Origin of the sequence: Actinomycetospora flava (genome assembly GCF_037400335.1) — a bacterium.
Lineage (GTDB): Bacteria > Actinomycetota > Actinomycetes > Mycobacteriales > Pseudonocardiaceae > Actinomycetospora > Actinomycetospora flava.
Window position 1 is genome coordinate 224,446 of sequence record NZ_JBBEGM010000007.1, and the last position, 57,099, is coordinate 281,544.

Genomic DNA, 57,099 nt, shown 5'->3' on the forward strand with positions numbered 1-57,099 from the left:
CTATGCCTCCGCGAGGAAGGTGCGCAACTCCTCGATCACCTCCTGCGGGCGCTCCTCGGGCACGAAGTGCGCGCACCGCTCGATCCCCCGGCCCGACACGTCGTCGGCGTACTCGCGCCACAGGTCGAGCATCGGCAGCGTCTGGCCCATGACGCCCTCGGCGCCCCAGAGCGCGAGCAGCGGCTGGGTCACGCGGCGCCCGGCGCCGAAGTCCTCCTCGTCGTGGCGGGAGTCGACGGCATCGGCGCGGTAGTCGTCGAACCCGCACCGCAGCGCGCCCGGCTGGGAGAACGCGCGGACGTACTCGGCGATCGCCGACGGCTCCAGGCCCTCGCGGGCGTAGGTCCACTTCTCGAGGAAGTAGCGCAGGTAGCCCTCGACGTCGGCGCCGGCGAGGCGCTCGGGCAGGTCGGGCTGCAGGTGGAACAGCCAGTGCCAGTACTTGGCGCCCAGCTCGGCGTCCATGCGCTGCCAGGTGGCCCGGGTCGGGGCGATGTCGAGGACCGCGAGCCGCGTGACCTCCTCGGGCCGGTCGAGGGCCCAGCGGTGGGCGACGCGGCCGCCGCGGTCGTGGCCTACCACCGCGACGCGGTCGAACCCCAGGTGTCGCACGAGCGCCGAGACGTCCGCGGCCATCGTGCGCTTGTCCATGCCGCTCGTGGGCTTGTCGCTGGCGCCGTAGCCGCGCAGGTCGGGGACGATCACGGTGTGGTCGGCCGCGAGCGGGCCGGCGACGTGGCGCCAGCAGTGCCCGGTCTGGGGCCAGCCGTGCAGCAGCACCACCGGCGGGCCGGAGCCCCCGCGGCGGAAGTGCAGGCGCACCCCGTTGGCGACGAGGGTGTCGGGGACGAGCGCAGGTCCGGTCACGAGCCGGAATCCTGCCCGCCGACGCCGCGGCCCGTCAGCCGGCGATCGGCCCGGCGGGGCCCTCCGGCCCCGGTGCGTGCGGGCCGGGGGCGTGGTCCGGGCGCGACCGGACGACCGGCTGGATGAGCGCGCCGGGCCGGTGGCCGTCGCCGGTCGGCGGTCCGCCGGGGGACGGCCCGCGGCCTGCGTCGACGATGGCCGCGGTGGCGTCGACGGACGTGGTGCGCCACAGCCGGTCGCGCATGCGGCGCACGAGGCCGTCGGCGTGGCAGAGGCTCGCGAACTCGTGAGCGCGGCGGGCCACGGCCGCGCGCGGCTGGGCGCGAACGTCGGCGTACTCCTCGAGCGCGGGCACGATCCGCCCGTCGGCGTGGTCGAAGGCGCGTCCGAGCGTCGCGGCGTCGAGGATCTCCAGCGCCACGGCCTGCGCGGTGTGCGGCAGCATCGGCTGCGCCGCCCCGCCGACGACGGTCAGCCGGTGCCGGGCGCCGCGCTCGAGGGGGGCGTGGTGGCGGTGGACGCGCGACGGCGCCCGCACCACGGCCTCGCCGACGGCGTCGCGGACCTCCGGGGCCGTGCCCGCGAGCAGGCGCCCGACGACGCCGGCCACACCGTCGCGGTGCATGTCGTCGAGGGCGTCGACGCGCACGGTCATCGACACCTCCCCGCCCCCGCCGCGGACCGCGGCCTGGGTGACGTGCAGCGTCGGCGACGACCAGAGGCGCAGCACGTCGTCCGGCGGCGCCGGGCCGGCACCGCGGTGCACGAGATACGGGCTGGACAGCGCGTGGCCCCCGCCGAGCAGGGCGCGCACGCGGCTGCCCGGGCCGTCGGCGCCGATGACCGCCTCCGCGCGGTAGCTGCCGCCCTGGTCGTCGCCGACCAGCACGGCGTCACCCAGGTCCTCGACGCCGGTGGCGCAGCGCCCGTAGGTGACCGTGACCATCTCGTCGGCCTCGCACGCCGCCACCAGCTGGGCGCGCAGCACGGCGTGCGGGGCGAGCAGGTAGGGCCGCCCGTAGCGGGCGCGCACCACCGGCCCGAGGTCGGCCACCCGCAGGACGGCGCCGCTCTCGGCGTCGGCGTGCGCGAGACGGCGCGGCTCCCACGCGTGCGGGGCGAGGGTGTCGGCGAGCCCGAGGGCCGCGAGCTCGCGCAGCGTGGCGGGGGTGAGGACGGCGAGGCCGCGGTCGACGTCCTCGGGGCGGTCACGGTCGAGGACGTGGACGGGGAAGCCCTGGTGCGCGAGGAACAGCGCTGTGGCGAGCCCGGCGAATCGGGCCCCCAGCACGAGCAGCGGTACGGCAACCACGGCTCACCTCGTTCACCCGGGCGGACGAGACAAGCGTAGGCAGATCATCTCGGACGGAGCAATCGGGCACCGTTCTGTATTCGAATAGTGCCCTGACCACCCGAAAGACGGTCACTCCGCAGAATGAGAAGTGCCCGGACTATTCACGGGGAGGTCGCCGTCCGGTGAATCGCCGAGCCGGGCGCGGGCATCGAGGACGCGGGCGAGCGTGATGCACGTGACGGCCAGGGCGGTGCCGAGGAACCAGCCGGCGAGCACGTCGGTGGTCCAGTGGACGCCGAGGTAGACGCGGCTCGCCCCGACGAGCAGGGCGCCGAGCACCGCGAGCACGACGACGACGCGCCGCACGAGGCGCGCGCGGGGCGTGCCGACGGTCAGGGCCATCACCGCCGCGGCCGTCAGCGTGAGCCCCAGCGCGGCCATCAGCGCGTGGCCCGAGGGCAGCGACGCCGTCGTCTCCTCGGCGAGCCGCAGCGCCTCGGGCGGGCGCGGGCGCTCGACGGCCACCTTCACCAGCCGGATCGCCAGCGCCCCCGCGACGACGCCGAGCACCCAGATCAGCGCGGTGCGCCGGTGCCCGCGCGCGAACAGCACCACCGCCGCCACGACCGCGAGCCCGCCGGTGCCCACCGTGCCGCCGACCAGCGACACGGCCTCCGCGGCGGACGTCAGCCCCGGGGTGCGGATGCCGAGGACCCACGACAGCACCGGCGCGTCCGCGTCGGCGAGGGCCTGGTCGGTGGCGACGAGGGTGAACACGAGTCCGGCGGCGAGGACGAGGAGCGCGACGATCCCGGTGTCGCGCAGCGCGCCGGGCACGGTGGCCAGGGCACCCCCGGCGGCCCGGTCGGCGAGCACCGCGACCCCGATCAGGACCCCGAGGGCCAGCAGCGTCACGGCGGTGGCGTCGAGGGCCACGGGACCTCCTGCGATGTCGAGATCGGTGTCGGGGCGGGTGTGGGCATCGCGACGCGCCGGGCTTCCCGTCGTCCGTCCCGATCATCCCAAGGCAGACTGGGTGCGTGCTCCTCCTGGGGCTGCTCGCCGCGCTCGCGTCGGCGGGCGCCAACGCCGGTGCCGCCCTGCTCGAGGCGAGTGCCGCTCGCCGCGCCACCCGCGCCGCGACGGTGGTGCTGCACCCCATGTACCTCGCCGGGCTCGCCCTCGACATCGGCGGCTGGGTGCTCACCGTGCTCGCGCTGCGCTACATGCCGATCGTGGCGGTGCAGGCGATCGTCGCCGGCCAGGTGGGCATCACGGTCATCGCGTCGCACTGGGTCTTCGACACCCCGCTGCGCCGGATCGACCTCGTCGCGGCCGGCGCCAACATCCTCGGCCTGGCGCTGCTGGTGGCCAGCGCGAGCGTCGACGACGCCGAGGTGGTCCCGTCGACGGCCGGCGAGGTCGCCCTGGTCGTGACGTTCCTGGTGCTGCTCGCGGTGTCGGTGCCGATCGCGTTCCGCAGCAAGCGCGCGATGCTGCTGTCCTTCTTGGCCGGGCTCGCGTTCGGCGGGACGGCGGTGGCCGTGCGCATGGTCGACCTGCGCGGCTCGCTGGGCGACATGGCGCGCACCGCGGCGCTCGACCCGGTGATCTGGGCGCTGCTCGGGTTCGCCGGCCTGGGGCTCGCGCTCTACACGGTCGCGCTGGGCCGCGGGGCGGTCGGGCCGGTGGTCGCCGTCCTGGCGGTGACCGAGACCCTCGCGCCGGGCCTGCTGGGCCTCGTCGCGCTCGGCGACTCCATCCGGCCGGGCTGGACGCCGTGGTTCGTCGTCGGACTGGTGCTGGCGCTGGGCGGGGTCGTGGTGCTGGCCCGCTCGCCCGCGCAGGCGTCGCTGTCGGGTGACGACGGCGTCGCGCCGCCGCCCCTCAAGAGGCTCTGAGCTCGGAGGGACGGCGGCGCGCTCGCGTCAGTCGCGGAAGGCGTCCTTGACCTTCTCGCCGGCGTTCTTGAGGCTGCCGACGGTCTGGTCCTTCTTGCCCTCGGCCTCGAGGCTCTCGTTGCCGACGGCCTTGCCCACCGACTCCTTGGCCTTGCCCTTGAGCTCCTGGATCTTGTTGTCGGCCTTGTCCTCGCTCGCCATGTCGGCCTCCTCCCCGGGCGCGCCACTGGTGGGCGCCGCGTGGACGGACAGGTACCCGGGGTCCCGGGAGGTCAACCCGTCGTCGATCGTTCCGGGGCGCCGAGGACGACGTCGCGCACGGCCTGCGCGTCGCCCGGCACGTCGACCCAGGCGACCGCCGGATGGTGACCGTCGGCGCGCGTGACCAGCTGGAAGCGTCCCGGCGTGGTGGGGGCGAGGTGGAAGGCACCCTCGTCGTCGGCGGCCACCGAGGCGGCCTCGCGCCCGTCGGGGTCGACGAGCGTGAGCGTCGCGCCGCCCACCGCCGACCCGGCGGCGTCGGTGACGCGGCCGACGAGGCCCTTCGCGTCGGACACGGAGGCGGCCGGGGCCTCCGCGACCGCGGGGGAGCCGCCGTCCGCGGGCTTCCGGCGGCGCCGACCGAGCAGGAGGTCGATCACCCCGAGGACGAGCGCGAGCACGACGAACGCGACCGCACCGACGAGCCCGCGGCTGATGGCGAGCGCCCAGTCGCCGTTCGTGGCGGTGAGCTGGCCGAAGAACACGGCGCCGACGGCCGAGATGCCGACCGCCGAGCCGACGCGCTGCCCGGTCTGCAGGACGCCCGCCGCGGTGCCGCCCTCGCGGGGCGGGACCTCCTCGAGCGCGAGGGTCTGGTTCGGGGCGATGACGAACCCGCTGCCGATGCCGGCGACGAGCAGCGGCCCGGCGATCGCCCACCCGACCTGCGCCGGGTCGAGGCGCAGGACGATGTCGACGGCGACGAGACCCAGGGCGACGAGGACGAGCCCGCCGACGACCAACGGCTTGCCGAGCCGCGACACGAGCCGCCCGCCGATCGCCGACGACACCGCGGAGCCGAGCGCGAACGGGGTGAGCGCGAGCCCGGCCTCGAGCGGCGTGTAGCCCCGCCCGTTCTGGAGGAAGAGGGTGACCACGAAGAAGATCGCGGTGAAGCCGGCGAAGTAGAGCAGGCCGAGCGAGGTGCCGAGCGCGTAGCTGCGGGTGCGCAGCAGGGCGAAGTTCACGAGCGGGTGGCCGTGGGTCCGGCGGGCGCGGCGCTCCCAGAGCACGAAGACGACGAGCAGGACGACGGCGACGCCGATCAGCCACCAGGGTGCGCCCGACCGGTCCTGCTCCGAGAGCACCAGCGGGACCATGAGCGACACCACGGCGCCGCCGAGCAGGATCGCGCCGACCGCGTCGAGGGGGCGCTTCTCGCCGTCGGTCGGGGCGTCGCGGGGCAGCAGGCGGGCGCCGAGAACGAGCGCGGCGACGCCGATCGGCACGTTGACGTAGAAGACCCAGCGCCAGCCGTCGGTCTGGCCGCCCCACTCGAGCAGCAGCCCGCCGAGCAGCGGGCCGATGGCCGTGGAGATGCCGATCGCGGCGCCGAACAGCCCGAAGGCCCGCCCGCGCTCACGTCCGGTGAACAGCTGCTGGATGAAGCCGATGACCTGCGGGTTCAGCATCCCGCCCGCGGCGCCCTGGAGGAGCCGGAACACGACGAGCGAGGCCGCGTTCGGGGCGAGGCCCGCCGCGATGCTGGTCAGCGTGAACAGCGCCAGCGAGATCATGAACATCTTCTTGCGGCCGCGGTCGTCGCCGAGCCGGCCGGAGGCGACGAGCACCAGCCCGAAGGTCAGCGCGTAGCCCGACACGACCCACGACAGCTCCGCGGACGACGCGCCGATCCCCCGCTGCATGGCGGGGAGGGCGACGTTGACGATGCTGACGTCGAGCAGCGTCATGAACCCGGCGATCAGGCACACCGCGAGGGCGTGCCAGCGCCGGGGATCGGGCTGGGGAGAACTCACGGGAATCGAGTGTCCCAGGCTCGACCAGGCCAATCGTGACACGAGACGGAGGGAACGCCCGTGGAGATCCTGTCGAGCCGCATCCTCGTGTGCCCGCGGGACTGGGAAGTCTCGCGGCGCTTCTACGCCGAGACGCTCGGGCTCGCGGTCGCCCGGGAGTTCCCCGGCGGTGTCGTGTTCTTCCTCGGCACGGGCTACCTGGAGCTCTCGAAGGCCGGGGCGGTGGCGACGGGGGACAGGGAGACGGAGCATCAAGGGGAGCACGCCGATAGGGGAGCTCGACCCGAGGGGGACGCGCTGTGGCTGCAGGTGCGCTCGCTGCCCGACGCGGTCGGCGCCCTGCGCGGCCGGGGCGTGACCATCACCCGCGAGCCGCAGCGGGAGCCGTGGGGCCTCGACGAGTGCTGGATCGCCGACCCCGACGGCCGCGCGATCGTCCTCGTCGAGATCCCCCCGGGCCACCCGATCCGCACCGACCTCCGTGAGTGAACTTCGGGGCCATAGCCCCGAAGTTCACTCACAGCCCCAGGGCGCGCGCCAGCTCGCGGAGGTCGTCGCGGGGGTCGGCCATGGGGTTGCCGCGGAGGGCCTGGACGAGGACGTGGTCGGCGCCGGCGTCGAGGTGGGCGGTCACCGAGGCCGCGACCGTGTCGATGTCGCCCATCCCGACCAGGGCCCTCTTGAGGCGATCGGAGCCGCCGCGCGGCATGTCGGACTCCTCGAAGCCCTGGCGCAGCCACGAGTTCCGGTAGTTCGGCAGGCCCGAGTAGATCTCGAGGTGGCTGTGCGCCCGGCTCATCGCGTCGTCGGGGTCGTCCCCGACCGCGACCGCCTGCTCCGAGACGACCCACTTGTCGGGACCGAGGGCGTCGCGCGTCACCCGGGTCTGCTCCGGGGTGACGAGGTAGGGGTGCACGCCGTCGGTCTCGGCGCCGGCGAGCTCGATCATCTTCGGCCCGAGGGCCGCGACGAGCCGGGCCGGGCGTCCGACACCGGGCTCGATCTGCTCGGGCACGGCGGCCATGCGCTGCAGGTAGTCGCGCATCGTCGCGAGCGGCTTCTCGTACGTCCCGCCGCGCCCGCGCTCGACGAGCGGCGCGTGGCTCACGCCGAGCCCGAGGACGAACCGGCCCGGGTGCAGCGCGGTGAGCGTGCGCCCGCCGCTCTCGGCGGCGATCGGGTCGCGGGCGTGGATGTTGGCGATGCCGGTGCCGACGACGAGCCGGTCGGTGGCGGCGAGGAAGGCGCCCGCCTGGGTCAGCGTCTCCTTGCCGTACGCCTCGCCGTAGAAGATCGAGCCGTAGCCCATCGCCTCGATGTCGCGGGCGGCCTGCTGGGCGTCCGGCATCGACCAGGTGTCGCTGGTCCACCAGACGCCGATGCGGGACGGGAAGTCGATGCGTGCGGCCATGGCCGCGGACGCTAGCCCGCGCGGTCGGCGGCCGCCTGCCCGGACCGGTGCGCGGAGACCGACGCCTCGGCCATCCCCCGCAGCGCCGTCATGAGCGCGCCGCCGAGCACGATCCCGACCACCATGCGCTCGACCGAGCGCTCGCGGTCCTCGTCGACGACGACCGCCTCGACCTCGTGGGGCGCGACGGCCTCCATCGCCTCGGCGTAGACGTCGAGCAGCCCGGCGACCTTCTCGCCCCCCAGGCGTTCGAGGGTCGCGAGGACGTCGACGGCCGTGCGCCAGCCGGGGTTCCTCTCGTTCGTGATCCACCCGCGGCGCTCGATCAGGGCCGCGACGGCCTGCTCGGCGCGCGCGGCGGCGTCGTCCTCGACCGGCTCGGTGCGCGTCATCACGGCCGCCTGCGCGGTGCCCAGCGCGTCGTGCAGCGACACGTGCGGGTCCTCCACGGCCGCGAGCACGGTGCGGGTGCCGGCGATCGACAGCCCGCCGACGTCGACCAGCGCGCGGATCAGGCGCAGCCGGCGCACGTGCGCCTCGTCGTAGCGCGCCTGGTTCGGGCTGGTCCGCTCACCGGGCGGGAGCAGGCCCTCGCGCAGGTAGTACTTGATCGACGCGACGCTCACGCCCGTCTCGCGGCTCAGGTCCCCGATCCGCATCGCTCTCCTCTCTGGACACCACTGACGGATAGTTCTACTCTCCAATTATGGACAGCGTCACTATCCGATCGATGGCGAGAGAGTCACGGTCCCTCGCCGCGTTCTGTGTCGCCATGGCCGCGCTCGCGGTCGTGTGCATCGTCGGGCTCGTGCTCGACCCCCGCCTCCTCGGCGGCCAGCCCATCTGGGCCAAGCCGCTCAAGTTCTCGATCAGCTTCGTCCTCTACTCCGCGACCCTGGCCTGGATGATCTCGCTCGTCGCGGTCCCGCGGACGCGCCGCTGGGCCCGCCGCGCCGGAGTCGTCGTCGCGGCCGCCGGGACCATCGAGATGATCGCCATCGTCGGTCAGGTCGTGCGCGGCCGGGCGAGCCACTTCAACGTCGCCACCACGCTCGACACGGCCGTGTGGAGCGTGATGGGCACGACCATCGTGGTGCTCTGGCTCGCGACGGCCGCTCTCGGCGTCCTGCTGCTGCGCGAGCGCAGCCTCGCCGTCGACACCGCGTGGGCCGTGCGCCTCGGGCTGGTCGTCACCCTGCTCGGCATGGCGGTCGCGTTCCTCATGACGAGCCCGACCGGCGCCCAGGTCGCCGCCGCGCAGACGACCGGGGCGATGCCGACCGTCGGCGCGCACGCGGTCGCGGTGCCCGACGGCGGGCCGGGCCTGCCGCTGGTGGGCTGGAGCACCACGGGCGGCGACCTGCGCATCGCCCACTTCGTCGGGCTGCACGCGCTCCAGGGGCTGCCGCTGCTGGTGATCGGGCTGACCCTGCTCGTCCCGCGGGTGCCGGTGCTGCGCGACGCGCGGGTCCGCGCCCGTCTCGTCGGCGTCGCCGGCGCGGCCTGGACCGGCCTGACGGTGCTGCTGACCTGGCAGGCCCTGCGCGGTCAGCCGCTGATCGCCCCCGACGGCGCGACACTGCTCGCCGCCGGCGTCCTGGTGGTCGCGACCCTCGTCGCCACCCTGCTCGTCCTTCGTCCTCGCCCCACCGGCGACCGCATCCTGGAGCCCCGATGACCACGCTCACGCCCGCCCGCACCGGCAGCCCCGTCCTCGTCGCCGTCTACGCGGCGCTCTCGGTGGTCGGCCTGCTCGGGACCTGGTACTTCAACCTGGCGTTCTTCGCCGCCGGCGGCACCGACTACCTCGGCGGCTGGTTCGCCAACGCCGCCAGCAGCTCGGCGGCCGTCGACATCATCGTCATGGCCGTGGCGGCCTGCGTGGTGATGGTCGTCGAGGGCCGCCGGCTCGGCTTCCGCACGATCGTCCTGGTCGGGCTCGTCGTGTTCAGCTTCGTCCTCGCCGTGGCGTTCACGTTCCCGCTGTTCCTGGCGCTGCGGGAGAGGCGCCTCCGGCGCAGGTGAGTGATTCGGGTCGTCATGGCGACCCAGATCACTCACCTGGGCCGCACGCCCATCACAGCCCGAGGTGCCGCGCGATGAGGATCTTCTGGACCTCGCTGGTGCCCTCGCCGATCTCGAGGATCTTGGAGTCGCGGTAGTGGCGGGCCACCGGGTACTCGTTCATGAAGCCGTAGCCGCCGAAGATCTGCGTGGCGTCGCGGGCGTTGTCCATCGCGGCGTTGGAGCTGACGAGCTTCGCGACCGCTGCCTCTTTCTTGAACGGCTTTCCGGCGGCCATCTTCTCCGCGGCGTCGTGCCAGGCCAGGCGGGCGCAGACGGTGCGCGCCTCCATCTCGGCGATCTTGAACTGGATGCCCTGGTAGCTCCCGATCGCGGCGCCGAACGCCTCGCGCTCGCGGGCGTAGCGCAGGGACTCGTCGACGCAGCCCTGCGCGGCGCCGGTCGAGAGCGCCGCGATGGCCACGCGGCCCTCGTCGAGGATCGAGAGGAACTGGGCGTAGCCGCGGCCGCGCTGCCCGACGAGGTTCTCGGCGGGCACCCGGACGTCGTCGAACGAGAGCTCGTGGGTGTCCGAGGCGTTCCAGCCGACCTTCGAGTAGCTGGGCGCGACGGTGAAGCCGGGGGTGCCGGACGGGACGAGGATCGCCGAGATCTCCTTCTTGCCGTCCGCGCCGCGGTCGGTGACGGCGGTGACGGTGACGAGCGAGGTGATGTCCGTGCCGGAGTTCGTGATGAACGCCTTCGTCCCGTTGATCACCCAGTGGTCGCCGTCGAGCTTCGCGGTGGTCCGCGTGGCGCCGGCGTCCGACCCGCCGCCGGCCTCGGTGAGCCCGAACCCGCCGAGGTGGCGGCCCGCGGCGAGGTCGGGCAGCCAGCGCTGCTTCTGCTCGTCGGAGCCGAAGCGCAGCAGCGGCATGATCCCCAGGGAGACGCCGGCCTCGAGCGTGATGGCCACCGACTGGTCGACGCGCCCGAGCTCCTCGAGGGCGACGCACAGCGCGACGTAGTCGCCGCCCATGCCGTCGTACTCCTCGGGCACCGGCAGCCCGAACAGCCCCATCTGCCCCATCTGCGCGACGAGGTCGTACGGGAACTTCTCCCGGATGTAGTAGTCGCCGATGACCGGCGCGACCTCCTTCTGCGCGAACTCCTCGACGGTGGCGCGCAGGGCCTCGTGCTCGTCCGACAGCTGCATGATCATTCTCCCGGTTCGGGCACGACGGTGACGAGGGGCGCGTCGAGGGCGACGGCGGCGCCGGCCTTCGCGGCCAGGTCCTTCACGACGCCGTCGACCGGCGCCGACACCACGTGCTCCATCTTCATGGCCTCCACGACGACGAGTCGCTGGCCTGCGGTGACGTGGTCGCCCTCGGCGACCTCCACGGCGGTGACCGTGCCGGGCATCGGCGCGGTGAGGGGGCCGTCGGCGGCGCCCGCGGCGGTGCGCGCGGCGCGCAGGCGCTCCTGCTCGCGCAGCGCCCACACGCCGCCCTCGCGACCCAGCCAGCGCACCCCGCCGGCCATCGCGGTGCGGAACCGGCGGGTGGCGCCGTCGAGGGTCAGGACGACCTCGGCGCCGTCCCTGCGGGCGGTCACGGCGCGCGGGGTCCCGTCGGCCCCGATGGTGACCGTGGCGTCCGCCGGGGGTCCGGCAACGGCGACGTCCACCGGGTCGCCGGTCGCGCCCGCGGCGGGCACCACGCGCCAGCGGGCCGGCGCCGGGTCGGCGCCGAGGCGCCAGCCGCCGATGCGGTCGAAGGGGTCGTCGCCGGTGGGCAGGTCGAGCACGCCCGCGAGCGCGGCGGCGGCGAGCACGTCGTCGGGGAGGTCCTCGGCGGGCACCGGCAGGCGTGCGATCAGGCCGGTGTCGAGCCGGCCGGCGCGCACGTCGTCGTCGGCGATCAGGGTGCGCAGCCACGCGAGGTTGGTGCGCACGCCGAGCACGGTCGTGCCGGCCAGCGCGGCGTCGAGGCGGGTGAGGGCGATGAGGCGGTCGGGCCCGTGCACGATGATCTTGGCGAGCATCGGGTCGTAGCGGGACCCCACCTCGGTGCCCTCCGCGACGCCCGCGTCCACGCGGGCGTTCGCCGGCCACACCAGGTCGAGCACCGTGCCGCCGGTGGGCAGGAAGCCGCGCGCCGGGTCCTCGGCGTAGAGGCGGACCTCGACGGCGTGGCCCTCGAGCGTCACGTCGCCCTGGTCGTAGCCGAGCTCCTCGCCGGCGGCGACGCGTAGCTGCTCGGCGACGAGGTCGAGCCGCCCGCCCCGCACGCGCACGACCTCCTCGGTGACCGGGTGTTCCACCTGCAGGCGGGTGTTCATCTCGAGGAAGAAGAACTCGCTCGCGTCGGCGTTGGTCACGAACTCGACGGTCCCGGCGCCGACGTAGCCGCAGGCGCGCGCGGCCTCGACCGCCGCCTCGCCCATCGCGTGGCGCTGCCGGGCGTCGAGCACCGCCGACGGCGCCTCCTCGACGACCTTCTGGTGCCGGCGCTGCAGCGAGCACTCGCGCTCGCCGAGGTGCACGACGGTGCCGTGGGCGTCGGCGAGCACCTGGATCTCGACGTGGCGGGGGTCGGTGACGTAGCGCTCGACGAGCAGGGTGTCGTCGCCGAAGCTCGACCGCGCCTCCCGGCGGGCCGCGGCGATCGCGTCCTCGAGGTCGGCGTCGCGCTCGACGACGTGCATGCCCTTGCCGCCACCGCCGGCGCTGGGCTTGAGCAGCACGGGGAAGCCGATCCGCCGCGCTTCCGACGCGACCTCCCCGTCGGACAGACCCGACCCGTCGGAGCCGGGCACCAGCGGGACGCCCGCCGGGCCGACGGTGGCCTTGGCGCGGATCTTGTCGCCCATCGCCTCGATGGCCGCGGGCGGCGGGCCGATCCAGGTCAGGCCGGCCTTCTCCACGTCGCGGGCGAACGCCGCGTTCTCCGCGAGGAACCCGTAGCCGGGGTGCACGGCCTGCGCGCCCACCGACCGGCCGGCCTCGACGATCGCGGCGCCGTCGAGGTAGTCGGGCACGCGCACGGCGACGTCGGCGGCCGCGACGTGCGGGGCGCCGGCGTCCGGGTCGGTGTACACCGCGACGGCCCGCAGGCCCCGCGCGTGCAGGGTCCGCGTGATCCGGACGGCGATCTCGCCGCGGTTGGCGATGAGGACGCTCGAGAACACGGTGACCCTCACATCCGGAAGACGCCGAAGTGCGGCGCGTCGAGGGGGGCGTTGGCGCAGGCGGAGAGCGCGAGGCCCAGGACGGTGCGGGTGTCGGCGGGGTCGATGACGCCGTCGTCCCACAGGCGCGCGGTGGAGTAGTACGGGTGGCCCTGGTGCTCGTACTGCTCACGCACGCCCTCGGCGTCGCTCGACCCGACCGTGCCGAGCACCGTCGCCGCCTGCTCGGCGCCCATGACGCTGATCCGCGCGTTCGGCCACATCCACAGGAAGCGCGGCGAGTACGCCCGCCCGCTCATGGCGTAGTTGCCGGCGCCGTAGGAGCCGCCGATGACCACCGTGAGCTTCGGGACCCGCGTCGTCGCCACGGCGGTGACCATCTTGGCGCCGTCCTTGGCGATGCCGCCCGCCTCGTACTCGCGGCCGACCATGAACCCGGTGATGTTCTGCAGGAACACCAGCGGGATGCCGCGCTGGTCGCACAGCTCGACGAAGTGCGCGCCCTTGAGTGCCGACTCGCGGAAGAGCACCCCGTTGTTGGCGACGATGCCGACGGGGTGGCCGTGCAGGCGCGCGAAGCCGGTGACGAGCGTGGTGCCGTAGTCGGGCTTGAACGGGGTGAACGCGCTCCCGTCGACGAGGCGGGTGATCACCTCGTGGACGTCGTAGGCGGTGCGCCCGTCGACCGGGACGACGTCGTAGAGCTCGCTCTGGTCGTGCTCGGGCTCGACGGTGGGCCGGCGCTCCCAGGGCGGCGCGGGGCGCGGCCCGAAGGTGTCGACGATGTCGCGGACCATCGACAGCGCGTGGGCGTCGTCGTCGGCGAGGTGGTCGACCACGCCGGACGTGCGCGCGTGCAGGACGCCGCCACCGAGCTCCTCGGCCGTGACCTCCTCGCCGGTCGCGGCCTTCACCAGCGGCGGGCCGCCGAGGAAGATCGTGCCCTGGTCGCGGACGATGATCGCCTCGTCGCTCATCGCCGGGACGTACGCGCCGCCCGCGGTGCACGAGCCGAGGACCGCGGCGATCTGCGGGATGCCGAGCCCGGACATCGTCGCCTGGTTGTAGAAGATCCGGCCGAAGTGCTCGCGGTCGGGGAAGACCTGGTCCTGCTCGGGCAGGAACGCGCCGCCGGAGTCGACCAGGTAGACGCACGGCAGGCGGTTGTGCAGCGCGACCTCCTGGGCGCGCAGGTGCTTCTTCACCGTCATCGGGTAGTAGGTGCCGCCCTTGACGGTGGCGTCGTTGGCGACGACCACGCACTCGCGCCCCGCGATGCGCCCGATGCCGGTGATGATCCCGGCGCCGGGGGCGGCGTCGCCGTACATCCCGGTGGCGGCCAGCGGGGAGAGCTCGAGGAACGGGCTCGACGGGTCGAGCAGGGCGTCGACGCGGTCGCGCGGGAGCAGCTTGCCGCGCTCCACGTGCCGCTGCCGCGAACGCTCCGGGCCCCCGAGCCGCGCGGTCGCCAGCCGCTCGCGCAGGTCGGCGACGAGCTCGCGGTGACCTGTCGGGGCCTCGGTGCCGATCGTCGGCGCAGCCACGGGCGACCCTCCTCGTCGAGACGTTAACGCTCATTCACGTTAGCGTCCGTTCACAACACCTGGCAAGAGGCGTTAGTGTGCCGAGGGTGCCGGTCACGACGTCGCGCCGCGAGCAGATCCTCAGCGAGGCCGCGCGCCTGTTCGCCGCCCACGGCTTCCACGGCGTGTCCATCGACGGGATCGGCGCGGCCGTCGGGGTCAGCGGGCCCGCGCTGTACCGGCACTTCCCGTCCAAGGAGGGCCTGCTCGCCGAGATGCTGGTCGGCATCAGTGAGCACCTGCTCGCCGGCGGGCAGGAGCGCGCGGCTCAGAACACCGACCCGGTGGCGCTGCTGGACGCGCTCATCGCGTTCCACACCGACTTCGCGCTGCACCAGCCCGAACTGATCACCGTGCAGGACCGCGACCTCGCCAACCTCCCCGACGACGCCCGCCGCCAGGTGCGCGGCCTGCAGCGCGCCTACGTCGAGATCTGGGTCGGCGCCCTCGTCCGCGCCGGGCTCGCCGCGAGCGACGAGACCGCCCGCGTCGCCGCGCACGCCGCGTTCGGGCTGATGAACTCGACCCCGCGCAGCGCCGCCCACGCCGGCGCGGACGTCGTCGCCGGCATCCTGGTCACGATGACCCGGTCGGCGCTCCACGCGCACCCTGTCTGACCGGCTGTCTGACCGGCTGCCCGACCGGCTGTCCGACCGGCGACAAGCCGAGCGAGAACCCACCGCGGCGACCCCTCCCGCCGCTACGCTCCGCGCCTGTGAACCAGCCGCAGGGCCAGTACCCGCCTCAGCAGCAGCAGGGCCAGCAGCCCGGAGCATTCCAGGGCCAGCGCTACCCGATCCTGCTCTCGACGATGAACGACCTGCCGGGCTACGAGGTCGTGCGTGTGTTCGGCGAGGTCTTCGGCCTCACCGTCCGTAGCCGGAACATGTTCTCGACCATGGGCGCGGGTTTCAAGGCGATGGCCGGCGGCGAGCTCAAGGGCCTGTCGAAGCTGCTCTCCGACTCGCGGCACGAGGCGCTCGGTCGGCTCTCCGAGGAGGCGATGGCGTTCGGCGCCAACGCCGTGCTCGCGCTGCGCTTCGACTGCAACGAGATCGCCCAGACGGCGAGCGAGATCGCGGCGTACGGCACGGCCGTCTACGTCGTGCCGCACACGCAGCGCTGAGGCGCGGGAACGGCACGACAGCGCGACGCAGGAGCGCTGTCGGGTCGTCTCCTCGTCGCCGGGTAGGCCTCAGTCGTCAGATGCTGCGCGTCGCCGCGCGCAGCTCCTCCTCGGTGCCGAGCAGGCGGTTGCGCCGCACGATCGACTCCTCGAGACGGGCGCGGACCGCGCGCTGGCGGGAGAGCAGCTCGCGGACGTAGTCGGTGCGGCTCTCCTCGGTCGCCTCGTGGATCTGCTCGCTCAGCTTCGCGTCGAAGCGCTCGAACACGCCCACCTGCTGGTCGGCCTCGCGCCGGCGGCGCACCGCGTCCTCGTACTGCGCCCACGTCACCACCCCGACGGGCGTGCGCGGCGCCGGCGGGCCGTAGCCGGCCGTGCCGTGGCCCGGCGCGCCCGGGGGCGCGTCGTACTGCCGCGGCGCGCCGACGCCGGTGTACTCGGGCGGCGCGGTGTCGACCGCCCCGTCGTCCTGGCCACGGCCGAAGAAGCGGCCCAGTCGTGAGCTCGCCATGGTCGATCCCTCCTCACCCGGAGTGACGCGCTTCACTGTGCACCGCACGCAGCCGGGACGGAAGCGGACACCGGCGATCGGGCTAGCGCTCGATCGGTACGGGAGTGATGTCCTCGTCCGCGGGGAGTGCGAAGCCGAACATCTCGGCGTAGAAGGCGAGCTCCGCGTCGAGGGCACGCCGGATGTTCTCGGCCTTGCGGAACCCGTGCTGCTCGCCCTCGAAGAGCAGGTACGCGACGGGCACGCCGCGCCGGCGCAGGGCGTCGACGATCATCTCCGACTGGTTCGGCGGGACGATCGCGTCCTCGTCGCCCTGGAGCACGATCAGCGGGGTCGCGAAGCGCTCGACGTGCGTGATCGGCGAGCGCTCGACGTAGACCTCGCGCGCCTCCGGGTAGGGACCGACGAGGCCGTCGAGGTAGCGCGACTCGAACTTGTGGGTGTCGGCGGCCAGCGCCTCGAGGTCGGCGACGCCGAAGTGGTCGGCGCCGGCGGAGAACGGGGTGTCGTCGCGGGCCAGGGCTGCGAGCGTGGTGAACCCGCCCGCCGAGCCGCCCCGGATGGCCAGCCGGTCGGGATCGACGCGGCCGGCGTCGGCGAGGGCGCGGGCGGCGGCGAGGCAGTCGGCGACGTCGACGACACCCCACGCGCCCTTCAGCTGCTCGCGGTAGGCGCGCCCGTAGCCGGTGGAGCCGCCGTGGTTGACGTCGACGACCCCGAAGCCCCGGCTCGTCCAGTACTGCAGGCCGAGCGCGAGCACCGGGGCGGCCTGTCCGGTCGGGCCGCCGTGGATGACGACGAGCAGGGGCGGGAGCTGGTCTCGAGGCCCGTCTCCCGCCGGCGGGTAGTAGAGCGCGTGCGCGTCGCGGGGACGTCCCGCGCCGTCGACGGAGGCGAACGTCATCGGCTCCGGGACGGAGATCGTCGCCGAGTCGAGGCCCAGGTCGCGCGGTGCCCGCAGCGTCGTGACGGTGCCGTCGAGGCCGACCCGGTGCACGCCGGCCTCGGAGGTCGGCGAGCCGGCGATGCAGACGACGGCGTCCGTCCCGTCGGCGCGCACCGAGCGGATGGCGCTGAAGGGGGTGTCGAGCTCGCTGACCGCGCCCCTATCGGCGTGCTCCCCCTTCTCGCGGACGCAGAGGGCGTCGAACCCCTGCGAGGAGCGGGCGAAGACGACGCTGTCGCCGACGGTCGCGGACCGGGAGCCGGCGAGCTGCCAGGCGGGCAGGCCGATCTCGGCGTCGACGACGACCACGCCGGAGACCGTGGAGCCGTCCCAGCGGTAGAGGTTCCACCAGCCCGTGCGGTCGGAGAGGAAGTGCAGCGAGCCGTCGGCCTGCCAGGCGGGCTCGGCGACCGACTCGCCGGGCCCGCCCGCGACGACGGTGTCGGCGCCGGTGGCGAGGTCGCGCACGGTGAGCACGGTGTCGTCCCACGGCATCGACGGGTGGTCCCAGGAGACCCAGGCGAGCCGGCCCGCGTCGGGCGAGAGGCGCGGGGCGGCGACGAAGTCCGGGCCGGTGACCAGCACCTGCGGCTCGCTCGGCTCCCGCGCGTCGAGGCGCACGATCTCGTTGACGACCTCGGTGGCCGGGGCGCCCTCGCGCGGGTGGCGCTCGCGGACACAGACGAGCCAGGTGCCGTCGGGCGCGACGTCGCCGTCGGCGTAGCGGTCGCCGCGCGGGGTCGCGGGCTCCGGGGTGAGGACCGTGATCGTGTCGCCGTCGAGGCGCCGCAGCCGCTGGTCGGCCCAGTCGACGAAGAAGACCGCTCCGCCGTGGAGCCACCACGCCCCGCCGCCGTACTCGTGGACCGCGGTGCGCGCGTTGGCGCCCTCGGGGAGCAGGTCGGTGACCGTGCCCTCGGCGTCGCGGCGCACGAGCTGCGTGCGCCCGCCCTCGGCCGCGCGGCCCTCGCCCCACACGACGCCGCCGCTCCCGTCGGGGCGGACGTCCTCGAGGCGCACGGCGGCGGTGACGACGCGCTCGGACGTGATCGGTGTCGGCCAGGATCCGTAGGGCAGCGGGGTCACGCCGTCACCGTAGGCGGCTCATGATCGACGGAAGAATACGGACACTGGGTGTCAGCGACGCCACGTCGCTGACACGCGCGCTACTCCGTCCGGTCGCGGAGGACGTTCTTCTGGATCTTCCCCGTCGAGGTCTTGGGCAGGTCGCCGAAGACGATCTTCTTCGGCGCCTTGAAGCGGGCAAGGTGGGCGCGGACGTGCTCCACCAGCGCGTCGGGGTCGACGTCCTCGGACACCGTCACGAACGCGACGGGCACCTCGCCCCACCGCTCGTCGGGCGCGCCGACGACCGCGGACTCGATCACCGCGGGGTGGCTGTCGAGGACCCGCTCGACCTCGACCGAGGCGATGTTCTCGCCGCCGGAGATGATCACGTCCTTGCTCCGGTCGCGGATCTCCACGTAGCCGTCGGAGTGGATGACGCCGAGGTCACCGGTACGGAACCAGCCGTCGGCGTCCACCTCCGCGGTCGCCTCGGGGTCGCGGTAGTAGCCGAGCATGACATCGTTGCCGCGCAGCACCAGTTCGCCGAGGGTCTCGCCGTCCCACGGCACATCGCTGCCGTCGTCCTCGGAGAGCACCCGCAGGCGCTGCGCGACGACGTTGCCGACGCCCTGGCGCGCCTTGAGCCGCGCCTGCTCGTCGGCGTCGAGGGCGTCCCACTCCGGGTGCCAGTCGTTCACGGCGGCCGGGCCGTACGTCTCGGTCAGGCCGTAGAGGTGCGTGATGCCCATCCCGAGCGAGTCCATCCGCGCCAGCAGCGTCGGCGAGGGCGGCGCGCCGCCGGTCGCCACCGTGACCCGCTCCGGCGCCGGGCCCTCCTTCGCCGCCTCGGCGTGGGCGATCATCGTCAGGACGGTCGGCGCCGCGCAGTAGTGAGTGACGCCCTCGGTGCGGATGAGCCGCCAGATCTCCTCGGCGTCGATCGCCCGCAGGCACACGTGCAGCCCGCCCGCCGCGGTGACCGCCCAGGGGAAGCACCAGCCGTCGCAGTGGAACATCGGCAGGGTCCACAGGTACCGCGAGGCCGGCTCGAGGCGCATGTGGAACGCCATCGCCAGCGCCTGGAGGTTGGCGCCGCGGTGGTGGTACATCACGCCCTTGGGGCGCCCGGTCGTCCCGGACGTGTAGTTGATCGCGAGCAGGCCGCGCTCGTCGGCGACGGGCACGACGCGCTCCGGGGAGTCGGCGACGAGGCCCTCGTAGCGCTCGCCCTCCTCGACGAGCTGGACACCGGTCCGCTCCGCCACCGCGCGCGCGTTCTCGACCAGCTCGCGGGTGGCGATCAGCAGCTTGGCGCCGGAGTGCTCGACGATGTGGACGATCTCGTCGACCGAGAGCCGGGTGTTCAGCGGCACGAGCACCGCGCCGGCGTACGGGACGCCGTGGTGGCACTCGAGCATCACGTGGCTGTTGCTCGCCAGCGCCGCCACCCGGTCGCCGGGCTCGATCCCCAGCTCGTGCAGCGCCCCTGCGAGCCGCCGGGAGCGCGCGCCGAACTCGGCGTAGGTGAAGCGCTGGTCGCCGTCGACGACCGCGTCGCGGGTGGCGAACACGTGCGCGGCGCGGTCCAGGAACGCCGTCGGGGTGAGTTCGGCGAAGCTGAAGGGCGCGGGGGTGACGGACATGCCCCGAGGTCTACCCGATCGCCCTAGACGACGCCCAGGCTCGTCATCGCCTCCGCGACGCGCAGGAAGCCCGCCGCGTTGGCGCCGTTCTCGAGGTCGGTCGGATCGCCGTGGTAGCGCTCGGCGGCGTCGCGGACCCGGTCGAAAGCCTCGCCCATGATCGTCTGGAGGCGCTCGTCGACGTCCTCGCCGCTCCAGCGCTCGCGGCCCGCGTTCTGCTGCATCTCGAGTGCCGACACCGCGACCCCGCCCGAGTTGGCGGCCTTGCCCGGACCGAAGCCGACCCCGGCCTCGCGCAGGATCTCCCGCGCCTCCGGCGTGACCGGGCCGTTGGCGCCCTCGGCCACCACCCAGCAGCCGTGGTCGACGAGCGCGCGCGCCTCCTCCGGGCCGATCTCGTTCTGTGTCGCGCACGGCAGCGCGACGTCGCAGTCCAGGGTGAACGCCGACCCGTCGGACGCCGTCGCGTTCGAGCGCTTCTCGGCGTAGTCGGCCACCGAGCCGCCCTGCCCCTTGACCTCGCGCAGCGCGTCGACGTCGACGCCGTCGGGCTCCGCGACCGACCCCCGCGAGTCCGAGCAGCCGACGACGGTGCCGCCCGACGCGATCACCTTCTCCATCGCGAAGAGCGCGACGTTGCCGCTGCCGGAGACGACGACGCGGGCGCCGTCGAGGTCGCGCCCCTGCTCGGCGAGCATGCGCCGGGTGAAGTAGACGGCGCCGAAGCCGGTCGCCTCGGGCCGCAGCGCCGAGCCGCCCAGCACCGCCGGCTTGCCGGTGAAGGCGCCGGGCTCGTGGTAGCCGATGAGGCGCTGGTACTGCCCGTAGATCCAGCCGATCTCGCGGGACCCGACGCCCATGTCGCCCGCGGGCACGTCCACCGCGGCCCCGACGTGGCGGGCGAGCTCGGTGGCGAACGACTGGCAGAACCGCATGAGCTCGCCCGTCGACAGCGTCTTCGGGTCGACGTCCGCGCCGCCCTTGCCGCCCCCGATGTCCTGGCCGGTCAGGGCGTTCTTGAACACCTGCTCGAAGCCGAGGAACTTGATGACGTCGAGGTCCACCGACGGCGCGAACCGCAGGCCGCCCTTGTACGGGCCGAGCGCGGAGTTGAACTGCACCCGGATCCCGCGGTTGACCCGCACGGTGCCCGCGTCGTCGGTCCACGGGACCCGGAAGACGATGACCCGCTCGGGCTCGCAGAGCCGCCCGACGACGTCGGCGTACTCCGGGTGCTCGACGAGCACCGGCCCGATGCTGCGGAGCATCCCGCGGACGTCGGCGTGGAAGAAGTCCTGGTGGGGGTCACGGCGCAGGACGTCGCGCCAGACCTCCCGCAGCACCGCGTTCTCGGGCTCGTGCGTGTCTGCGCGCGTCATCGCCGTCCTTCGTGACGTCGTCGTCCCGTCGGGCTTCCGCCTGCGTTGTTACCCGCCGGTCGGCGGACTCAGTCGGACTGCTCGGCCGAGCACCACCACGTCGTCCGGCCGCCGACCGTGCCCTTCTCCATCGGGGCGCCGCAGCGCGGGCACGTCTCGTCCTTCGCGCGGTGCGGGATCACCTCGCCGGTGTGCACGCCGCCCTTCTTGATGGCGTCCCGGGTGGCGCGGCGCAGGACCCGGCGCAGGTCGTCGAGCTCCTCGGTCGAGAGGTCGCCCGCCGGGCGCGACGGCGAGAGCTTCGCCTCCCAGAGCGTCTCGTCGGCGAGCAGGTTGCCGACGCCGGCGAGCACCGACTGGTCGAGCAGCTTCGCCTTGATCGCGACGATCCCCTTGCCGACGCGGGCGCGGAACTCGTCGCGGGTGATCTCGGCGGCGTCCGGGCCGAGCGCGTCGACGTCGGGCTCGAGGTGCACGCGCCCGAGGCGGCGCTTGTCGAACAGCCGCAGGGCCCCGCCGTCGTCGAAGCTGATCGTGACGCGGTCCCACTCCGGCTTGTCCGGCCGCTCGCCGGGCTTCTTCGGCATGCCGCCGACGTGCGGGTCGCCGCCGGCGTAGAGGCTGGAGTCCTCGTTCCCGGTCGGTCCGGTGACGAAGATGCGCCCGCCCATGCCGAGGTGGATGCCCAGGTGGGGACCCGCCTCGCCGTCGGCGGTCACGGTGTCGCACCACATCGTCTTGCCGCGCCGGTGCGCCGCGGTGAGGCGGCCGCCCTTGAGGGCCTGGTCGATCTCGCCCGGGTGGTGCGGGCGGCAGACGTACTCGTCGGTGTCGTCGACGCTCGCGATCACCCGGTCCAGGGCCTTCTCGACGACCTGGCGCGCGTTCTCGACCTCGGGCAGCTCCGGCACGCGACCCATTCTGCCGTGGTGGTGGGGCTGCACACTGATCCTCGTGCTGACTCCCACCGCCATGCTCGCCGTCGCCCTCGAGGAGGCCCGGACCGGCGCGGCCGCGGGCGGCGTCCCCGTCGGGGCGGCGCTGTTCGGCGCCGACGGGGAGCTCCTCGGGCGCGGCCACAACCGCCGCATCCAGGACGGCGACCCCGCCACCCACGGCGAGACCGCCGCCTTCCGCGCCGCCGGGCGCCGCCCGCACTACCGCGAGACGACGATGGTCACGACGCTCTCGCCGTGCTGGTTCTGCGCGGGACTCATCCGGCAGTTCCGCATCCCGCGCCTGATCGTGGGCGAGGCGGAGAACTTCGGCGGGCAGCACGCGTGGCTCGCCGACCTGGGCGTCGAGGTGACGGTGCTCGACGACCCGGACTGCGCGGCGCTCATGCAGCGCTTCGCCGCCGACCACCCGGAGGCGTGGCTCGAGGACATCGGCGGGCCCGAGTAGAAGTTTTTCCGGGACCGTGTCGAAACGCGTCGTCGCCGTTCGACCTGGGGGCAGAGAAACCCGCTGACACCCCGCCCCGGAGGTCACCATGTCCGTCGTCGTCACCGCCCCCGCCGCCACCGCCACCGCCGCCCCGGCCCGCACCGTGTCCCGCGCGACGACCCGCGGCCTCGCCGTCGTCGGTGCCGGTGCCGCCGCCCTCGCGGGCTGGACGGTCGGCGCACTGCTCGGCGCCGACTACTGGATCACCGACGTGCAGGGCACCGCCCGCGTCGACATCCCCGCGGCCGTGGGCTCGACGGTGATCATCGCTCTGCTCGGCTGGGCGCTGCTGGCGGTCCTCGAGCGCGTCGCCACCTGGGGCCGCACCGCCTGGACCTACCTCGCCGTCGGTGTCCTGGCCGTGTCGATGACCCCCATCGGCCTGGTCGAGGCCACCGCGTCCACCCGCATCGGCCTGATGATCGCGCACCTCGCGGTCGCGGCCGTCGTGATCCCCGCCTTCACGCGCCGCTGAGCACCGTCACGGCACGAGCCCCGGGACCCCGGTCCCGGGGCTCTCGTGCGTCAGGACCTCGGTGACGCAGCGGGCCACCGCACCGTGCGGGTCGGACGCCGCCGCGCCCCGCTCGTCGGGCACCCCGAGCCCGCGCAGCAGCGTGCGGCAGAACTCGGCGGCGACGTCCTCGGGCGTCATCCGGCCCTGCGGGTCGAACCACGTCCACATCCAGTGCAGCGAGCCGAACATCTGCAGGCTGCGCAGCCGCGCGTCGCCGGGCGCGAACACCCCGGCCTCCTCCCCCTCGTGCAGGACCGCGACGACGAGGTCGCGGTACGCGTCGCGCTGCGCCCGCGCGGTCTCCATCCCCGGCACGTCGGTGAGGCGCACGACCTCGCGCTGGAAGGCGACGGTGGTGGCGGGCTCGAGGGTCGAGTAGCGGACGCCGGCGTGCACGAACGCGGCGATCCGCTCCTCAGGGGCGGTGAGCCGGGCGAGGAGCGCGTGCGCCTCGTCGAGGCGCCGGCGCATGTAGCGCTCCTGGACCTCGGCGAGCATGCGGTCCTTGGTGCCGAAATGGTGGACGATCGTGCCCTTGCTCATCCCGAGCTCGGCGGCGACGTCGCCGAGGTTGGCGCGGTCGTACCCGCGCTCGGCGATGTGGCGGGTGAAGGTCGCGAGGATCTCGTCGCGCCGCCCGCCGCGAGGGCGGCCCGGGGCCACCACCGGTTCGGTCACGACGCCCCCTTGAAAACTGACCGCACGTACGGGCAGAGTAGCGCACGCCACGGGGTCGTGGGACGCGTCGAGAGGAGCCGGCGGTGGACGGTGGGATCGCCGACTGGGTCGCGCGACGCGCGGAGCGCCGGCCCGCGCACACGGCCCTCGTCGACGTCGCCACCGGCGCCCGCCACGACTACGCCACGCTCGACCGGCGCGTGAGCGCGCGGGCCGCCGCCCTCGTCGCGCTCGGCGTCGGGGCGGGCACGCGCGTCGCCCTGCTCGGCGAGAACTCCGCCGCCTACCTCGAGTGGCTCTTCGGCGCGGCACGGGTCGGCGCGATCGCCGTGCCGGTCAACCACCGCCTCGCGCCGGCCGAGGTCGCGCACGTCCTGGGCGACTCGGGGTCGACGGTGCTGGTGCGCTCGGCGACGTTCTCGTCCCTGGCCGAGGAGGCTCTAAGCGGGCTGGACGACCCTCCGGCGGTGGTGGACCTCGGCGCGGAGCCGGGCGACGGCACCGTCGCGCCGCACCCGGCGGCCGGTGACGACCCCTGCGTGATAATGTACACCTCGGGGACCACGGGCGTCCCGAAGGGCGCGGTCCTCACGCACGACAACATGCTGTGGAACGCGATCAACATGGTCACCGCGGGTCCCGGCATCGGCGGCTCCGAGGTGACGATCGCGGCGGCACCGCTCTTCCACATCGGCGCGCTCGGGCTCTCCGCGCTCCCCCTGCTCTACGCCGGCGGCACGGTCGTCGTTGTCCCGGCGTTCGACCCCGCGGCGTTCGCCGAGCTCATGGCCACCGAGGGCGTCACCACCCAGTTCCTCGTCCCCGCGATGTGGGCGGCGCTGACCCGGCTGCCCTCGCTGCCACTCCAGCCGGCGCTGCGCTGGGCGATCTCCGGCGGGGCGCCCTGCCCGGTGACGGTGATCGAGCACTTCACCGGCCTCGGCTGGACGTTCACCGAGGGCTTCGGGATGACCGAGCTGTCCCCCGCGGCACTGTTCCTCGACGCCGCCGACGTGCTCACCCACGCCGGCTCGGTCGGGCGCCCGTTCCTGCACGTCGACGCCCGGCTGGTGTCCGAGAGCGGGGAGGAGGTCGGGGTCGGCGAGGTCGGGGAGCTGGTGCTGCGGGGCCCGACGGTGTTCGCGGGCTACTGGAACCGGCCGGAGGCGAGCGCCGAGGTCCTGCGCGAGGGGTGGTTCCACTCCGGTGACCTGGGCGTCCGCGACGCCGAGGGCTTCGTGACGCTCGTGGACCGCAAGAAGGACATGATCATCACGGGCGGCGAGAACGTCTACCCGATCGAGGTCGAGCAGGTCCTGCACCGCCACCCGGCGATCGCCGACGTCGCCGTCGTCGGGGTCGGCGACGCGCAGTGGGGCGAGACGGTGCTGGCGGTGGTGGTCGCGTCCGGGGCGCTCGACCCGGACGAGGTGATCGCCTACGCCCGCGAGCGCATCGCGCACTTCAAGGCGCCGCGACGCGTCGAGGTCGTCGAGGAACTGCCCCGCAACGCGACCGGGAAGCTGCTCAAGCGGGTCCTGCGCGAGCAGTTCGCCGGGCAGGCCGAGGCGGTCCGGCGATGACAGAGGCGGTGACGGGGTCGGCGAGCCTGTCGAGCGAGGGACGCCCTGGCTGCGTCGCAGGCAGCGAGGGTCACCCTCGCTCCAACGGCTCGGCGCACGACGCGTGGGCGACGCCGGAGCGGCGGGCGCTGCGTGAGCTGGTCGCCGACTTCACCGCGCGCGAGATCGTGCCCCACCTCGCGGCGTGGGAGGACGAGGGCGCGCTGCCCCGGGCACTCCACGAGCGCGCCGGGGCCCTGGGGCTGCTCGAGCTGGGGTTCCCGGAGGCCGCGGGCGGGGTCGGCGAGCACCTCGACGCGTGCCTCGTCGCCGAGCAGCTGATCCTCTCCGGCGGGTCGAGCGGGGTGTGCGCGGGCCTGTTCACCCACGGCATCGGGGTCCCGCACATCGCCAACGCCGGCGACCCCGACCAGATCGCGCGCTTCGTGAAGCCCGCCCTCGCCGGGCGGCTGATCGCCGCGCTCGGCATCACCGAGCCCGAGGCCGGCTCCGACGTCGCGGCGATCACTACGCGCGCCCGGCGCGACGGCGACGAGTACGTCGTCGACGGCGCGAAGACGTTCATCACCTCGGGGACGCGGGCGGACGTCGTCACCACCGCCGTGCGCACCGGCGGCGAGGGCCACCGCGGCCTGTCGCTGCTGGTGATCGAGACCGACCGGCCCGGGGTGTCGCGTGCGCGGCTGCGCAAGATGGGCTGGCACTGCAGCGACACCGCGGAGCTGCGCTTCGACGGGGTGCGCGTACCGGCGGCGAACCTCGTCGGCGCCGAGGGCACCGGCTTCCGCCAGATCATGGTCAACTTCGCGGCGGAGCGGCTGTCGATGGCCGTGCAGGCGTACGCGACCGCGCAGCGCTGCGTCGACCTGACGATCGACTGGGCCCGCTCCCGGCGGACGTTCGGCGCGCCGCTCGCGCAGCGCCAGGTCGTGCGGCACCAGATCGCGGAGATGGCGCGTTCGGCCACGGTCGCGAGGACCTACGTGCGGGACGTCCTCGCGCGCTGGCAGGCGGGCGAGGACGTCGTCACCGAGCTCGCGATGGCCAAGAACACGGCGGTCGTGGCGTGCGACGCCGTCGTCGACCGGGCCGTCCAGCTGCACGGAGGGATGGGCTACATGCACGGCGTGGAGGTCGAGCGCCACTACCGCGACGCGCGGATCCTGGGCATCGGCGGCGGCGCGAACGAGATCATGACCGAGGTCGTGGCGGGCCGGTTGGGGCTGGACGGATGAGCGCACCGACCGTGGAGTCGCTCCTGGGCGACCTCGACGCCGAGCGGGCGGCGGTGATGTCGCTGGTGCGCGAGATCCCGCGCTCGTCGTGGACGCTGCCGACGCGGGCGGAGCCGTGGACCGTGCGCGACCAGGTCGCCCACCTCGGCTGGTTCGACGGGTCGTTCGCGCGGGCGATCTCGACGCCGGCGGAGTTCGAGGCCGAGCGCGACGCGATCACCGACATCGCGGGCTACGTCGACCGGACCCTGAGCGAGGTCCCGGAGGTCGGGCCCGCGGCGCTCGCGTACTGGCAGGACGCGGCCCGGGCGTTCGACGACGCGGCGCGCGCCTGCGACCCGTCGGCGCGCCTGCCCTGGTACGGGCCGCCGATGTCGCTGCGCTCGGCGATCACGAGCCGGATCATGGAGACCTGGGCGCACGGCACCGACGTCGCCGACGCCCTGGGCACCCGCCTCACGCCGACCGACCGCCTGCGCCACGTCGCCGACATCGCCGTCCGGGCCCGGGCGCAGGGCTACCGGGTCCGCTCGCGGGACGTCCCCGACGTGCCCGTCCGCGTCGAGCTCACCGGCCCCTCGGGCGGTGCTCCCTGGGCATGGGGAGATGTCAGCGACGTGGCGTCGCAGACGTCCAGTGTCCGTAACGCCACGCGCTCGATCCCGGATCGGATCGCCGGCGACGCCGAGGAGTTCTGCCTGGTGCTCGTGCGCCGGGTGCACGTCGACGACACGAACCTCGAGATCACCGGTGACGCGGCGCGCGAGTGGATGGAGCTCGGGCAGGCGTTCGCGGGCACGCCGGGGAAGGATCCGCAGCGCGCATGACCCTCCAGGAGATCACGCCGAGCGCGGTCCTCGGTTCACGGCTGGACCCGAGCTCGCCGGAGTACGCCGCCGACCGTGCGGCGATGCTCGACGCGCTCGCCGGGGTCGACGAGGTCGCCGCGACGGTGCTCGCCGCCGGCGGCGCCAAGTACGTCGACCGGCACCACGCGCGCGGCCGGCTGACCGCCCGTGAGCGCGTCGACCTGCTGCTCGACCCCGACGCCGCGTTCCTCGAGATCGGCGCGCTGGCCGGGGCCCACGAGCCGGACCTGACGACGCCGGGCGCGGGGCTGGTGGTCGGGATCGGCGCGGTCAGCGGCGTCGAGTGCATGGTCGTCGCGAACGAGCCGACGGTGAAGGGCGGGTCGATCACCCCGATCGGCGTCACCAAGCAGCTGCGCGCCCTGGAGATCGCCGAGCGCAACCGGCTGCCGGTGGTCGCGCTCGTCGAGTCCGGCGGCGCCGACCTCCCGCGCCAGGCCGACCTGTTCGTGCCCGGCGGGCGCACGTTCCGCGAGATGACGCGGCTGTCGGCGGCGGGCATCCCGACGATCGCCGTGGTCTTCGGCTCCTCGACCGCCGGCGGCGCGTACATGCCGGGGATGAGCGAGTACACGGTCTTCGTCCGCGGGCAGGCGACCGTCTACCTGGGCGGTCCGCCGCTGGTGAAGATGGCGATCAACGAGGACGTCGACGACGAGACCCTCGGCGGCGCGGAGATGCACGCGCGCGAGTCGGGCCTCGCCGACCACCTGGCCGCCGACGAGCGCGACGCCCTGCGCATCGGGCGGCGCATCGTCGCCGACCTGGGCTGGCGGAAGGCGGGGCCGGGGCCGTCGCTGCCGGCCGACCCGCCGCTGCGCCCGGCCGAGGAGCTCCTGGCGTGCGCGGCGAGCGACGCCAAGCGCAGCGTCGAGGTCCGCGACGTCCTCGCCCGGGTGCTCGACGGCTCGCGGTTCGACGAGCACAAGCCGCTCTACGGCACGACGCTCGTGTGCGGGTGGGGCTCGATCGGAGGCTTCCCGGTCGGCGTGCTCGCGAACAACGGGATCCTGTTCTCCGAGGAGTCGCAGAAGGGCGCGCAGTTCGTCCAGCTCGCCAACGCCCGGTCGATCCCGCTGCTGTTCGTCCAGAACATCACCGGGTTCATGGTCGGCTCGGCCTACGAGCGCGGCGGGATCATCAAGGACGGCGCGAAGCTGATCAACGCGGTGTCGAACTCCGAGGTCCCGCACCTGACGCTCATGGTCGGCGCGTCCTACGGGGCCGGGAACTACGGCATGTCCGGGCGCGCCTACGACCCGCGCTTCGTGTTCACCTGGCCCAACCACCGCATCGCTGTCATGGGCGGCACCCAGCTCGCCGGCGTCATGTCGATGGTGCAGCGGCGCTCGGCGGAACGGGCCGGACGCTCCTACGACGAGGACACCGACCGCGCCACCCGGAAGGCGATCGAGGACGGCGTCGAGGCACAGTCCAACGCCGTCTACGCGTCGGGGCGGATGTGGGACGACGGCGTCATCGACCCCCGTGACACCCGCACGGTCCTCGGCCTCGCCCTGTCCGCGGTCCACTCGGCCCCGATCACCGGCGCGACCCGCTTCGCGCCGTTCCGGATGTGACCACCCTCGGGGGGCTCCGCCCCCCGAGCACCCCCCGCTCCGCTCGCGCGTCATGGAAGGACCACTCGGTGATCAGCACGCTGCTCGTGGCCAATCGCGGCGAGATCGCGCGACGGGTCATCCGCGCGGCGCGCGCGCAGGGCGTCCGCACCGTCGCGATCTACTCCGAGCCCGACGCCGACGCCCCGCACGTCGCCGAGGCCGACCGGGCCGTGGCGCTGCGCGGGTCGACGAGCGCCGAGACCTACCTCGACGCCCCGCAGGTCCTCGCCGCCGCGCGGGCGACCGGCGCCGACGCCGTGCACCCCGGCTACGGCTTCCTGTCCGAGAACGCGGCGTTCGCCCGCGCCTGCACCGCCGCCGGCCTGACCTGGGTGGGCCCGGACCCGGCGTCGATCGAGGCGATGGGCGTCAAGCACACCGCCAAGGCACTCGCCCGCGAGGCCGGCGTCCCGACGCTGCCGGACGCGCTGCTCGACACCGACGACCCCGCCGACTGGGCCCGCGCCGGCGAGCACGTCGGCTTCCCGCTGCTGGTCAAGGCCAGCGCCGGCGGCGGGGGCAGTGGGATGCGGGAGGTCCGTGCGGCGGACGAGCTGCCCGACGCCGTCCGCTCCGCGCGCGCCGAGGCCGCGCGCAGCTTCGGCGACGACACCGTCTTCCTCGAGCGCCTGCTCGACGCGCCCCGGCACGTCGAGATCCAGGTGCTCGGCGACGCCCACGGGCACGTCGTGCACCTCGGCGAGCGCGAGTGCTCGATCCAGCGCCGGCACCAGAAGGTCGTCGAGGAGGCGCCGTCGCCGGTCGTGTCGCCGGAGCTTCGCGAGCGGATGGGCGCCACGGCCGTCGCGCTGGCGGAGAAGCTGGGCTACGTGGGAGCGGGGACGGTCGAGTTCCTCGTCGAGGATGCGGAGTTCCTGGCGTCTGACGCCAGCGATGCCGCATCGCTCGCACCGGCCGCGTTCTACTTCCTCGAGATGAACACGCGGCTGCAGGTCGAGCATCCGGTGACCGAGGAGGTCTACGGCGTCGATCTCGTCGCGCTCCAGCTCGGCATCGCCGAGGGTGCGCCGCTGCCGTTCGCCCAGGCCGACGTCGTCCCGCGCGGGCACGCGATCGAGGTGCGGCTCTACGCCGAGGACCCCGCGGCCGGCGACCGCCCCAGCCCCGGCACGCTGCACCGCTACCGCCACAACTCTTCGGGCTACGACGACACGCTGCGCTGGGAGGACGCGCTCGGCACGCACGGCGAGGTCAGCGCCTTCTACGACCCGATGATCGCCAAGGTCATCGCCCACGCCCCGACGCGCACCGCGGCCGCCCGCACGCTCGCCGCCGGGCTGGCGCAGGCCGAGATCCACGGCCCGGCCACCAACCGCGACCTGCTCGTCGCCGTGCTCCGCGACCCCGACTTCCTCGCCGGGGAGACCCGCACCGACTTCCTCGACCACCACGACGCGCTCCGCACCCCCGAGCCCGCCACCCCGCGCGTCGTCCACCTCGCGGCGGCCGTCGCGTGCACGAGCGCGGCGCGCAGGCAGCACGACCCCCTCCGCGACCTCGCCCCGCCCGGCTGGCGCCTGCTCCGCGGCGCCCCGCGACCCGCGATCACCTGGGCGGGCCCGGACGGCGAGGTCACCCCGGACCTCGACGGCGTCGAGCTGCGTGACGTCACCCCGCACGGCGCCCGCGTCACCCACGCCGGCGTCGAGTACCGCTGCCGCGTCGCCCACCACGACGGCACCGCCTTCGTCGACGACGGCGAGGGCCACAGCGCCTGGCGCGAGGTGCCGCGCCTGCCCGCCCCGGACGCCGCGGCGGGCGGGGCCGGGCCGGTCAGCGAGGTCCCGGGCACCGTGGTCGAGGTGCTCGTCCAGGAGGGCGAGCACGTCGTCGCCGGCCAGAAGCTCGTCGTGCTCGAAGCCATGAAGATGGAGCACCCGGCCCTCGCCGCCGCCGACGGCGTCGTCGAGACGGTGCACGTCGCGGTCGGCCAGTACGTCGAGGCGCACGCCACGCTCGTCACCCTGGGGGCAGCCGAGTGATCGCCATCGCCAACGTGAGCGGCTTCTACGGCGACCGCCTCGCGGCCGCCCGCGAGATCGTCGACGCGCACCTCGAGGGCCGCGTGCACGTCGACGTCCTCACCGGCGACTGGCTCGCCGAGCTCACGATGGGCCTGCTTGCCAAGCAGCGCGAGCGCGGCAAGGGCGGCTGGGCGACGACCTTCGTGCGCCAGATGCAGGACGTGCTCGCCGACTGCCTCGAGGCCGGCATCCTCGTCGTCGCCAACGCCGGCGGGCTGGACCCCGCGGGGTGCGCGGCGGAGATCGCCGCGATCGACGAGCGCGCCCGCGTCGCCTGGGTCGGCGGGGACGACGTCACCGACGTCGTCGTCGGGCTGCCCTCCGAGCAGACCGCGCACCTCGAGACCGGCGAGCCGCTCGGCGAGAAGCCCCTGGTCGCCAACGCCTACCTCGGCTGCCGCGGCATCGTCTCCGCGCTCGAGGCCGGGGCGAACGTCGTCGTCACCGGGCGGGTCACCGACGCCGCCGTGGTCGTCGGGCCCGCCGCGTGGCGGCACGGGTGGGGTCCCGACGACCTCGACGCGCTGGCCGGCGCGGTCGTCGCCGGGCACGTCATCGAGTGCGGCGCGCAGGCCACCGGCGGCAACTTCTCCTTCGCCGGCGAGCTCGCGGGCACCGAGCACGTCGGGCTGCCCGTCGCCGAGATCGAGGCCGACGGGTCCGCGGTGGTCACCAAGGCGGCCGGGACGGGCGGGGCGGTCACCGTGGAGACGGTCACCGCGCAGCTGCTCTACGAGGTCGACGGCCCGCGCTACCTCACGCCCGACGTGGTCGCGCGCCTCGACACCGTCGCGCTGGCCCAGGAGGCCCCGGACCGCGTGCGGATCACCGGTACGCGGGGCGAGGCGCCGCCGGAGACGGTCAAGGTCGGCGCGATCGTGCCCGCGGGCTGGCACAACGAGATGACCTTCGTGATCACCGGGCTCGACGTCGACGGCAAGGTCGATCACGCGCTCGCGGCGCTCTGGGCGGGCGTGCCGGGCGGTCGCGACGCCTTCGACCGCGTCGAGACCCGGCTGCTCCGCGCCGACCGCGACGACCCGACCCGCATGACCGACGCCGTCTCCCTGCTCACCGTCGCCGTCGCCGGGAGCAGGGAGGCCTGCGCGCGCCTGTCCCGCGCGGCCGTCGAGACCGCGCTCAGCGGCTACGCCGGCTTCTTCGCCACCACCCCGCCCGGTCCCGGCAGCGCGGCGAGCGTGTTCTGGCCGATGCTCCTGCCCGCCGCCGACCTGCCCCAGCTCGTCGGGCTCGCGGATCGGACGTGGACGGTGCCGCCGCCGAGCGCGTCCTCGCGGACCGAGGGACTCCCCGAGTGCGTGGGAGGCAGCGAGGGCGTCCCTCGCGCCCACACCGGCGCCGCCGACCTCCGCAGCGAGGGACTCCCCAACTGCCTCCCATGCAGCGAAGGTGACCCTCGCTCCCACACCGCCACCACCCGCGCGCCGCTCGGCCGCGTCGCCGGCGCGCGGTCCGGCGACAAGGGCGGCAACGCGACGCTCGGGCTCTGGGCGCGCGACGACGACGCCTACGCCTGGCTCGCCGCCTGGTGGGACGACGAGCACGTCGCCTGGCTGCTCGGCGAGGACGCCGCCGGGTGCCCGCGGCGCCTCTGGGCGTTCCCGCGGCTGCGCGCCGTCGGCGTCACCGTGGTCGGCTTCCTGGGGCGCGGGGTGGCCGACAACCTCGCGCTCGACCCGCAGGCCAAGGGGCTCGGCGAGTTCGTCCGGGCCCGACACGTGGACATCCCCGAGGAGCTGCTGCGATGAAGGTCGACGCCACCGTGGTCACCGGTGGGCTCAGCGCGTTCGCCGACGACGCGGTCACCGCCGAGCAGGCGGGCTACGACGCCGTGTGGGCGTCGGAGACCCAGCACGACCCGGCCGTGATGATCACGCTCGCGGCCACCCGCACCGAGCGGATCACGCTCGGCACGGCGATCACCGTCGCGTTCGCCCGCACCCCGATGACGACCGCGATGACCGCCAACGACCTGCACCAGGTCACCGGCGGGCGGTACATCCTCGGCCTCGGCACCCAGATCAAGCCGCACGTCACCAAGCGCTTCTCGATGCCGTGGTCGCGGCCCGCCGACCGGATGCACGAGTACATCCGGGCCGTGCGCGCGATCTGGGACGCGTGGAACACCGGCGAGCGGCTGGACTTCCGCGGCGAGTTCTACACGCACACCTTGATGACGCCGTTCTTCTCGCCCGACCCGAACCCCTACGGCACCCCGCCGATCCACCTCGCCGGCGTCGGCCCGCGGATGACGGCGGTGGCCGGCGAGGTCGCCGACGGGTTCATGGCGCACGCGTTCTCCACCGAGCGCTACCTGCACGAGGTGACGCTGCCGTCGCTGCACCAGGGCTTCGAGAAGGCCGGCACGGACGGCACCGGCTTCGAGTTCTCCGCCACCGCGCTCATCGCGACCGGCAACACCGAGGAGGAGTTCGCCGCGTCGGTGAAGGACGTGCGCCGGCAGGTCGCCTTCTACGGGTCGACGCCCGCGTACCACCCGGTGCTCGAGCTGCACGGCTGGGGCGATCTCGCCCGCGAGCTCAACACGCTGTCCAAGAGGGGCGAGTGGGATGCGATGGGGGAGGCCGTCGACGACGAGGTCCTGCACACGATCGCGATCGTCGCGGAGCCCGACGAGGTCGGACCGGCCCTGGAACGGCGCTTCGGCGGCGTCGCCCAGCGCATCCCGCTCTACGCGCCGACCGGGTCCCAGACCGACCGCTGGGGCGCCGCGCTCCAGCACCTCCAGGGAGTGAAGTAAGTGGTCGCGTTCACCGAGGAGCACCAGGCGTTCCGCAAGACCGTCCGGACCTTCGTCGAGCGGGAGATCGACCCGTACGTCGACCAGTGGGAACGCGACGAGCGCATGCCCACCCACGAGCTGTTCGGCAAGCTCGGTGAGCTCGGCTTCCTGGGTCTCGAGTACGACCCGGCGTACGGGGGCGGCGGCGCGGACCACCTGTTCTCGGTGGTGCTCGCCGAGGAGATCGGGCGCGCGGACGCCGCCGGGGTCGGCATGGCGATCGCCGTGCAGACCGACATGGCGACGCCGTCGCTGGCCCGTTTCGGCTCGGAGGAGCTGAAGCAGCAGTACCTCGCCCCGGCCATCCGCGGCGAGCACGTCACCGCCATCGCCGTCACCGAGCCCGACGCCGGTTCCGACGTCGCCGGCCTGCGCACCCGCGCCGTCCGCGACGGCGACCACTGGGTGATCCACGGCTCGAAGCTCTACATCACCAACGGGGTGCAGGCCGACTGGCTGTGCCTGCTCGCGCGCACGTCGGACGAGGGTGGCGCGCGGGGGATGTCGCAGATCATCGTCCCGACGGACACGCCCGGGGTGTCGGTGTCGCGGACGCTCGACAAGCTGGGCAACCGCTGCTCGGACACCGCCGAGCTGTCGTTCGACGGCGCGCGGGTGCCGGTCGCGAACACCATCGGCCGCGAGGGCCGCGGCTTCCAGCAGCAGATGTCGCAGTTCCAGAACGAGCGCATGGTCGCCTGCTACGGCCGCGTCGGGGCCTGCGAGCGGGCCCTGGACCGCACCGCGGCGTACCTGCGCAACCGGCACGCGTTCGGCGGGCCGCTGATCACGAACCAGTACCTGAGCTACCAGCTCGCCGAGCTCTACGCCCGCGTCGACATGTGCCGGCACTACAACTACGCGTGCGCCGAGGCGTTCATGCGCGGCGAGGACACGTCGCGGTTCGCCACGATCGCCAAGCTCGCGATCGGCCGGCTCTGCGAGGACGTCGCCCGCACCTGCCTGCAGTACCACGGGGGGCTCGGCTACATCGAGGAGACGTGGACCGCGCGGTTCCTGCGCGACATGCGGATCACCTCGATCGGCGGCGGCGCCGACGAGGTGATGCTCCAGGTGATCGCGAAGATGCACGGCATGTAGGGGCCGTTCGGCGTACGTGAGTGAAATTCCCGGCGATAGCCGTGAATATCGCTCACATGGGAGTCGAGGTGCTGCCGCTGCCGCCGGAGCAGGCGGTCACACTGCTGACCGAGCCGGAGGCGTTCGCGGAGCGCTTCGGGCTCACCCTCGTCGACGGCTACCTCGCCTTCCCCGACGCGCTCGAGCCCACCGTCACCGCGCTCGAGGGCGGGGTGGACCCGCGGTGGTTCGCGCACCTCATCGTCGAGGGCACCGAGGTCGTCGGGCTGGGCGGGTTCACCGGCCCGCCGACCGACGGCGAGGTCGAGATCGGCTACTCGGTCGCGCCCTCCAGGCAGGGCCGCGGGGTGGCGACGGCCGCCGTCGGGCTGTGGCTCGAGCGCGCCACGCGCGGCGGGGTCCGGCGGGTCCGCGCGCACACCCGGCCGGAGGAGAACGCCTCGGCGCACGTGCTGCGCCGCCACGGGTTCGTGCGCGACGGCGAGGTCACCGATCCGGACGAGGGCACCGTCTGGCGCTGGGTGCGAGACCTGCCCCGACCGGCAGGTTGATCTACCGTGTCGCCCGTGCCCACCCCGACGGCCGCGCCGACCTCCGTCCAGCGCTCCTTCCAGCTCTGGATCGCCGCGGTGGTGGTCGGCGTGCTCGGCAGCGTGTTCTCGCTCGCGACGTCGGCGACCGTCCCGAACGGTCTCCTCGCGGCCGGCGGGATCGTCGGCGTCGTCGTCGGGCTGCTGTTCCTCGCCGCCCTGGTCTACCTCGCGCTGCGGATGCGGCAGGGCGAGAGCTGGGCGCGCCTGGCGCTCGCCGTCCTCGGGGGCGTGACGGCGGTCTTCACGGTCGTCGGCGTGCTGCTCACCGTGGGCCTCGGTGTCAGCCTGGGGGCCCTGTCGACGGTCCTGAGCCTCGTGCAGGCCGCGCTGATCATCGCTGCGATCATCTTCTCGTTCCAGGCGCCCGCGAACGCCTATTTCCGCTGATCGCGGCAAGAGTAGTGGGCGCGCAGCGTGCCCCGGAGTTGAGTAGTCGGTTCGTCTGCCCGGGCGTACGCGAGCGCCCTAGGTTCCTGCCATGAGCGCACCGAACCCCCCGTACGGACAGCGACCCACCGGCCCCCAGCCCGGACAGCCCCCGTACGGCCCGCCCCGGTACGGGCCCCCGCCCGGCTACGGCCCTCCCCCGGGCTACGGCCCGCCACCCGGCTACGGTCCCCCGACCGGCCCCCACACCGGACCCCACACCGGCCCCCACTACGGCCAGCAGTACGGGCACCAGCAGCGCCCTCCCCAGGGCCCGCCGCCCGGGCCCTCGGCCGGCGGCCCCAACCCGGTCATCCCCCCGGGCTTCGGCGGCGTGCCGCTGCCCGCGGACATCCCGCAGTCGGTGCAGCGCGCGTTCCTGCTCTGGGTCGGCATCATCGGCGTCAACGTCCTCAGCGTGATCGTCTCGACGATCGGCTTCGCCGACGTGCTCACCGGCGCGGGCGTCGTCTCCGCGCTCCTCGGCGGCGCGATCGGGATCTTCCTCGCCCTGCACTTCCGCGGCGGCCGGCCGTGGGCGCGCCTCGTGCTCACGGTCCTGACCGGGCTCGCGATGCTGTCGAGCGTCTTCTCGTTCTTCGGCGCGTTCGTGCTCATGGCGCTCGCCCCCGCGTGGGGGTTCCTCACGCTCGTCACCAGTGCCGTGTTCCTCGCCGGCGGCGCGCTGGCCCTGATCCTCGCCTGGAACGCCTCGTCGAACGCCTGGTTCGTCAAGGTCACGTTCTGAGCGCACCCGCGGCGGCGCCGGTGCGGTAGAACGGCGGTGTGGAAGGACAGGACCGACCCTGGGGTTTCCGGACGCGCGCGGTGCACGCCGGCGCCGTGCCCGACGCCGCCACCGGGGCCCGCGCCGTGCCGATCTACCAGTCGACGAGCTTCGTCTTCGAGGACACCGCCGACGCCGCCAACCTCTTCGCGCTCCAGAAGTACGGCAACATCTACAGCCGGATCGCGAACCCGACGGTCGCGGCGTTCGAGGAGCGGCTCGCGAGCCTCGAGGGCGCGCTCGGGGCCGTCGCCACGGGCTCGGGGCAGGCTGCGGAGTTCCTGACGTTCGCGACGCTCGCGGGCGCCGGCGACCACATCGTGGCGTCCTCGGCGCTCTACGGCGGCACGGTCACCCAGCTCGACGTCACCCTGCGCCGCTTCGGGGTCGACACGACCTTCGTGCCCGGCGACGACCCCGCCGACTTCGCCGCCGCGATCACCGACCGCACGCGGTTCGTGTTCGCCGAGATCGTCGCCAACCCGTCGGGTGCCGTCACCGACGTCGCCGCGCTGGCCGAGGTCGCCCACGACCGCGGCCTGCCACTGATCATCGACGCGACGATGGCGACGCCCTATCTCTGCCGGCCGATGGAGCACGGCGCGGACATCGTGATCCACTCGGCGACCAAGTTCCTCGGCGGCCACGGCACCACCATCGGCGGCGTGATCCTCGAGTCGGGCCGGTTCGACTGGGGCAACGGCAACTTCCCGCAGATGACCGAGCCGATCCCGTCGTACGGCGGGCTGACGTGGTGGGGCAACTTCCAGGAGTACGGCTTCCTGACCAAGGTCCGCTCCGAGCAGCTGCGCGACATCGGGGCCACCCTCAGCGCACACTCCGCGTTCCTGCTCCTCCAGGGCATCGAGACGCTCCCCCAGCGCATGGAGTGCCACGTCGAGAACGCCCAGCGGGTCGCGGAATGGCTCGACGCCGACGAGCGCGTCGCGTGGGTCAGCTACGCCGGCCTGCCGAGCCACCCGCACCACGAGCGCGCCAAGCGCTACCTGCCGAAGGGCCCTGGCGCGGTGTTCAGCTTCGGGGTCCGCGGCGCGTCCGACGGCGAGGACAGCGAGGACGCCGCCCGCGCCGCCGGCCGCCGCTTCATCGAGGCCGTGCAGCTCTGCAGCCACCTCGCGAACATCGGCGACGCCCGCACGCTCGTGCTGCACCCGGCCTCGACCACCCACCAGCAGCTCACCGCCGAGCAGCTGCGCGAGGGCGGCGTGCGCCCCGACCTCATCCGCATCAGCGTCGGTATCGAGGACCCGGAGGACATCCTCTGGGACCTCGACCAGGCCCTCACGGAGGCGACCAAGTGAGCTGGACCCCGCCGTCGGCGCAGGAGCGCCAGGCGATCCTGCGCAAGACCCACAGCGTCGCCATGGTGGGCGCCTCGCCCAACCCGGCGCGCGCGTCGAACTTCGTCGCGACCTACCTGCTCTCCACCGACCTGGAGATGTACTTCGTCAACCCGAACGCGAGCGAGATCCTCGGGCACCCGGTGTACCCGTCGCTCGACGCGCTGCCGGTGGTCCCCGACCTCGTCGACGTCTTCCGCCGCCAGGAGGACCTGCCCGAGGTGCTGGACGCGACGATCGCGGTGGGGGCCTCGACGTTCTGGACGCAGTTCGGGCTCTACGGCGAGGCGCTCGCGGAGCGCGCGGAGGCGGCCGGACTCACCGTGGTGATGAACCGCTGCCTCAAGGTCGAGCACGCCCGCTTCCACGGGGGACTGCACCTGGCCGGGTTCGACACCGGCGTGATCACCTCCCGCCGGCGCTGACCGTCAGCCCCGCCGGCGCCGCACCTCGGACGCGAGCACCGCGGCCTGCACCCGGCGCTCCAGGCCGAGCTTGGCGAGCAGCCGGGTGATGTGGTTCTTGACGGTCTTCTCGGCGAGGAACAGCCGCTCGCCGATCTGCCGGTTGGTCAGGCCCTCGCCGATCAGCTCGAGCACGGCGTGCTCCTGCGGGGTCAGCTCGGCCGTCGGGTCCGGCGGCTCCGGCGGGGTGCGCAGCTTCGCCATGAGCACCGCGGCCGCGCGGTGGTCGAGCAGCGAGCGCCCGGACCCGACGTCGCGCACGGCGGTCGCGATGTCGCTGCCCCGCACGTCCTTGATCACGTAGCCGGACGCGCCGGCCAGCACCGCGTCGAGGATCGCCTGCTCGTCGGTGAACGACGTGAGCATGAGGCACGCCAGCTCCGGGCGGCGTGACCGCAGGTCCCGGCAGAGCTCCACCCCGTTGCCGTCGGGCAGGCGCACGTCGAGCACCGCGACGTCGGGCCGGACGGCCTCGATGCGCGCGACCGCCTCGGCGACGGTGCCCGCCTCCCCGACGACCTCGAGGTCGGGCTCGTCGGCGAGCAGGCCCGCCACACCCCGGCGGACCACCTCGTGGTCGTCGACGAGGAAGACACGGATCACGCTCCGAGCCTAGGCGCGGGCACCGACGATCGGGGACCGACGTCCCGGGACCTCGGGACCACCAGGACCTGACCGAAACCCCACGCCCGCCCCGACGCTGGACGCCGTCATCATCACCACGAGGCGAGCGAGGCGACGGTGTCGGCACTGGATGCGGCCCGATGGCAGTTCGGGATCACGACCGTCTACCACTTCCTGTTCGTGCCGCTCACGATCGGCCTGTCGCTGCTCGTGGCCGTGATGCAGACGGTCTGGCACCGCACGGGCTCCGAGCACTGGCTGCGGGCGACCAAGTTCTTCGGGAAGCTGTTCCTGATCAACTTCGCGATGGGCGTCGTCACCGGCCTCGTCCAGGAGTTCCAGTTCGGCATGAACTGGAGCGACTACAGCCGCTTCGTGGGCGACGTGTTCGGCGCGCCGCTGGCGATCGAGGGCCTCGTCGCGTTCTTCCTCGAGTCGACGTTCCTCGGCCTCTGGATCTTCGGGTGGGACCGGCTGCCGCGGCGCGTCCACCTCGCCTGCATCTGGCTCGCCGCGATCGGCACCGTGCTCTCGGCGTACTTCATCCTCGCCGCGAACTCCTTCATGCAGCACCCCGTGGGTTTCTGGATCAACCCGGCGTCGGGGCGCGCCGAGCTCACCGACATCGGCGCCGTGCTGACGCAGAACACGACGGTCGTGACCTTCGCCCACACGATCTCGGCGTGCCTGCTCACCGGCGGCGCCGCGGTGCTGGGGATCAGCGCCTGGTTCCTCGCGCGCCGCGCCGAGACGCCGATCTTCCGGCCCACCCTGAAGCTCGGCGCCTGGGCCGTCATCGTCGCGACCGTCGCCGTGATGATCAGCGGCGACACCCAGGCCAAGGTCATGACCCAGCAGCAGCCGATGAAGATCGCCGCGGCGGAGGCGCTGTACACGACGAGCTCGCCGGCGCCGTTCTCGCTGTTCACGATCGGCACGCTCGACGGCCAGCAGCCGATCTACAGCCTCGACGTGCCCGGCCTGCTCAGCTTCCTCGCGACGGGCTCCTTCGACGGCACCGTCCAGGGTGTCGACGAGCTCCAGGCGCAGGAGAGCGCGCAGTTCGGCCCCGGGAACTACCGGCCCTACATCCCGGTCACGTACTGGGCGTTCCGCTTCATGATCGGGTTCGGGATCCTCGCGTTCCTCGTCGCGGTGGCCGCCCTCTGGTACTCGCGCGGCGGGCGGACACGAAGCGGAGCGGAGCTGGACCATCAAGACCGGGTCCCGCAGCGCTGGTTCGCGCGCATCGCGCTGCTCTCGATGGCGTTCCCGCTGCTCGGGAACTCCTTCGGCTGGATCTTCACCGAGATGGGCCGCCAGCCCTGGGTGGTCTTCGGGCAGCTGAAGACGGAGGCCGGCGTCTCCCCGTCGGTCGGGCTCGGCTCCGTCCTGACCTCGCTGATCGTCTTCACGCTGCTCTACGGGGTCCTGGCGGTGATCGAGGGCTGGCTGCTGGTGCGCACGGTCAGGGCCGGCCCGGCCCCGGCGCCGCCACCGGAAGCCGTCGGTCCTCGGGGCTCCGACCCCGAGGACGCCGACCGCCCCTTCGCCGTGGCCTACTGAGGAGCAGGAGATGGCACTCACCGACGTCTGGTTCCTGCTCATCGCGATCCTGTGGACGGGCTACTTCGTCCTCGAGGGGTTCGACTTCGGCGTGGGCGCGCTGCTGCGCGTCCTGGGCCGCGACGACACCGACCGCCGCATCATGATCAACACGATCGGTCCGGTGTGGGACGGCAACGAGGTCTGGCTGATCGTCGCCGGCGGGGCGACGTTCGCCGCCTTCCCCGAGTGGTACGCGACGCTGTTCTCCGGGTTCTACCTCGCGCTGCTCCTGATCCTGGTCGCGCTCATCGGGCGCGGCGTCGCCTTCGAGTACCGCGGCAAGGTCGACACCCCGCAGTGGCGCGCGCGGTGGGACCGGGTGATCGTCGCCTGCTCGATCACCCCGGCCCTGCTGTGGGGCGTGGCGTTCGGCAACATCGTCGGCGGGGTCCCGCTCGACGCCGACCACGAGTTCGTCGGCAGCCTGCTCACGCTGCTGCACCCCTACGCCCTGCTCGGCGGGCTCACGACGCTGCTGCTGTTCCTGCTGCACGGCGCGGTGTTCCTGTCGCTGAAGACCGACGGCGACATCCGGACCCGCGCCCGCGCGCTCGCGGTGCGGCTCGGGTTCGGCGCCGTGCCGGTGGCGGCGGCGTTCCTGCTCTGGACCTGGTTCGACCACGGGGCGGACGTGGTCACCGCGGTGCTCGGGCCGGCGGCCGCGGCAGCGCTCGTCGGCGGCATCCTCGCCACCCGCGCGGGACGCGAGGGCTGGGGCTTCACGCTGACCGCGGGCACGATCGTCGCGGCCACCGCGTTCCTGTTCACCGCGCTCTACCCGGACGTCCTGCCCTCGACGATCGACCCGGCGTTCAGCCTGACGACCACCAACGCGTCGTCCACGCCCTACACGCTGACGATCATGACGTGGGTCGCCGCGGTCATGACGCCGATCGTGCTGCTCTACCAGGGCTGGACGTACTGGGTGTTCCGGCAGCGGATCTCCCGCGCGCACATCCCGTCGTCGCCCGCCCCGGCCGAGGAGCACGCGTGAGGCCCCTCGACCCCCGCCTGCTGCGTCACGTCGCGCCGGTGCGCCGGCACGTGGTGCTCTGCGCCGGGGTCGGGATCGCCACCGCGGGCCTGGTCGTCGTCCAGGCCGACCTCCTCGCCACGGCGGTGACGCGGGGGTTCCTCGAGGGCGCGAGTCTCACGGCCCTGACGGGGGTGCTCGCCGCGCTGCTCGCCGTCGTCGCCGGGCGCGCCCTGCTCGCCGGGGCCGGCGAGGTCGCGGGCGCGCGCGCCGCCGCGTCGGTGGTCGCCGGCCTGCGCGGGCGGCTCGTCGCCAAGGCCCTCGAGCTCGGCCCCGACGACCCGCGCCTGCCCGCCCCGAGCCGGCTCGCCACGCTCGCGACCCACGGCGTCGACGGCCTCGACGGCTACGTGCGCCGGTACCTGCCGACCCTGCTCGTGGCCGCGGTCGTCCCGCTCGCGGTCGGGGCGCGCATCCTCGGCGCCGACTGGCTCTCCGCTGTGATCATCGCCGCCACCGTGCCGCTGACCCCGCTGTTCATGGTCCTCATCGGGATGTACACGCAGCGGGACGTCGCGCGGCGCCGGCGCACCCTCGCCGTGCTCGGGCACCACTTCCTCGACCTCGTCGCCGGGCTCGACGTGCTCGTCGCCTTCGGTCGCGCGCGCCGACAGACCGGGCGGATGCGCGAGATCGCCGAACGCCACCGCACCGCCACCATGGCCACGCTGCGCGTCGCGTTCCTCTCCGCGCTGGCGCTCGAGCTGCTGGCGACGCTGTCGGTGGCGCTGGTCGCGGTGGCCGTCGGCCTGCGCCTGGTGCACGGCGACCTCGACCTGCACACCGCGCTGCTCGTGATCGTCCTGGCGCCCGAGGTGTACCTGCCGCTGCGCGCGGTCGGCGCGCGGTTCCACGACAGCCTCGACGGGCTCACCGCCGCGCAGGAGGCGTTCGCGGTCCTCGAGCTCGAGCCCCTCGCGGCGGGCGACCGCCGTCCCGCCCCCGACCCGCGCCGCGTCCCGCTGCGCGTCCGGGAGGCCGGGGTCGCCGGGCGCGGCGGCGATCCCGTCCTCTCCGGGTTCTCCCTCGACGTCGCGCCGGGCGAGGTGGTGGGCGTCGCCGGCCCGAGCGGCGCCGGCAAGACCACCCTGCTCGACCTGCTGCGCGGCGCCCGCCGGCCCGACGACGGGCGGGTGGAGGTCGGCGGCGTCGACCTCGCCACGATCGACCCGGCGTCCTGGCGCGACCGCGTGGCGTGGGTGCCGCAGCGCCCGGTGCTGCTCGCGGGCACGGTGGCGTCCAACCTGCTCCTCGGGTCGCCCGGCGCCGCCCGTGGCGACCTGCTGGCGGCCGCCCGGGCCGCGGCGCTCGACGTCCCGCTGGGGACGCCGGTCGGGGACGGCGGCGCGGGCCTGTCCACCGGGCAGCGCCGCCGGGTCGCGCTGGCCCGCGCGCTGCTCGCCGACCGCCCGCTGCTGCTGCTCGACGAGCCCACCGAGGGCGTCGACGCCGACACCGAGCGCGCGATCCTCGCCGCCCTGCCCGGCGTGCTGGCGGGGCGCAGCGCCGTCGTCGTGAGCCACCGCGCGGCGGTGCTGGAGCGCTGCGACCGGGTGGTGACGGTGCCGCACCGGCCTCGCGCCCGGGCGTCACCGACGGTGGAGACGGCACCGGCCCCGGCCACCCGCCGCGCGCCCGTCCCGGTCCCGTCCGCCGCGGACCTCGCGACGCCCGCCGACCCCGTCGGCACCGGGCGCTGGCTCGCCCGGCTGCTGCGCCCGCGCGCCGGGCACTGGGCCCTGGCGGTCCTGCTCGGCGCCGGGGCGGTGGCGTGCGGGGTCGCGCTGACCGGCACGTCGGCGTGGCTGATCTCCACCGCCGCGCTGCACCCGCCGGTGCTGACGCTGATGGTCGCGATCGTCGCGGTGCGCGCGTTCGGGCTGGCCCGCGGCGCCCTGCGCTACGCCGAGCAGCTCGTCGCCCACGACGCGGCGCTGCGCCTCGGCGCCGACCTTCGCGTGCGGCTCTGGACCGCGCTCGTGCGCCTCGGCCCCGCCGTCACGGCCCGCCGGCGGCGCGGGGACCTGCTCGCGCGCCTCGTCGGCGACGTCGACGCGGCCGAGGACGTCGTCGTGCGCGTGGCCCTGCCCGCGGCCCGGGCCGCGCTGGTGGGCGTGGCGGCGGTCGCGGCGCTGGCGCTGGTGCTGCCCGCCGCCGGGCTCGCGCTCGCGGCCGGGCTGCTCGTCGCCGGCGTGGCCGCGCCCGCCCTCGCGCTGTGGGCGGTCCGCCGGGCCGCCGCGCGCACCGCCGGACTGCGCGGCGAGGTGCTCGCGACCACCACCGAGACGCTCGAGGCGGCCGGGGAGATCGTCGCCTTCGGCGCGGCCGAGGACCGTCGCCGCGCGCTCGCCGTGATCGACGACCGGCTCACCGCCGTGGCCCGCCGCGCCGCGCTCTCCGCGGGGCTGGGCTCCGGGCTCGGGGTGCTCGCGCTGGGCGTCACCGCCGTGGTCACGACGGCGCTGGGGCTGGCCGCGCTCGGGTCCGGCGGGCTCGCGGGCACCGCGCTCGCGGTCCTCGCGCTCGTCCCGCTGGCGTGCGCCGACGTCGTCGCCGGGCTGCCCGAGGCGGCGACCCGGCTGGCCACCGCCGGCCCCGCGATGCGCCGGCTCGTCGAGCTGGAGACGGCGTCGGCTCCCGTGGCGGACCCATCCCGCCCGCTCGAGGTGGGCGCCGGCGACCACCTCGGCGCCGAGGACCTCGCCGTCCGCTGGCCGGACGCGGCGAGCGATGCCGTGCACGGCGTCGACCTCGACCTCGCGCCGGGCGAGGGGCTCGTCGTCGCGGGCCCGTCCGGGGCGGGCAAGAGCACGCTGCTGGCGGCGCTCGCCCGCACGCTGCCCGTGCGGACCGGGCGGGCGAGCGTCGACGGCGTCGACATCGCCCGCTGCGACGGCGACGACGTGCGCGCCCGGCAGGCGTGGTGCGGGCCCGCGAGCCACCTGTTCGACTCCACGCTGCGCGAGAACCTGCTGCTGGCGCGGCCCGAGGCCGGCGACGAGGACCTGGTGGCGGCCCTGCATCGGGCACGCCTCGGCGCGTGGTTCGCCGAGCTCCCCCAGGGGCTCGACACCCCGCTCGGCGAGCACGGCGGCGCGGTGTCCGGCGGCGAGCGCCAGCGCCTCGGCGTCGCCCGGGTGCTGCTCGCCGACCGCCCGGTGCTCGTGCTCGACGAACCCGCCGCCCACCTGGACCCGGCCACCGCCGAGGCGCTGTGCGCCGACCTCCTGGCCGCGGGTCGCGACCGCACGCTGCTCGTCGTCAGCCACCGGCCCGACGAGTTCCCCGGCCTGCCGGTGCTGCGGCTCGGCGGTCACGCGCGGGCGGGGGCGACGGTGTCATGACCTCGGTGCTGAGCCCGGAGGCCGTGCACGAGGTCCTCGTGGCCGGGTCGCGGGCGCCGTCGGGGCACAACACGCAGCCGTGGATCCTGCGCGCCGACGGGCCCGACGGGTTCGAGGTCCGCGGCGACCCGGCCCGCGCGCTGCCGGTCGCCGACCCCGAGCACCGGGCGCTGCGGCTCGCGTGCGGCGCGGCGCTGGCCGGGATGCGCCTGGCCGTGCGGGCCCGGGAGCGGCGCACGCACGTGCGCCTGCTGCCCGACCCCGACGACCCGTGGGCGTTCGCGCGCTTGCGCGTCGGCAGCCCGCTGCCGTGCGCCCCCGCCGAGCGGGCGCTCGCCGGCGCGATCGGGCACCGCCACACCCACCGGCGGGCGTTCGGCGAGGGCGAGGTCCGGCCCGCCCTGCGCGCCGAGCTGCGGCGCGCCGCGGAGGCCGAGCGCAGCTGGCTGTACTGGATCGAGACGTCCGGGGAGCGCGACGCGGTCGCCGCGCTCGTCGCCGAGGCGGCGCGGACCCAGGACGCCGACCCGGCCTGGCGCGCCGAGCAGCGGGCGTGGACGGGCCGGGGCCAGGACGCGCTCGACGGCGTCCCGGCGACCGTGTCCCGTCCCCCACGCGACGACCCGTGGCGCGTCCGCGACCTCACCGGCGGCGCCGGCGACCCGGACCGCCCCGACCGGCACGCCACGATCGGCGTGCTCGCCACCGCCCACGACCTGCCCCTGGCGCACCTGCAGGCCGGGCAGGCGCTGCAGCGGGTCCTGCTCACCGCGACCGTGCACGGGCTCGGGGCGTCGTTCGTCGCCCCGCCGGTGGAGGTCGCGCCGATCCGCGACCGGCTGCGGACCCTGCTCGGCGGCGCGCTGTGGCCCCAGGCGGTCCTGCGCCTGGGCCCGAAGGCCGGCGACGACCCGCCCTCCCCGCGCCGCCCCATGTGAGTGCTTTCCCGCCCTATAGGGCGGGAAAGCACTCACGTAGGGAGGGGGACGCGCCAGACGAGGCGGGTGCCGGGGGCGGGGTCGCGGGGGGCGACGGTGAGGTCGCCGCCGTGCGCGCGGGCGCGCCGCTCCAGGTTTAGCAGCCCGGACAGGGCCGCCGCCTCGGGCATCCCGCGCCCGTCGTCGCTGACGTCGACCACGAGCTCGTCGCCCACCGACACCGTCACCGTCACCCCGTCCGCGCCGGCGTGGCGCACGGCGTTGCTGACGCCCTCGCGCACGACGGCCTCGACGTGGTCGGCCAGCTCGTCGCCGACGACGTCCATCGGACCGGTCACGCGCACCACCGGGGTGATCGCGCCGTGGGCGGTGAGCTCGGTGACCGCGGCCCGGATGCGCCCGCCGAGCCCGGGGCGCCCGGCGGGGTCGGCGTGCAGGTCGAAGATGCTGGTGCGGATCTCGCGCACGACCCGGTCGAGCTGATCGACGGCGTCGGCGATCCGCTCGGCGACGTCGGTGCGGGCCGCGCGCCGCTGCGCGCTCTGCAGGCCCAGGCCCACCGCGAACAGGCGCTGGATGACGTGGTCGTGCAGGTCGGCGGCGATGCGGTCGCGGTCGGCGAGGACGTCGAGCTCGCGCTCGGCGCGCCGGCTCGCGGCCAGCGCGAGGGCCAGCGCGGCCTGGTCGGCGAACGCCGCGACGACGGGGAGCTGCTCGGCGTCGAACTCCGCGGCCCCCGGGCGCCGGCCCGCGATCAGCACCCCGGACACGTCGTCGCCCGCGCGCAGGGGAACGACCAGCGCGGGCCCGAGCGCGTCGACCCCGGGCGCCAGGGTCAGCGCCGTCTCCCGGCGCGGCGCGCGCGAGACGGCGACCGCGCCCAGCGGCGAGTCGGCCGTGGGCAGCGCGAGCCCCACGGGGAAGGCCTCCTCGCGCCCCACCGACGCGGTCACCGCCACGGCGTCGTCACCGGCCGGCTCCACGATCAGCGCGCACTCGGCGTCGGTCAGCTCGGCCGCGCGCTGGGCGACCAGGGCGAGCGCCTGGTCGGCGTCGGTGCCGCGCAGCAGCTCGGTGGTGATCTCCCCGGTGGCCTCGAGCCAGCGTTCGCGGCGCTGCGCCTCGTGCATCAGCGTCGCCGTGCGCCCGTAGAGCCGGGCGTTGTCGATGGCGACGCCGGCCGCCGTGGCCAGCGCGGACACCACGGCCTCGTCGTCGGAGGTGAACGCGCCGTCCCGCTTCTCGGTGAGGTAGAGGTTGCCGAACACCTCGCCGCGCACCCGGACCGGGACGCCGAGGAACGAGCCCATCGGCGGGTGGTGCGGCGGGAAGCCGACCGACGCCGGGTGCGCCGCGAGCTCCTCGAGGCGCAGCGGGCGGGGGTCCTCGATCAGCAGGCCGAGCAGGCCCTCCCCGTGCGGCAGCCGCCCGATCCGCTCGCGCAGCTCGTCGTCGACGCCGACGTGGACGAACCGCGCGAGCGAGCGCCGGTCGGCGGCGAGCACCCCGAGCGCTCCGTAGCGGGCGTCGACCAGGTCGAGCGCGGCCTCCACCACCCGGCGCAGCGTCGCGTCGAGGTCCAGGCCCGACGCGACCGCGAGCACCGCGTCGAGCAGGCCCTCGGTGCGGTCGCGCGTGCGCCCGAGCGCCTCCATCCGCGTGGAGACCTCGTCGAGCAGCTCGCGCAGCGCGAGCCGCGACGGGTCCGAGCGCGCGGCGGCCTCGGCCGCCGGGTCCCACGCGCCGCTCATGCCGCCATCGTGGCGCAGGGGTGCTCAGGAGGGCGCGGCCGGCGCCGCCTCGCGGACGACGAGCACGGGGCACGTCGCGTGGACGACGACCCCCAGCCCGACCGAGCCGATCAGCCGCGAGGCCAGCGCGCCGCGGCCGCGGTGGCCCACGACCAGCAGCTCGGCGTCGCGGGCGACCCGGCACAGCACGTCGGCGGGCGCGCCGGCCCCCACGACGAGCGTCACCTCGGGCACGGCCAGGCCCTCCGCCGACGCCGCGGCCACCGCGTCGTCGACGGTCTTCTGCAGCGCCTCGCGGACCTCGCGGTCGATCTCGGCGAGGTCGGGGGCGAGGGCGCCGAGCTCGACCGCCCAGAGGTCCGGTGGGGTCGTCGCGGTCACCGCGGTGACGCCGACGCCGATCCGGGCCGCCTCGCGCAGGGCGCGGTCGAGCGCCACCCGCGCGTGCTCCGAACCGTCCACTCCGACGACGACGGTGCCCGCCCCGACCGCGGCGTCGTTCACCAGGCTCATCACGCGTCCCTCTCCTCCGGCGGCACTCCCGGCCGCTCGGGTCCCAGCCTCCACGCGCGGGCGGTCGGGGAGCAGGGACCTGCAGGGCAGGCCGGTGGGGACGTGGGTCCCCGCGCGTCGAGGATTCAGCGTCCGGTCGGTGCGAACGACCACGCCGCGACGACGACGGCGCCGATCGTCAGGACCATCGCGCCGGGGATGTGCACCGAGAGCGGGCCGTGGCTGCCGACGTAGGCCTGCACGAACGTCAGCACGAACACCACCGCGGCGAGCACGGTCGGCCACAGCGCGGCGCCGGCCCGCCACAGCACCGCCGCGGCGACCACCGTCAGCCCGGCCACGACGTGCAGGACGATCGCCCCGGTCGCGTGCAGGCCCTCGGCGGCCTCGCCGCCGCGCTGCTCGACGAACCCGCCGGCGGTGAGGAACTGCCAGAGCAGCGCGAGGACGGTCAGCGTGGCGGTGACGCGCAGCGCGGTGAGCACGGCGGGCGCCGCGCCGGCCCGTCCGGTCGCGGTGTGGGACATGGGTCCTCCGTGGTGGTGGTGACCAGGGATCCGACCACGCCCGGGCCGATCGCGCTCACCACGCCGCGAGGCGCTCCGTCACGCCGTCCAGCCGGGTGAGGGCCTGGCCGAGGGCGCCCAGCTCCGCGCGGCCCTCGCGCAGCACCTGCAGCGCGACCTCGGGCGGCAGCCCCGGGAACGGGGTGTGCCGCGTGCCGATCGCCGTCCCCACGCCCTCGGCCGCGACGACCAGCGGGCGGCGGATCGCCTCGGCCGTGTCGCCCCCGCGCAGCGTCGGGGACACGGCGCCGACCAGGTCGGAGACCCCGGCTGCCTCGGCGATCGCGGCGAGCTCGCGCGAGATCGCCGCCGCGGCCTCGCGATCCATCTCGGGGGTCGCCGGCGCGTGGTGGCGCCCGCTGCCGTGCCGGACCTTCTCGGTCGCGCCCGCGGGCGGCGTCGGGGCGGTGAACCCGGCGGGGGTCAGCGGCGGGGTCGGGCCCGCCGGGGCGCGCCGGGCCTCCTCGCGCGGCCGCGGCGGGAGGCGGACGTGCTGGGTGGCGCTCACCGACCCCGGGATCGTCGACAGCGCGCCGAGCACGACGACGGCCTTGGGGTCGTCGCGCATGCCGGGCACGTGGCCGAGCAGGTCGGCGAGCAGCGCGCTGATCCGCGGGGTCCGGCTCGTGCTGCCGGTGAGGTAGACGTCGACGAGCCCGTCGGGTGTGGTGCCGGCCCGCGCGACGGTGTCCTGCAGCTCGCTGACGCTGCGCGCGAGGAGCGGCTCGACGGCCTTCTCGTACTCGCGGCGCGTCACGCGGATCTCGTCGTCGTACCCGGCGACCCAGAGGTTGACCGCGGGCAGGCGCGACAGCGCCTCCTTGGCCTGGGTGATGTCACGGCGCAGCAGCGTGCGGTGGCGCTCGGCGACCCGGCCCTCGGCCTCCCACAGGGCGTTCCACGTGTCGGGGTCGAGCGCCTCGGCGTGCTCGGCGAGGATCTCCATGAAGGCGGCGTCGAGGTCCTCGCCGCCGAGGGCGACGTCGCCGCCCGGCGAGCCGGCCAGCTCGAACCCGTCGCGGCGCCGGCGCAGGACGGCGGTGTCGAAGGTGCCGCCGCCGAAGTCGTAGACGCCGATCATGCCGCCGTCGGGCACGGCGTCGCCGGTACGCACGTAGTGGTGGGCGGCCGCGACCGGCTCGGCGACGAGGTCGGGCTCGCCCAGCCCGGCGCGCTCGGCGGCCTCGGTGAGCCGGCGCAGCTCGGTGCCCCCGGCCTGCCAGCGCGCGGGATGGGTCAGGACGACCCGCGACGGGCGCCGCCCCGAGAACCGCCGCGCGGCCTCGCCGGCGACGCGGCCCAGCACCGCGGCGACGAGGTCGACCGTGGCCACCGTGCTCGTGCCCAGCAGCACCTGCTCGGAGGCCACGAGGGCGCGCTTCGGCACGCGCTCGGTGCGGTCGGGGGCCATCGCCGCCTCGTTGACCGCGTCGCGGCCGGTGAGGATCGTGCCGTCGTCGTCCACGCAGACCAGCGACGGCACGTACTTCGACCCGTCGATCTCCACGACCTCGGCGCGCCCGGCGGCGAGGGTGGCCGTCGTCGTGAACGAGGTCCCGAAGTCGATCGCGAGGTCGAAGCCGCTCACACCCAGCCGCCGTCCCCGTCGTGGCCGGCGTCGTGGACCCCGTGGTCGTCGACGGCGGGATCGTGCGGCTCGTGTCCGTCGGCCACGGGATCGGCCGAGGGGTCGTACGCCCAGTCGTCGACGGCCGGGTCGTCGGTCCCGTCGTCGGCGGCGGGGTCGGTGTCGTCGGCCGGGTCGGTGTCGCCGGTGACGACGGCGAGCATGTGCTCCCAGACGCTGTCGGGCAGCGCGCCGTCGTCGACGGCCAGCGCCGAGGTCAGCAGGCCCTGGTCGTCGGGCGAGAGCACGGTGTCCGGGTCGGTGTCGGGGTAGCGGGACATGTCCAGCCAGTTGTTCGAGCCCGGTCCCCCGGCCTCCTGGGGCGCGGTCACGACGACTCCTCTCGGTGCGTGGACAGGCGGGCGGCCAGCTTCTCGGCGGCCTCCCGCAGCTCGTTGCGCTTCTTCAGCCGGGCGTCGACCTCGACCTTGCGGCGCTGCAGCGAGGACTTCTCGGCGGCCAGGTTCTTCTCGTGCTCGGCGAGGCTCGCGGTCAGGCGGTCCTTCTCGGCGGCGAGCGCGGTGGTGATCTGCCGGCCGAGCACCTCGCGGGCGCCGGCGACGGCCTGGGCGACCACCGGCGGGATCTCGTTGGTCAGGCGGGTGGCCACCTCCCCGAGGTAGCGGCGGGCGTCCTCGCGGCTGCGGGCGCCCCGCTCCTTGCTCCAGCGCCGCCAGGAGAAGAACCCGACGGCGCCGATGCCGGCCAGGATGCCGATCGGCGGGGCGACCACCAGGGCCACGAGGTGCCCGAGCCCCATGCCGAGGCCCGCGGCCATGATCCCCTGCTCGGCGAAGCTCGTGCTGCCCTGACCGCGCGCGGCCTCGGGGAGCTGCGCGAGGCGCTCCGGCGCGTCCGGCACGACGCCGGTGAGGTCCACCTCGACGCCCTCCAGGTCGACGATCAGGGCCTCGCCGAGCGCGGTGAGCTCGCGGCGCAGCAGGGTGTCGAGCTCGATCCACAGCGCCTGCGCGCGGGGCGGCAGGTCGGTGGCGACGGCGTCGAAGACCTTGCTGGACCCGGTGGCGATCTGGTCGCCGACCTCCTTGCGCAGGTCCTCGAGGCGGCGCGCGAGCTCGGTGCGCATGCGCTGCTCGAGGCGGGCCGAGCGCTCGCCGAGCGTCTGGCGCCAGGTGGCGTTCTGGCCCTGCAGCGCGGTGAGCGCGTCCTTCTCGCGCTTCACCGAGGCGGCGAACTCGGGGCTCAGCGACAGCGACAGCGCGCGGCGCACCTGGAGCGCCGACAGCCGCTTGGCCAGCGCGGACGACTGGTGGAGCAGGTTGCCCAGGCGCAGCCCGTCGGCGTCCTCGGCCAGGCCGGCGAGGTGGTCGGACAGCGGCACGATCCCGCTCGCGGCGCGCTCCTCCGCGGCCTCCTCGGGCTCGCCGTCGGCCTCCGCCGCGATCGCGTCCGCTGCCGCCCGGCTCGACACCCCGAACCACGGGGCGTCGGCGTAGCGCGGGGCGTGCGCCGCGATGAGCTCGACGTTGCGTGCCCGCACCTCCTCCCACGCGGGGAACAGGTCGATCTTGGTGAGCGCGAAGGCCACGGTGGTGATCCGCTCGGTGGCCCGCTCGAGGAACGCGAGCTCGGAGGCGGTGATCTCGCTCGACCCGTCGAGGACGAACACGAGCGCGTCGGCGCGGTCGAGCGTCGCGAGCGTCAGCGCGGCGTGCCCGGCCACCAGCCCGCCGACGCCGGGGGTGTCGATCAGCTCGAGCCCGCCGGCCAGCAGCGGTGCCGGCACGCGGACCTGGACCTGGCTGACGTCCTCGTGCTCCGGGGCGCGGGCGCCGGGGTCGAGCGCGGCGTACTCGGCCAGCGCGTCGAGCGGCACCTCGCGCCCGGCGCTCCCGCCGCCCTCGACGACGGTGACGCCGTCCGGGCCGTAGGAGACGATCACGTGCACGCAGGTGGCGACGTCGGCGTCGACGGGCAGCAGGCCCGGACGCCCGATCAGCGCGTTGATCAGCGAGCTCTTGCCGCGCTTCTTCTCCCCGACGACGACCACGGCCGCCGTGCCCCGGGCGACACGGGCGACGTCGCCGTCGAGCGCCTCGGCCGCGTCGGTCTCGTCGTCCTCCACCGCGGCCGCGCGCACCTGTGCCACCAGCGCGAGGGCCTCGTCGGCCAGCGGGTGGGGACGGCGCTCGCGCGTCGCCGGGGCGTCGGTGATCATCGGTCCTCTCCGCTCTCGGTCCGCACGGCGTACACCACGACCTCGGGGCGGCGCAGGACGCGCCCGTGGTCGAGGTAGCCGGTGCGTTCGGTGCTCGCGACCGTGCGATCGCGGGCGGGGTCGGTGGTCGGCTCGCGGTCGACGGCGTCGTGGTGGGCGCCGTCGAACGGCAGGCCGTCCGGCTCGACCGCGACCACCCCGACGTCGGCGAGGCCGCGGTGCAGCCGGGCCCGGAGCCCGGGTCCTGCGGTGCGCAGCCGGTCGGCGAGGTCGATGCACAGCTCGACCAGCGCCGCACGCTCGGTGATCGGGGCGGTCATCGAGGTCAGAAGCCGGCGGGGTCGTGGGCGGTGGTGTCGGCCTGCCCGTCGCGGTTCGTGTCGACGGCCGCGGTGTCGTAGTCACCGTCGCCGTCGGTGTCGAGGACCATCGTGTCGTAGTAGCCGTCGGCGTCGGTGTCGACGATGCCGGTCTCGAACGAGCCGTTGTGGTCGGTGTCGGCGATCGAGGTGTCGAGCGCGCCGTCGCCGTCGGTGTCGGTGGTGACCAGGTCGACGTTGCCGGCGTCGTCGGTCTCGTAGGTGCCGATCATCGTCCCGGACGCGTCGTACACGCCGCCGTCCGCGCTGAAGTACATGTCACCGGCGGTGTCGGTCGTGCCGCTCATCTCGCGCTCCCCGGACCCGGGCCCGCCGCCGTCGGCGGGCCGTTCGGGTCTGTGACGACGCGGGCGCCCCCGGATGTTCCGCGGTCCCGGGAATTTCTTTCAGGCGAGGGCGGCGCGGGCGGCCGCGGCGAGCGTGCCGACGGTCGCGGTGCGCTCGGCGGGCGTCTTCGCCAGGGCGCCGGCGATCACCGCGTCGAACCCCGCCGGCACGCCGGGGCGGGCCTCGGACGGCTTCGGGACCGGGCTCTCGAGATGCCCGCGCATCCGCTCGGGCAGGCTGCGCCCCGGGTAGGGCCGTGCCCCGGTGAGGCAGGTGTAGAGCACGCAGCCCAGCGCGTAGACGTCCTCGCGGTGGTCGGTCGCGCCGCCGCGGAAGCGCTCCGGGGCGGTGTGGTCGAGCGAGAGGCCGTTGCGGGAGACGAGCCCGAAGTCGCCGACGCGCACCTCGGTGGCGGCGGGGTCGGCGAAGAGCAGGTTGCCCGGCTTGACGTTGCGGTGGGCGAGCCCGCGGGCGTGCGCGGCGGCCAGGGCGCGCGCCGCCTGCTCGACCACGGCCACCGCGCGCGACGGCTCGAGGACCTCGTCGCGGTGCAGCACCGTGCGCAGGTCCGGGCCGGCGAGCAGGGGCGTCGCGACGAAGAGCCGCCCGCCGCTCTCGCCGAAGTCGAGCACGGGCAGGACGTGGGGCTCGCGCAGCGTCCGGGCGACGCCGCACGAGCGGTCGAAGCGGGCGCGGTACTCGCGGTCGGCGGTGTCGGGGGGCAGCAGTTTGAGGGCGACGACGCGGTCGTGGGCGGTGTCGTGGGCGCGCACGATCTCGCCGGAGCGCCCGCGGTGGACGACGTCCTGCACCACGTACGGCCCGAGGACGGCCCGCGGCGGACCGGCACGGGGCGGGACCCCCACCGCGGCCTCCTCTCCCGATGGTCGAGCTCTGCTCCGCGTCGTCTCCTGCCGCGCGGCGGTCATCAGCTCGGTGTCCGAGCCTGCCAGCTCGGCGCCGTCGGCGCTGCCGTGCCGAACAGGATGTGCTCGCAGAGTTCGCGGGCCGTGCGGACGTGGCGCTGCAGCACCCGCGACGGGCGCGCCTCCAGGCGGCGCCACTGCGGGATCTGCGCGGTGGCCGCGGCGGCGACCTCGTCCGGCCCGGCGTCCGCGGGCAGCCCGAGCCGGCGGGCGTCGTCGGCCCCGGTCGCGAGGTCGCGCAGGCGCGCGACGTCCTCGTCGCCGAGGCGCATCCGCCCGGCCTCGAGGTCGACGAGCGCGGCCGCGAGGTCGACCTGGCGCAGCGCGGGCTCGAGACGCAGCCGGTCGAGCTCGGACTGCAGGGTCAGCAGGGCGCGCCGGTCGACCTCGTCGGGGGCGTCCCAGAGGTGCTCGAGGGCGGCGATGCCGGCGCTCGCGCGCAGCCGGTCGGCGCCGGCGACGAACACCGTCTCGATCCGCTCCAGCACGGTCTCGATCCCCGAGCGCTCCGCGAACCCCTCGAGGAGGGCGGGCGTCGCGCGCCGGCCCTCGTCGAGCAGCTCGAGCCCGACGCGGACGCCGTGCAGCCCGAGCAGGTCGAGCAGGCGCTCGCGCTCGTCGTCGGCGAGCGGGCACTCCTCCCAGGCGCGGAAGCGCTGCACGGTGCGCAGCTTGCGCAGCACCCCGGCGCGGTCGGCCTCGGCGAGCGTGCGCAGGGCGCGGGCGTCGGTCTCGGAGAAGTCGGGGCCGCGCGCGGTCTCGGCGAGCAGCCCGGCGACCGGCACCACGTCGGAGAGCACGGCGCGCAGCTCGGAGGCGTAGCGGTCGGCGACGCGGCGGGCCGTCGGCCAGGGGTCGTCCTCGCCGGAGAGCGTGTCGACGCGCGACAGGACCCCGAGCATGTTCGCGGCGCCGAGGCGCAGGCCCCCGGCCCACCCGCGGACCGCCTCGATGGCCTCGACGTCGCGCTCGCCGGGGTGCGGCATGAGGTAGACGACGGCGTCGGCGTCGCCCAGCGCCGCGAGCGAGTCCGGGTCGAGCTTCGAGAGCGAGTCCATGCCCGGGGTGTCGATCAGCGTGTGCCGGGTGAGCGCGTCGTTGGGCGTCTCGACGGTGAGGTGGGAGATCTCCTCGCCGTCCCGGCTCACCGTCGCGCCGACCCCGCCGCCCGGGTCCAGCGGCACGAGCCGGTCGGTGCCGTCGCGGTGGTGCACGCGGATGCGCGCCTGGTGGCCGTGGCGGAACCAGGTGACGAGCCGCGTGGTCTCGGTGGCGCCGGTGGCGGCGAGCCGCTCCTGGAGCAGGGCGTTGGCCAGCGTCGACTTGCCGGCGTTCATGCGCCCGCCGACGGCCACGCGGATGCGGGGCTCGGACAGCCGGGTCACCAGCGCGTCGAGCCGCTCGCGCAGCTCCGGGGTGCGCAGACGGTCGCGCGTGTCCGCGCAGAGGGTGACGAGCCGGGTGGTGACGGGCCCGACGGGGCTACCCGTGCCGGCGTCCTGCACGTGGGGCGACGGAGGAGCACCACGGGCCGACGCTCGGCGCGGTGAATCACCGCTCATACGTTCTGGGCGACGTCGTCGCGCAGCAGCTCGACCAGGGCCTGGCGACCCCGGGAGAGCTGGGACTTGACGGTCTGGACGGGGATGTCGCGCAGCTCGGCGATCTCGGTGTACGACAGGTCGCACAGCTCGCGCAGGACCACGACCGCCCGGTACTGCGGGGGCAGCTGGGCCAGGGCGCGGTCGACGTCCATGCGGGCGATCACACCACCGTCGGCGGCGCGCGCGGGCGTCGGCTCGGGGACCGTCTCGGCGGGCTCGGGGGCGCGCTTGCGGCGGCGGACCTCGTCGATCGCGGCGTTGGTGGCCACGCGGTAGAGCCAGGTGCCGACCGCGGAGCGGCCGTCGAACTCCCCGAGCCGCTTCCAGGCGATGATCATCGTCTCCTGGAGCGCCTCCTGGGCGTCCTGGTCGTTCGTCGTGACGCGCCGGCACACCGCGTAGAGGCGGGGGCGGTGGCGGGTCATCAGCTCGGCGAACGCGACCTGGTCGCCGCCGGCGGCGAGCACCGCGAGCTCCGTGTCGGGTCGGTCGTCCGCCGCCACGATCCCCTCCTCCCACGTCCGCCCGCCGGTGTCACCCCGGGTGACCGGAGCGCCTGACCTCGGGCCCTGACGTTACGTTCCGTTGACGACGGTGGCGACACTGCTCACTCGAACAGTCTAATTCTGGTTTCGCTGCGTGACCAGTGTGGTCGGGAACAGCCCAGGTGCCGTGTGCGCTGACAATGGTGACCGGGAAGTCCGTGGACCAGGCAGTGACCATGGTCCTGCCGCGGTCCCGTCGCGGTCCTGTCCCGGTCCCGTCCCGTGTCCCGCCGCCGTCCCGCCGGCGCGGGACACCACGTCCTCCAGGAGGAGCCCGCACGGTGTCCGCAGCCACCGACCCCGCGACCGTCACCGACGGGGACCTCGCCGCACGCGTCGCCGCGCTGGGGACCGCGGACGCGCACCGGCTGCGCCGGCGGATCGCCGGGGCGGAACGGATCGGCGACGCCGGCAAGCGGGCGGGCACGCTCGACAAGATCGCCGGCGACGTCACCGCCGCCGAGGAGCGCCTGGCGCGCCGGCGCGCGTCCGTACCCGCCGTCTCCTACCCCGAGGCGCTGCCGATCGCCGACCGCGTCGGCGACATCCGCGCGGCGCTCGAGGACCACCAGGTCGTCGTCGTCGCGGGCGAGACGGGATCGGGCAAGACCACGCAGCTGCCGAAGATCGCCCTGGAGCT

Annotated in this window: 54 protein-coding genes (1 of these 54 only partly in view); 26 read left to right on the forward strand and 28 right to left on the reverse strand. The window is 74.9% G+C overall.

Annotated features, from left to right (window positions below; genetic code table 11):
* The 3 genes from WCD58_RS18220 to WCD58_RS18230 all read right to left on the reverse strand — a co-directional run bounded on the left by WCD58_RS18220 (position 1) and on the right by WCD58_RS18230 (position 3,097).
* Positions 1-867, reverse strand: coding sequence for an alpha/beta fold hydrolase (locus tag WCD58_RS18220; RefSeq protein WP_337704467.1), 867 nt, complete (start codon positions 865-867; stop codon positions 1-3).
* Positions 868-901: 34 nt separating this feature from the next.
* A complete protein-coding gene (locus WCD58_RS18225) occupies positions 902-2,179 on the reverse strand; it encodes an FAD-dependent monooxygenase (RefSeq protein ID WP_337704468.1) in 1,278 nt (425 codons plus the stop codon).
* 111 nt (positions 2,180-2,290) lie between these two features.
* A complete protein-coding gene (locus tag WCD58_RS18230) occupies positions 2,291-3,097 on the reverse strand; it encodes a phosphatase PAP2 family protein (RefSeq protein WP_337704469.1) in 807 nt (268 codons plus the stop codon).
* 104 nt (positions 3,098-3,201) lie between these two features.
* On the opposite strand from WCD58_RS18230, the gene WCD58_RS18235 reads away from it, so the two are divergent.
* Positions 3,202-4,062, forward strand: a complete 861-nt coding sequence (locus WCD58_RS18235) for a hypothetical protein (protein ID WP_337704470.1) — start codon at positions 3,202-3,204, stop codon at positions 4,060-4,062.
* Between the two features lie 27 nt (positions 4,063-4,089).
* On the opposite strand, the gene WCD58_RS18240 is transcribed toward WCD58_RS18235, so the two are convergent.
* Entirely contained in the window at positions 4,090-4,263 is a 174-nt protein-coding gene (locus tag WCD58_RS18240) for a CsbD family protein (RefSeq protein WP_337704471.1), read from the reverse strand.
* A gap of 71 nt (positions 4,264-4,334) precedes the next feature.
* The gene (locus WCD58_RS18245; RefSeq protein WP_337704472.1) at positions 4,335-6,080 is read right to left on the reverse strand and encodes an MFS transporter; all 1,746 of its coding nucleotides are present in this window, start codon (positions 6,078-6,080) and stop codon (positions 4,335-4,337) included.
* Positions 6,081-6,140: 60 nt separating this feature from the next.
* On the opposite strand from WCD58_RS18245, the gene WCD58_RS18250 reads away from it, so the two are divergent.
* Positions 6,141-6,569, forward strand: a complete 429-nt coding sequence (locus WCD58_RS18250) for a VOC family protein (RefSeq protein WP_337704473.1) — start codon at positions 6,141-6,143, stop codon at positions 6,567-6,569.
* A 28-nt stretch (positions 6,570-6,597) separates the two neighbouring features.
* Here WCD58_RS18250 and WCD58_RS18255 read toward each other — a convergent pair whose 3' ends face one another.
* Together WCD58_RS18255 and WCD58_RS18260 are read right to left on the reverse strand one after the other, a co-directional pair.
* Positions 6,598-7,491, reverse strand: a complete 894-nt coding sequence (locus tag WCD58_RS18255) for an LLM class F420-dependent oxidoreductase (protein WP_337704474.1) — start codon at positions 7,489-7,491, stop codon at positions 6,598-6,600.
* Positions 7,492-7,502: 11 nt separating this feature from the next.
* Positions 7,503-8,150 (reverse strand): MerR family transcriptional regulator, encoded by a 648-nt coding sequence (locus tag WCD58_RS18260; RefSeq protein ID WP_337704475.1) that lies wholly within the window; start codon positions 8,148-8,150, stop codon positions 7,503-7,505.
* 71 nt (positions 8,151-8,221) lie between these two features.
* Here WCD58_RS18260 and WCD58_RS18265 point away from each other — a divergent pair, with 71 nt between their 5' ends.
* Together WCD58_RS18265 and WCD58_RS18270 are read left to right on the forward strand one after the other, a co-directional pair.
* Entirely contained in the window at positions 8,222-9,169 is a 948-nt protein-coding gene (locus WCD58_RS18265; protein WP_337704476.1) for a hypothetical protein, read from the forward strand.
* Positions 9,166-9,516 carry a DUF2834 domain-containing protein gene (locus tag WCD58_RS18270; RefSeq protein WP_337704477.1) on the forward strand — a complete coding sequence of 117 codons (351 nt, stop codon included), beginning with the start codon at positions 9,166-9,168 and terminating at the stop codon, positions 9,514-9,516. Before WCD58_RS18265 ends, WCD58_RS18270 begins: the two co-directional genes overlap by 4 nt.
* Before the next feature lie 52 nt (positions 9,517-9,568).
* Here the strand turns inward: WCD58_RS18270 and WCD58_RS18275 are convergent, their stop codons facing one another.
* From WCD58_RS18275 to WCD58_RS18285, 3 genes are read right to left on the reverse strand one after another with little or no spacing between them, the layout of a single operon-like run.
* Positions 9,569-10,717, reverse strand: coding sequence for an acyl-CoA dehydrogenase family protein (locus tag WCD58_RS18275; protein ID WP_337704478.1), 1,149 nt, complete (start codon positions 10,715-10,717; stop codon positions 9,569-9,571).
* The gene (locus WCD58_RS18280) at positions 10,714-12,687 is read right to left on the reverse strand and encodes an acetyl/propionyl/methylcrotonyl-CoA carboxylase subunit alpha (protein ID WP_337704479.1); all 1,974 of its coding nucleotides are present in this window, start codon (positions 12,685-12,687) and stop codon (positions 10,714-10,716) included. The genes WCD58_RS18275 and WCD58_RS18280 overlap by 4 nt, the downstream gene beginning before the upstream one ends.
* An 8-nt stretch (positions 12,688-12,695) precedes the next feature.
* The gene (locus WCD58_RS18285; RefSeq protein WP_337704480.1) at positions 12,696-14,231 is read right to left on the reverse strand and encodes a carboxyl transferase domain-containing protein; all 1,536 of its coding nucleotides are present in this window, start codon (positions 14,229-14,231) and stop codon (positions 12,696-12,698) included.
* A gap of 86 nt (positions 14,232-14,317) precedes the next feature.
* Here WCD58_RS18285 and WCD58_RS18290 point away from each other — a divergent pair, with 86 nt between their 5' ends.
* Together WCD58_RS18290 and WCD58_RS18295 are read left to right on the forward strand one after the other, a co-directional pair.
* Positions 14,318-14,887, forward strand: coding sequence for an SACE_7040 family transcriptional regulator (locus WCD58_RS18290; RefSeq protein ID WP_337704481.1), 570 nt, complete (start codon positions 14,318-14,320; stop codon positions 14,885-14,887).
* A 98-nt stretch (positions 14,888-14,985) separates the two neighbouring features.
* A complete protein-coding gene (locus WCD58_RS18295) occupies positions 14,986-15,396 on the forward strand; it encodes a YbjQ family protein (protein ID WP_337704482.1) in 411 nt (136 codons plus the stop codon).
* A gap of 76 nt (positions 15,397-15,472) precedes the next feature.
* Here WCD58_RS18295 and WCD58_RS18300 read toward each other — a convergent pair whose 3' ends face one another.
* From WCD58_RS18300 to WCD58_RS18320, 5 genes are all read right to left on the reverse strand, one after another.
* Positions 15,473-15,907, reverse strand: a complete 435-nt coding sequence (locus WCD58_RS18300) for a hypothetical protein (RefSeq protein ID WP_337704483.1) — start codon at positions 15,905-15,907, stop codon at positions 15,473-15,475.
* A gap of 82 nt (positions 15,908-15,989) precedes the next feature.
* On the reverse strand, positions 15,990-17,939 hold the full coding sequence (locus WCD58_RS18305; protein WP_337704484.1) for a S9 family peptidase: 1,950 nt from the start codon (positions 17,937-17,939) through the stop codon (positions 15,990-15,992).
* Positions 17,940-18,019: 80 nt separating this feature from the next.
* The gene (locus WCD58_RS18310; protein ID WP_337704485.1) at positions 18,020-19,564 is read right to left on the reverse strand and encodes an acyl--CoA ligase family protein; all 1,545 of its coding nucleotides are present in this window, start codon (positions 19,562-19,564) and stop codon (positions 18,020-18,022) included.
* Positions 19,565-19,587: 23 nt separating this feature from the next.
* Positions 19,588-20,943: an NADP-specific glutamate dehydrogenase gene (gene gdhA, locus WCD58_RS18315; RefSeq protein WP_337704486.1), complete on the reverse strand. Its 1,356-nt coding sequence runs from the start codon at positions 20,941-20,943 to the stop codon at positions 19,588-19,590.
* Positions 20,944-21,011: 68 nt separating this feature from the next.
* Positions 21,012-21,854: an Fpg/Nei family DNA glycosylase gene (locus WCD58_RS18320; protein WP_373696242.1), complete on the reverse strand. Its 843-nt coding sequence runs from the start codon at positions 21,852-21,854 to the stop codon at positions 21,012-21,014.
* 61 nt (positions 21,855-21,915) lie between these two features.
* On the opposite strand from WCD58_RS18320, the gene WCD58_RS18325 reads away from it, so the two are divergent.
* Complete coding sequence (locus WCD58_RS18325) at positions 21,916-22,347, forward strand: nucleoside deaminase (RefSeq protein WP_337704601.1); 432 nt, start codon at positions 21,916-21,918, stop codon at positions 22,345-22,347.
* A gap of 88 nt (positions 22,348-22,435) precedes the next feature.
* Positions 22,436-22,864: a DUF6069 family protein gene (locus tag WCD58_RS18330; protein ID WP_337704488.1), complete on the forward strand. Its 429-nt coding sequence runs from the start codon at positions 22,436-22,438 to the stop codon at positions 22,862-22,864.
* Between the two features lie 6 nt (positions 22,865-22,870).
* Here the strand turns inward: WCD58_RS18330 and WCD58_RS18335 are convergent, their stop codons facing one another.
* Positions 22,871-23,584 carry a TetR-type transcription factor C-terminal domain-containing protein gene (locus WCD58_RS18335; protein ID WP_337704489.1) on the reverse strand — a complete coding sequence of 238 codons (714 nt, stop codon included), beginning with the start codon at positions 23,582-23,584 and terminating at the stop codon, positions 22,871-22,873.
* Between the two features lie 83 nt (positions 23,585-23,667).
* Between WCD58_RS18335 and WCD58_RS18340 the strand changes: the two genes are divergently transcribed.
* From WCD58_RS18340 to WCD58_RS18400, 13 genes are all read left to right on the forward strand, one after another.
* Entirely contained in the window at positions 23,668-25,167 is a 1,500-nt protein-coding gene (locus WCD58_RS18340) for an acyl-CoA synthetase (protein WP_337704490.1), read from the forward strand.
* Positions 25,164-26,402 (forward strand): acyl-CoA dehydrogenase family protein, encoded by a 1,239-nt coding sequence (locus WCD58_RS18345; RefSeq protein WP_337704491.1) that lies wholly within the window; start codon positions 25,164-25,166, stop codon positions 26,400-26,402. Before WCD58_RS18340 ends, WCD58_RS18345 begins: the two co-directional genes overlap by 4 nt.
* Positions 26,399-27,229, forward strand: a complete 831-nt coding sequence (locus tag WCD58_RS18350; protein ID WP_337704492.1) for a TIGR03084 family metal-binding protein — start codon at positions 26,399-26,401, stop codon at positions 27,227-27,229. The genes WCD58_RS18345 and WCD58_RS18350 overlap by 4 nt, the downstream gene beginning before the upstream one ends.
* Positions 27,226-28,851, forward strand: a complete 1,626-nt coding sequence (locus tag WCD58_RS18355) for an acyl-CoA carboxylase subunit beta (RefSeq protein ID WP_337704493.1) — start codon at positions 27,226-27,228, stop codon at positions 28,849-28,851. The genes WCD58_RS18350 and WCD58_RS18355 overlap by 4 nt, the downstream gene beginning before the upstream one ends.
* A gap of 68 nt (positions 28,852-28,919) precedes the next feature.
* Positions 28,920-30,896, forward strand: coding sequence for an ATP-binding protein (locus tag WCD58_RS18360; RefSeq protein WP_337704494.1), 1,977 nt, complete (start codon positions 28,920-28,922; stop codon positions 30,894-30,896).
* Positions 30,893-32,707, forward strand: a complete 1,815-nt coding sequence (locus WCD58_RS18365) for an acyclic terpene utilization AtuA family protein (RefSeq protein ID WP_444876322.1) — start codon at positions 30,893-30,895, stop codon at positions 32,705-32,707. Before WCD58_RS18360 ends, WCD58_RS18365 begins: the two co-directional genes overlap by 4 nt.
* Positions 32,704-33,720: a TIGR03617 family F420-dependent LLM class oxidoreductase gene (locus WCD58_RS18370; protein WP_337704496.1), complete on the forward strand. Its 1,017-nt coding sequence runs from the start codon at positions 32,704-32,706 to the stop codon at positions 33,718-33,720. Before WCD58_RS18365 ends, WCD58_RS18370 begins: the two co-directional genes overlap by 4 nt.
* Positions 33,721-34,863, forward strand: coding sequence for an acyl-CoA dehydrogenase family protein (locus WCD58_RS18375; protein ID WP_337704497.1), 1,143 nt, complete (start codon positions 33,721-33,723; stop codon positions 34,861-34,863).
* A gap of 56 nt (positions 34,864-34,919) precedes the next feature.
* Entirely contained in the window at positions 34,920-35,414 is a 495-nt protein-coding gene (locus WCD58_RS18380) for a GNAT family N-acetyltransferase (protein WP_337704498.1), read from the forward strand.
* 15 nt (positions 35,415-35,429) lie between these two features.
* Complete coding sequence (locus WCD58_RS18385) at positions 35,430-35,843, forward strand: hypothetical protein (RefSeq protein ID WP_337704499.1); 414 nt, start codon at positions 35,430-35,432, stop codon at positions 35,841-35,843.
* A gap of 91 nt (positions 35,844-35,934) precedes the next feature.
* Entirely contained in the window at positions 35,935-36,630 is a 696-nt protein-coding gene (locus WCD58_RS18390; RefSeq protein WP_337704500.1) for a hypothetical protein, read from the forward strand.
* A gap of 38 nt (positions 36,631-36,668) precedes the next feature.
* Positions 36,669-37,991, forward strand: a complete 1,323-nt coding sequence (locus tag WCD58_RS18395; protein WP_337704501.1) for an O-acetylhomoserine aminocarboxypropyltransferase/cysteine synthase family protein — start codon at positions 36,669-36,671, stop codon at positions 37,989-37,991.
* Entirely contained in the window at positions 37,988-38,455 is a 468-nt protein-coding gene (locus WCD58_RS18400; RefSeq protein ID WP_337704502.1) for a CoA-binding protein, read from the forward strand. Before WCD58_RS18395 ends, WCD58_RS18400 begins: the two co-directional genes overlap by 4 nt.
* A gap of 3 nt (positions 38,456-38,458) precedes the next feature.
* Here WCD58_RS18400 and WCD58_RS18405 read toward each other — a convergent pair whose 3' ends face one another.
* Positions 38,459-39,097 carry a response regulator gene (locus tag WCD58_RS18405; protein ID WP_337704503.1) on the reverse strand — a complete coding sequence of 213 codons (639 nt, stop codon included), beginning with the start codon at positions 39,095-39,097 and terminating at the stop codon, positions 38,459-38,461.
* A gap of 138 nt (positions 39,098-39,235) precedes the next feature.
* On the opposite strand from WCD58_RS18405, the gene WCD58_RS18410 reads away from it, so the two are divergent.
* The 4 genes from WCD58_RS18410 to WCD58_RS18425 are packed head-to-tail and all read left to right on the forward strand — an operon-like array spanning position 39,236 to position 46,041.
* On the forward strand, positions 39,236-40,684 hold the full coding sequence (locus WCD58_RS18410; protein WP_337704504.1) for a cytochrome ubiquinol oxidase subunit I: 1,449 nt from the start codon (positions 39,236-39,238) through the stop codon (positions 40,682-40,684).
* Positions 40,685-40,694: 10 nt separating this feature from the next.
* On the forward strand, positions 40,695-41,720 hold the full coding sequence (gene cydB, locus WCD58_RS18415; RefSeq protein ID WP_337704505.1) for a cytochrome d ubiquinol oxidase subunit II: 1,026 nt from the start codon (positions 40,695-40,697) through the stop codon (positions 41,718-41,720).
* Positions 41,717-45,103: a thiol reductant ABC exporter subunit CydD gene (gene cydD / locus WCD58_RS18420; RefSeq protein WP_337704506.1), complete on the forward strand. Its 3,387-nt coding sequence runs from the start codon at positions 41,717-41,719 to the stop codon at positions 45,101-45,103. The genes cydB and cydD overlap by 4 nt, the downstream gene beginning before the upstream one ends.
* Positions 45,100-46,041: an Acg family FMN-binding oxidoreductase gene (locus tag WCD58_RS18425; protein ID WP_337704507.1), complete on the forward strand. Its 942-nt coding sequence runs from the start codon at positions 45,100-45,102 to the stop codon at positions 46,039-46,041. Before cydD ends, WCD58_RS18425 begins: the two co-directional genes overlap by 4 nt.
* A 32-nt stretch (positions 46,042-46,073) precedes the next feature.
* On the opposite strand, the gene WCD58_RS18430 is transcribed toward WCD58_RS18425, so the two are convergent.
* The 11 genes from WCD58_RS18430 to WCD58_RS18480 form a co-directional block, all read right to left on the reverse strand.
* Positions 46,074-47,792, reverse strand: coding sequence for a GAF domain-containing sensor histidine kinase (locus tag WCD58_RS18430; protein ID WP_337704508.1), 1,719 nt, complete (start codon positions 47,790-47,792; stop codon positions 46,074-46,076).
* A gap of 24 nt (positions 47,793-47,816) precedes the next feature.
* The gene (locus WCD58_RS18435; RefSeq protein WP_337704509.1) at positions 47,817-48,305 is read right to left on the reverse strand and encodes a universal stress protein; all 489 of its coding nucleotides are present in this window, start codon (positions 48,303-48,305) and stop codon (positions 47,817-47,819) included.
* A gap of 125 nt (positions 48,306-48,430) precedes the next feature.
* Complete coding sequence (locus tag WCD58_RS18440) at positions 48,431-48,832, reverse strand: hypothetical protein (protein ID WP_337704510.1); 402 nt, start codon at positions 48,830-48,832, stop codon at positions 48,431-48,433.
* A gap of 55 nt (positions 48,833-48,887) precedes the next feature.
* Positions 48,888-50,459, reverse strand: coding sequence for an Hsp70 family protein (locus WCD58_RS18445; RefSeq protein WP_337704511.1), 1,572 nt, complete (start codon positions 50,457-50,459; stop codon positions 48,888-48,890).
* Positions 50,456-50,830 (reverse strand): hypothetical protein, encoded by a 375-nt coding sequence (locus WCD58_RS18450; protein ID WP_337704512.1) that lies wholly within the window; start codon positions 50,828-50,830, stop codon positions 50,456-50,458. Before WCD58_RS18450 ends, WCD58_RS18445 begins: the two co-directional genes overlap by 4 nt.
* On the reverse strand, positions 50,827-52,677 hold the full coding sequence (locus tag WCD58_RS18455; protein ID WP_337704513.1) for a dynamin family protein: 1,851 nt from the start codon (positions 52,675-52,677) through the stop codon (positions 50,827-50,829). The genes WCD58_RS18450 and WCD58_RS18455 overlap by 4 nt, the downstream gene beginning before the upstream one ends.
* On the reverse strand, positions 52,674-52,997 hold the full coding sequence (grpE, locus tag WCD58_RS18460) for a nucleotide exchange factor GrpE (protein WP_337704514.1): 324 nt from the start codon (positions 52,995-52,997) through the stop codon (positions 52,674-52,676). Before grpE ends, WCD58_RS18455 begins: the two co-directional genes overlap by 4 nt.
* A gap of 5 nt (positions 52,998-53,002) precedes the next feature.
* Positions 53,003-53,344 (reverse strand): hypothetical protein, encoded by a 342-nt coding sequence (locus WCD58_RS18465; RefSeq protein WP_337704515.1) that lies wholly within the window; start codon positions 53,342-53,344, stop codon positions 53,003-53,005.
* Between the two features lie 99 nt (positions 53,345-53,443).
* Positions 53,444-54,250 (reverse strand): serine/threonine-protein kinase, encoded by an 807-nt coding sequence (locus tag WCD58_RS18470; RefSeq protein WP_337704516.1) that lies wholly within the window; start codon positions 54,248-54,250, stop codon positions 53,444-53,446.
* 62 nt (positions 54,251-54,312) lie between these two features.
* Positions 54,313-55,815: a dynamin family protein gene (locus WCD58_RS18475; RefSeq protein WP_337704517.1), complete on the reverse strand. Its 1,503-nt coding sequence runs from the start codon at positions 55,813-55,815 to the stop codon at positions 54,313-54,315.
* A 53-nt stretch (positions 55,816-55,868) separates the two neighbouring features.
* Entirely contained in the window at positions 55,869-56,417 is a 549-nt protein-coding gene (locus tag WCD58_RS18480) for an RNA polymerase sigma factor (RefSeq protein WP_337704518.1), read from the reverse strand.
* Between the two features lie 323 nt (positions 56,418-56,740).
* On the opposite strand from WCD58_RS18480, the gene hrpA reads away from it, so the two are divergent.
* Positions 56,741-57,099, forward strand: the 5' end (the start) of a protein-coding gene (gene hrpA, locus WCD58_RS18485) for an ATP-dependent RNA helicase HrpA (RefSeq protein ID WP_337704519.1). Its footprint extends 3,667 nt past the window's final position; the window shows 359 of its 4,026 coding nt (coding positions 1-359); its start codon is at positions 56,741-56,743; its stop codon lies off the right edge, out of view.

Bases quoted from the DNA above. Each gene is read 5' to 3' on its own strand.
- WCD58_RS18240 (WP_337704471.1), bottom strand. From the start codon at position 4,263: ATGGCGAGCGAGGACAAGGCCGACAACAAGATCCAGGAGCTCAAGGGC.
- WCD58_RS18255 (WP_337704474.1), bottom strand. From the start codon at position 7,491: ATGGCCGCACGCATCGACTTCCCGTCCCGCATCGGCGTCTGGTGGACC.
- WCD58_RS18260 (WP_337704475.1), bottom strand. From the start codon at position 8,150: ATGCGGATCGGGGACCTGAGCCGCGAGACGGGCGTGAGCGTCGCGTCG.
- WCD58_RS18265 (WP_337704476.1), top strand. From the start codon at position 8,222: ATGGCGAGAGAGTCACGGTCCCTCGCCGCGTTCTGTGTCGCCATGGCC.
- WCD58_RS18270 (WP_337704477.1), top strand. From the start codon at position 9,166: ATGACCACGCTCACGCCCGCCCGCACCGGCAGCCCCGTCCTCGTCGCC.
- WCD58_RS18275 (WP_337704478.1), bottom strand. From the start codon at position 10,717: ATGATCATGCAGCTGTCGGACGAGCACGAGGCCCTGCGCGCCACCGTC.
- WCD58_RS18300 (WP_337704483.1), bottom strand. From the start codon at position 15,907: ATGGCGAGCTCACGACTGGGCCGCTTCTTCGGCCGTGGCCAGGACGAC.
- WCD58_RS18310 (WP_337704485.1), bottom strand. From the start codon at position 19,564: ATGTCCGTCACCCCCGCGCCCTTCAGCTTCGCCGAACTCACCCCGACG.
- gdhA (WP_337704486.1), bottom strand. From the start codon at position 20,943: ATGACGCGCGCAGACACGCACGAGCCCGAGAACGCGGTGCTGCGGGAG.
- WCD58_RS18325 (WP_337704601.1), top strand. From the start codon at position 21,916: ATGCTCGCCGTCGCCCTCGAGGAGGCCCGGACCGGCGCGGCCGCGGGC.
- WCD58_RS18330 (WP_337704488.1), top strand. From the start codon at position 22,436: ATGTCCGTCGTCGTCACCGCCCCCGCCGCCACCGCCACCGCCGCCCCG.
- WCD58_RS18345 (WP_337704491.1), top strand. From the start codon at position 25,164: ATGACAGAGGCGGTGACGGGGTCGGCGAGCCTGTCGAGCGAGGGACGC.
- WCD58_RS18350 (WP_337704492.1), top strand. From the start codon at position 26,399: ATGAGCGCACCGACCGTGGAGTCGCTCCTGGGCGACCTCGACGCCGAG.
- WCD58_RS18355 (WP_337704493.1), top strand. From the start codon at position 27,226: ATGACCCTCCAGGAGATCACGCCGAGCGCGGTCCTCGGTTCACGGCTG.
- WCD58_RS18370 (WP_337704496.1), top strand. From the start codon at position 32,704: ATGAAGGTCGACGCCACCGTGGTCACCGGTGGGCTCAGCGCGTTCGCC.
- WCD58_RS18380 (WP_337704498.1), top strand. From the start codon at position 34,920: ATGGGAGTCGAGGTGCTGCCGCTGCCGCCGGAGCAGGCGGTCACACTG.
- WCD58_RS18390 (WP_337704500.1), top strand. From the start codon at position 35,935: ATGAGCGCACCGAACCCCCCGTACGGACAGCGACCCACCGGCCCCCAG.
- cydB (WP_337704505.1), top strand. From the start codon at position 40,695: ATGGCACTCACCGACGTCTGGTTCCTGCTCATCGCGATCCTGTGGACG.
- WCD58_RS18425 (WP_337704507.1), top strand. From the start codon at position 45,100: ATGACCTCGGTGCTGAGCCCGGAGGCCGTGCACGAGGTCCTCGTGGCC.
- WCD58_RS18430 (WP_337704508.1), bottom strand. From the start codon at position 47,792: ATGAGCGGCGCGTGGGACCCGGCGGCCGAGGCCGCCGCGCGCTCGGAC.
- WCD58_RS18435 (WP_337704509.1), bottom strand. From the start codon at position 48,305: ATGAGCCTGGTGAACGACGCCGCGGTCGGGGCGGGCACCGTCGTCGTC.
- WCD58_RS18440 (WP_337704510.1), bottom strand. From the start codon at position 48,832: ATGTCCCACACCGCGACCGGACGGGCCGGCGCGGCGCCCGCCGTGCTC.
- WCD58_RS18455 (WP_337704513.1), bottom strand. From the start codon at position 52,677: ATGATCACCGACGCCCCGGCGACGCGCGAGCGCCGTCCCCACCCGCTG.
- grpE (WP_337704514.1), bottom strand. From the start codon at position 52,997: ATGACCGCCCCGATCACCGAGCGTGCGGCGCTGGTCGAGCTGTGCATC.
- WCD58_RS18465 (WP_337704515.1), bottom strand. From the start codon at position 53,344: ATGAGCGGCACGACCGACACCGCCGGTGACATGTACTTCAGCGCGGAC.